The 54,227-nt window shown below is 67.9% G+C and carries 60 protein-coding genes (1 of these 60 cut by a window edge); 40 read left to right on the top strand and 20 right to left on the bottom strand.

Annotated elements, in window-relative coordinates:
• The 3 genes from gltB to ACX40P_RS02610 form a co-directional block, all read left to right on the top strand.
• On the top strand, positions 1-1,953 hold the 3' portion of the coding sequence (gltB, locus tag ACX40P_RS02620) for a glutamate synthase large subunit (protein ID WP_459124730.1). Its footprint begins 2,562 nt before the window's first position; 1,953 of the gene's 4,515 nt are visible here — the last part of the coding sequence; the start codon falls outside the window, past its left edge; the stop codon is at positions 1,951-1,953.
• A gap of 83 nt (positions 1,954-2,036) precedes the next feature.
• Positions 2,037-2,459, top strand: coding sequence for a hypothetical protein (locus ACX40P_RS02615; RefSeq protein ID WP_459124729.1), 423 nt, complete (start codon positions 2,037-2,039; stop codon positions 2,457-2,459).
• Between the two features lie 124 nt (positions 2,460-2,583).
• Entirely contained in the window at positions 2,584-3,246 is a 663-nt protein-coding gene (locus ACX40P_RS02610) for a PEPxxWA-CTERM sorting domain-containing protein (protein WP_459124728.1), read from the top strand.
• Here ACX40P_RS02610 and ACX40P_RS02605 read toward each other — a convergent pair.
• Positions 3,230-3,742, bottom strand: a complete 513-nt coding sequence (locus ACX40P_RS02605) for a hypothetical protein (RefSeq protein ID WP_459124727.1) — start codon at positions 3,740-3,742, stop codon at positions 3,230-3,232. The genes ACX40P_RS02610 and ACX40P_RS02605 overlap by 17 nt on opposite strands.
• 45 nt (positions 3,743-3,787) lie before the next feature.
• On the opposite strand from ACX40P_RS02605, the gene ACX40P_RS02600 reads away from it, so the two are divergent.
• The 4 genes from ACX40P_RS02600 (at position 3,788) to ACX40P_RS02585 (ending at position 6,214) form a co-directional block, all read left to right on the top strand.
• Entirely contained in the window at positions 3,788-4,462 is a 675-nt protein-coding gene (locus ACX40P_RS02600; RefSeq protein ID WP_459124726.1) for a glutathione S-transferase family protein, read from the top strand.
• Positions 4,463-4,575: 113 nt separating this feature from the next.
• Positions 4,576-5,190, top strand: a complete 615-nt coding sequence (locus ACX40P_RS02595) for a YbhB/YbcL family Raf kinase inhibitor-like protein (protein ID WP_459125219.1) — start codon at positions 4,576-4,578, stop codon at positions 5,188-5,190.
• Positions 5,191-5,195: 5 nt separating this feature from the next.
• A complete protein-coding gene (locus tag ACX40P_RS02590) occupies positions 5,196-5,729 on the top strand; it encodes a hypothetical protein (RefSeq protein WP_459124725.1) in 534 nt (177 codons plus the stop codon).
• Positions 5,729-6,214: a DUF421 domain-containing protein gene (locus tag ACX40P_RS02585; RefSeq protein WP_459124724.1), complete on the top strand. Its 486-nt coding sequence runs from the start codon at positions 5,729-5,731 to the stop codon at positions 6,212-6,214. Before ACX40P_RS02590 ends, ACX40P_RS02585 begins: the two co-directional genes overlap by 1 nt.
• Positions 6,215-6,646: 432 nt before the next feature.
• Here the strand turns inward: ACX40P_RS02585 and ACX40P_RS02580 are convergent, their stop codons facing one another.
• The 3 genes from ACX40P_RS02580 to ACX40P_RS02570 form a co-directional block, all read right to left on the bottom strand.
• Positions 6,647-7,681, bottom strand: coding sequence for a GGDEF domain-containing protein (locus ACX40P_RS02580; protein WP_459124723.1), 1,035 nt, complete (start codon positions 7,679-7,681; stop codon positions 6,647-6,649).
• A gap of 108 nt (positions 7,682-7,789) precedes the next feature.
• The gene (locus tag ACX40P_RS02575; RefSeq protein WP_459124722.1) at positions 7,790-8,332 is read right to left on the bottom strand and encodes a peroxiredoxin; all 543 of its coding nucleotides are present in this window, start codon (positions 8,330-8,332) and stop codon (positions 7,790-7,792) included.
• A 24-nt stretch (positions 8,333-8,356) separates the two neighbouring features.
• Positions 8,357-9,418 carry a phospholipase A gene (locus ACX40P_RS02570; RefSeq protein WP_459124721.1) on the bottom strand — a complete coding sequence of 354 codons (1,062 nt, stop codon included), beginning with the start codon at positions 9,416-9,418 and terminating at the stop codon, positions 8,357-8,359.
• Positions 9,419-9,465: 47 nt separating this feature from the next.
• On the opposite strand from ACX40P_RS02570, the gene hisN reads away from it, so the two are divergent.
• Entirely contained in the window at positions 9,466-10,248 is a 783-nt protein-coding gene (gene hisN / locus ACX40P_RS02565) for a histidinol-phosphatase (protein WP_459124720.1), read from the top strand.
• Between the two features lie 67 nt (positions 10,249-10,315).
• A complete protein-coding gene (locus tag ACX40P_RS02560; protein WP_459124719.1) occupies positions 10,316-11,551 on the top strand; it encodes an MFS transporter in 1,236 nt (411 codons plus the stop codon).
• A gap of 4 nt (positions 11,552-11,555) precedes the next feature.
• Here the strand turns inward: ACX40P_RS02560 and ACX40P_RS02555 are convergent, their stop codons facing one another.
• The gene (locus tag ACX40P_RS02555; protein ID WP_459124718.1) at positions 11,556-12,770 is read right to left on the bottom strand and encodes an SGNH/GDSL hydrolase family protein; all 1,215 of its coding nucleotides are present in this window, start codon (positions 12,768-12,770) and stop codon (positions 11,556-11,558) included.
• 311 nt (positions 12,771-13,081) lie between these two features.
• On the opposite strand from ACX40P_RS02555, the gene ACX40P_RS02550 reads away from it, so the two are divergent.
• From ACX40P_RS02550 to ACX40P_RS02540, 3 genes are all read left to right on the top strand, one after another.
• Positions 13,082-13,885: a PEPxxWA-CTERM sorting domain-containing protein gene (locus ACX40P_RS02550; RefSeq protein ID WP_459124717.1), complete on the top strand. Its 804-nt coding sequence runs from the start codon at positions 13,082-13,084 to the stop codon at positions 13,883-13,885.
• A 174-nt stretch (positions 13,886-14,059) separates the two neighbouring features.
• Positions 14,060-16,315, top strand: coding sequence for a sensor histidine kinase (locus tag ACX40P_RS02545; RefSeq protein ID WP_459124716.1), 2,256 nt, complete (start codon positions 14,060-14,062; stop codon positions 16,313-16,315).
• The gene (locus tag ACX40P_RS02540; protein ID WP_459124715.1) at positions 16,312-16,947 is read left to right on the top strand and encodes a LuxR C-terminal-related transcriptional regulator; all 636 of its coding nucleotides are present in this window, start codon (positions 16,312-16,314) and stop codon (positions 16,945-16,947) included. Before ACX40P_RS02545 ends, ACX40P_RS02540 begins: the two co-directional genes overlap by 4 nt.
• A gap of 2 nt (positions 16,948-16,949) precedes the next feature.
• Here the strand turns inward: ACX40P_RS02540 and ubiG are convergent, their stop codons facing one another.
• The gene (ubiG, locus tag ACX40P_RS02535; RefSeq protein WP_459124714.1) at positions 16,950-17,687 is read right to left on the bottom strand and encodes a bifunctional 2-polyprenyl-6-hydroxyphenol methylase/3-demethylubiquinol 3-O-methyltransferase UbiG; all 738 of its coding nucleotides are present in this window, start codon (positions 17,685-17,687) and stop codon (positions 16,950-16,952) included.
• Between the two features lie 53 nt (positions 17,688-17,740).
• Here ubiG and ACX40P_RS02530 point away from each other — a divergent pair, with 53 nt between their 5' ends.
• Positions 17,741-19,003, top strand: coding sequence for an aspartate kinase (locus ACX40P_RS02530; protein WP_459124713.1), 1,263 nt, complete (start codon positions 17,741-17,743; stop codon positions 19,001-19,003).
• A gap of 143 nt (positions 19,004-19,146) precedes the next feature.
• Here ACX40P_RS02530 and ACX40P_RS02525 read toward each other — a convergent pair whose 3' ends face one another.
• From ACX40P_RS02525 to ACX40P_RS02515, 3 genes are all read right to left on the bottom strand, one after another.
• Positions 19,147-19,356 (bottom strand): hypothetical protein, encoded by a 210-nt coding sequence (locus tag ACX40P_RS02525; RefSeq protein ID WP_459124712.1) that lies wholly within the window; start codon positions 19,354-19,356, stop codon positions 19,147-19,149.
• Positions 19,353-19,595: a hypothetical protein gene (locus ACX40P_RS02520; protein WP_459124711.1), complete on the bottom strand. Its 243-nt coding sequence runs from the start codon at positions 19,593-19,595 to the stop codon at positions 19,353-19,355. The genes ACX40P_RS02525 and ACX40P_RS02520 overlap by 4 nt, the downstream gene beginning before the upstream one ends.
• Positions 19,596-19,698: 103 nt before the next feature.
• Positions 19,699-21,282 (bottom strand): hypothetical protein, encoded by a 1,584-nt coding sequence (locus ACX40P_RS02515; protein WP_459124710.1) that lies wholly within the window; start codon positions 21,280-21,282, stop codon positions 19,699-19,701.
• 177 nt (positions 21,283-21,459) lie between these two features.
• Between ACX40P_RS02515 and ACX40P_RS02510 the strand changes: the two genes are divergently transcribed.
• Genes ACX40P_RS02510 through ACX40P_RS02495 form a run of 4 tightly spaced genes read left to right on the top strand, consistent with a single transcriptional unit; the run spans position 21,460 to position 23,863 of the window.
• On the top strand, positions 21,460-22,449 hold the full coding sequence (locus ACX40P_RS02510) for an NAD(P)H-dependent flavin oxidoreductase (protein ID WP_459125218.1): 990 nt from the start codon (positions 21,460-21,462) through the stop codon (positions 22,447-22,449).
• A 40-nt stretch (positions 22,450-22,489) separates the two neighbouring features.
• Positions 22,490-22,726, top strand: coding sequence for a FitA-like ribbon-helix-helix domain-containing protein (locus ACX40P_RS02505; protein ID WP_459124709.1), 237 nt, complete (start codon positions 22,490-22,492; stop codon positions 22,724-22,726).
• A complete protein-coding gene (locus ACX40P_RS02500; RefSeq protein WP_459124708.1) occupies positions 22,723-23,157 on the top strand; it encodes a type II toxin-antitoxin system VapC family toxin in 435 nt (144 codons plus the stop codon). Before ACX40P_RS02505 ends, ACX40P_RS02500 begins: the two co-directional genes overlap by 4 nt.
• A gap of 58 nt (positions 23,158-23,215) precedes the next feature.
• Positions 23,216-23,863, top strand: coding sequence for a DedA family protein (locus ACX40P_RS02495; RefSeq protein WP_459124707.1), 648 nt, complete (start codon positions 23,216-23,218; stop codon positions 23,861-23,863).
• A 123-nt stretch (positions 23,864-23,986) separates the two neighbouring features.
• Here the strand turns inward: ACX40P_RS02495 and ACX40P_RS02490 are convergent, their stop codons facing one another.
• Positions 23,987-26,938, bottom strand: a complete 2,952-nt coding sequence (locus ACX40P_RS02490) for a M16 family metallopeptidase (protein WP_459124706.1) — start codon at positions 26,936-26,938, stop codon at positions 23,987-23,989.
• Between the two features lie 113 nt (positions 26,939-27,051).
• Here ACX40P_RS02490 and ACX40P_RS02485 point away from each other — a divergent pair, with 113 nt between their 5' ends.
• From ACX40P_RS02485 to ACX40P_RS02450, 8 genes are all read left to right on the top strand, one after another.
• The gene (locus ACX40P_RS02485) at positions 27,052-27,621 is read left to right on the top strand and encodes a NifU family protein (protein WP_459124705.1); all 570 of its coding nucleotides are present in this window, start codon (positions 27,052-27,054) and stop codon (positions 27,619-27,621) included.
• Positions 27,622-27,662: 41 nt separating this feature from the next.
• Complete coding sequence (locus ACX40P_RS02480) at positions 27,663-28,256, top strand: malonic semialdehyde reductase (RefSeq protein WP_459124704.1); 594 nt, start codon at positions 27,663-27,665, stop codon at positions 28,254-28,256.
• A gap of 7 nt (positions 28,257-28,263) precedes the next feature.
• Positions 28,264-28,878 (top strand): tRNA (adenosine(37)-N6)-threonylcarbamoyltransferase complex dimerization subunit type 1 TsaB, encoded by a 615-nt coding sequence (gene tsaB, locus ACX40P_RS02475; protein ID WP_459124703.1) that lies wholly within the window; start codon positions 28,264-28,266, stop codon positions 28,876-28,878.
• Complete coding sequence (locus ACX40P_RS02470; protein WP_459124702.1) at positions 28,875-29,348, top strand: GNAT family N-acetyltransferase; 474 nt, start codon at positions 28,875-28,877, stop codon at positions 29,346-29,348. Before tsaB ends, ACX40P_RS02470 begins: the two co-directional genes overlap by 4 nt.
• A gap of 65 nt (positions 29,349-29,413) precedes the next feature.
• Positions 29,414-29,836, top strand: a complete 423-nt coding sequence (locus tag ACX40P_RS02465; RefSeq protein WP_459124701.1) for a Fur family transcriptional regulator — start codon at positions 29,414-29,416, stop codon at positions 29,834-29,836.
• A 225-nt stretch (positions 29,837-30,061) separates the two neighbouring features.
• Positions 30,062-30,805 carry a lysophospholipid acyltransferase family protein gene (locus tag ACX40P_RS02460; RefSeq protein ID WP_459124700.1) on the top strand — a complete coding sequence of 248 codons (744 nt, stop codon included), beginning with the start codon at positions 30,062-30,064 and terminating at the stop codon, positions 30,803-30,805.
• A 42-nt stretch (positions 30,806-30,847) separates the two neighbouring features.
• Positions 30,848-32,164, top strand: a complete 1,317-nt coding sequence (gene miaB / locus ACX40P_RS02455; protein ID WP_459124699.1) for a tRNA (N6-isopentenyl adenosine(37)-C2)-methylthiotransferase MiaB — start codon at positions 30,848-30,850, stop codon at positions 32,162-32,164.
• Complete coding sequence (locus ACX40P_RS02450; RefSeq protein WP_459124698.1) at positions 32,161-33,099, top strand: DMT family transporter; 939 nt, start codon at positions 32,161-32,163, stop codon at positions 33,097-33,099. Before miaB ends, ACX40P_RS02450 begins: the two co-directional genes overlap by 4 nt.
• On the opposite strand, the gene ACX40P_RS02445 is transcribed toward ACX40P_RS02450, so the two are convergent.
• Positions 33,089-33,520: a pyridoxamine 5'-phosphate oxidase family protein gene (locus ACX40P_RS02445; protein ID WP_459124697.1), complete on the bottom strand. Its 432-nt coding sequence runs from the start codon at positions 33,518-33,520 to the stop codon at positions 33,089-33,091. The two genes, ACX40P_RS02450 and ACX40P_RS02445, sit on opposite strands and share 11 nt — an antisense overlap.
• A gap of 164 nt (positions 33,521-33,684) precedes the next feature.
• On the opposite strand from ACX40P_RS02445, the gene ACX40P_RS02440 reads away from it, so the two are divergent.
• The 7 genes from ACX40P_RS02440 to ACX40P_RS02410 all read left to right on the top strand — a co-directional run bounded on the left by ACX40P_RS02440 (position 33,685) and on the right by ACX40P_RS02410 (position 40,840).
• On the top strand, positions 33,685-34,686 hold the full coding sequence (locus ACX40P_RS02440) for a PhoH family protein (RefSeq protein WP_459124696.1): 1,002 nt from the start codon (positions 33,685-33,687) through the stop codon (positions 34,684-34,686).
• 47 nt (positions 34,687-34,733) lie between these two features.
• Positions 34,734-35,009 (top strand): type II toxin-antitoxin system VapB family antitoxin, encoded by a 276-nt coding sequence (locus ACX40P_RS02435; protein ID WP_459124695.1) that lies wholly within the window; start codon positions 34,734-34,736, stop codon positions 35,007-35,009.
• Positions 35,006-35,401, top strand: coding sequence for a type II toxin-antitoxin system VapC family toxin (locus tag ACX40P_RS02430; RefSeq protein ID WP_459124694.1), 396 nt, complete (start codon positions 35,006-35,008; stop codon positions 35,399-35,401). Before ACX40P_RS02435 ends, ACX40P_RS02430 begins: the two co-directional genes overlap by 4 nt.
• Positions 35,398-35,925, top strand: a complete 528-nt coding sequence (ybeY, locus tag ACX40P_RS02425) for an rRNA maturation RNase YbeY (RefSeq protein ID WP_459124693.1) — start codon at positions 35,398-35,400, stop codon at positions 35,923-35,925. The genes ACX40P_RS02430 and ybeY overlap by 4 nt, the downstream gene beginning before the upstream one ends.
• A 10-nt stretch (positions 35,926-35,935) precedes the next feature.
• Positions 35,936-36,847 carry a hemolysin family protein gene (locus tag ACX40P_RS02420; protein ID WP_459124692.1) on the top strand — a complete coding sequence of 304 codons (912 nt, stop codon included), beginning with the start codon at positions 35,936-35,938 and terminating at the stop codon, positions 36,845-36,847.
• A 210-nt stretch (positions 36,848-37,057) separates the two neighbouring features.
• Entirely contained in the window at positions 37,058-39,274 is a 2,217-nt protein-coding gene (gene katG / locus ACX40P_RS02415) for a catalase/peroxidase HPI (protein ID WP_459124691.1), read from the top strand.
• Positions 39,275-39,514: 240 nt separating this feature from the next.
• Positions 39,515-40,840 (top strand): PQQ-dependent sugar dehydrogenase, encoded by a 1,326-nt coding sequence (locus ACX40P_RS02410; protein WP_459124690.1) that lies wholly within the window; start codon positions 39,515-39,517, stop codon positions 40,838-40,840.
• Between the two features lie 122 nt (positions 40,841-40,962).
• On the opposite strand, the gene ACX40P_RS02405 is transcribed toward ACX40P_RS02410, so the two are convergent.
• Together ACX40P_RS02405 and ACX40P_RS02400 are read right to left on the bottom strand one after the other, a co-directional pair.
• Entirely contained in the window at positions 40,963-41,265 is a 303-nt protein-coding gene (locus tag ACX40P_RS02405; protein WP_459124689.1) for a polyhydroxyalkanoic acid system family protein, read from the bottom strand.
• Positions 41,262-41,699: a VOC family protein gene (locus tag ACX40P_RS02400; protein ID WP_459124688.1), complete on the bottom strand. Its 438-nt coding sequence runs from the start codon at positions 41,697-41,699 to the stop codon at positions 41,262-41,264. The genes ACX40P_RS02405 and ACX40P_RS02400 overlap by 4 nt, the downstream gene beginning before the upstream one ends.
• A gap of 275 nt (positions 41,700-41,974) precedes the next feature.
• Between ACX40P_RS02400 and lnt the strand changes: the two genes are divergently transcribed.
• The 3 genes from lnt (at position 41,975) to ACX40P_RS02385 (ending at position 45,959) form a co-directional block, all read left to right on the top strand.
• Positions 41,975-43,513 (top strand): apolipoprotein N-acyltransferase, encoded by a 1,539-nt coding sequence (gene lnt, locus ACX40P_RS02395; RefSeq protein ID WP_459124687.1) that lies wholly within the window; start codon positions 41,975-41,977, stop codon positions 43,511-43,513.
• Between the two features lie 107 nt (positions 43,514-43,620).
• Positions 43,621-44,835 carry a methionine adenosyltransferase gene (metK, locus tag ACX40P_RS02390; protein WP_459124686.1) on the top strand — a complete coding sequence of 405 codons (1,215 nt, stop codon included), beginning with the start codon at positions 43,621-43,623 and terminating at the stop codon, positions 44,833-44,835.
• Between the two features lie 65 nt (positions 44,836-44,900).
• On the top strand, positions 44,901-45,959 hold the full coding sequence (locus ACX40P_RS02385; protein ID WP_459124685.1) for a hypothetical protein: 1,059 nt from the start codon (positions 44,901-44,903) through the stop codon (positions 45,957-45,959).
• A 7-nt stretch (positions 45,960-45,966) separates the two neighbouring features.
• Here the strand turns inward: ACX40P_RS02385 and ACX40P_RS02380 are convergent, their stop codons facing one another.
• Entirely contained in the window at positions 45,967-46,587 is a 621-nt protein-coding gene (locus tag ACX40P_RS02380; RefSeq protein ID WP_459124684.1) for a phosphatase PAP2 family protein, read from the bottom strand.
• A gap of 69 nt (positions 46,588-46,656) precedes the next feature.
• Here ACX40P_RS02380 and trmB point away from each other — a divergent pair, with 69 nt between their 5' ends.
• Positions 46,657-47,337 carry a tRNA (guanine(46)-N(7))-methyltransferase TrmB gene (gene trmB / locus ACX40P_RS02375; RefSeq protein WP_459124683.1) on the top strand — a complete coding sequence of 227 codons (681 nt, stop codon included), beginning with the start codon at positions 46,657-46,659 and terminating at the stop codon, positions 47,335-47,337.
• On the opposite strand, the gene ACX40P_RS02370 is transcribed toward trmB, so the two are convergent.
• The 5 genes from ACX40P_RS02370 to ACX40P_RS02350 are packed head-to-tail and all read right to left on the bottom strand — an operon-like array spanning position 47,327 to position 48,712.
• Entirely contained in the window at positions 47,327-47,989 is a 663-nt protein-coding gene (locus tag ACX40P_RS02370; protein ID WP_459124682.1) for a YoaK family protein, read from the bottom strand. The genes trmB and ACX40P_RS02370 overlap by 11 nt on opposite strands.
• A 56-nt stretch (positions 47,990-48,045) precedes the next feature.
• On the bottom strand, positions 48,046-48,198 hold the full coding sequence (locus ACX40P_RS02365) for a hypothetical protein (protein ID WP_459124681.1): 153 nt from the start codon (positions 48,196-48,198) through the stop codon (positions 48,046-48,048).
• A 12-nt stretch (positions 48,199-48,210) separates the two neighbouring features.
• A complete protein-coding gene (locus tag ACX40P_RS02360) occupies positions 48,211-48,357 on the bottom strand; it encodes a hypothetical protein (protein WP_459124680.1) in 147 nt (48 codons plus the stop codon).
• Positions 48,351-48,515, bottom strand: a complete 165-nt coding sequence (locus ACX40P_RS02355; RefSeq protein ID WP_459124679.1) for a hypothetical protein — start codon at positions 48,513-48,515, stop codon at positions 48,351-48,353. The genes ACX40P_RS02360 and ACX40P_RS02355 overlap by 7 nt, the downstream gene beginning before the upstream one ends.
• The gene (locus ACX40P_RS02350) at positions 48,515-48,712 is read right to left on the bottom strand and encodes a hypothetical protein (RefSeq protein WP_459124678.1); all 198 of its coding nucleotides are present in this window, start codon (positions 48,710-48,712) and stop codon (positions 48,515-48,517) included. The genes ACX40P_RS02355 and ACX40P_RS02350 overlap by 1 nt, the downstream gene beginning before the upstream one ends.
• Before the next feature lie 175 nt (positions 48,713-48,887).
• Between ACX40P_RS02350 and ACX40P_RS02345 the strand changes: the two genes are divergently transcribed.
• Genes ACX40P_RS02345 through ACX40P_RS02335 form a run of 3 tightly spaced genes read left to right on the top strand, consistent with a single transcriptional unit; the run spans position 48,888 to position 50,177 of the window.
• Complete coding sequence (locus ACX40P_RS02345; protein WP_459124677.1) at positions 48,888-49,349, top strand: DUF2721 domain-containing protein; 462 nt, start codon at positions 48,888-48,890, stop codon at positions 49,347-49,349.
• Positions 49,346-49,744, top strand: a complete 399-nt coding sequence (locus ACX40P_RS02340; protein WP_459124676.1) for a DUF4345 domain-containing protein — start codon at positions 49,346-49,348, stop codon at positions 49,742-49,744. The genes ACX40P_RS02345 and ACX40P_RS02340 overlap by 4 nt, the downstream gene beginning before the upstream one ends.
• Positions 49,737-50,177: a hypothetical protein gene (locus ACX40P_RS02335; protein WP_459124675.1), complete on the top strand. Its 441-nt coding sequence runs from the start codon at positions 49,737-49,739 to the stop codon at positions 50,175-50,177. The genes ACX40P_RS02340 and ACX40P_RS02335 overlap by 8 nt, the downstream gene beginning before the upstream one ends.
• A 23-nt stretch (positions 50,178-50,200) precedes the next feature.
• On the opposite strand, the gene ACX40P_RS02330 is transcribed toward ACX40P_RS02335, so the two are convergent.
• On the bottom strand, positions 50,201-51,775 hold the full coding sequence (locus tag ACX40P_RS02330; protein ID WP_459124674.1) for an amidase: 1,575 nt from the start codon (positions 51,773-51,775) through the stop codon (positions 50,201-50,203).
• Between the two features lie 426 nt (positions 51,776-52,201).
• Between ACX40P_RS02330 and ACX40P_RS02325 the strand changes: the two genes are divergently transcribed.
• Entirely contained in the window at positions 52,202-54,118 is a 1,917-nt protein-coding gene (locus tag ACX40P_RS02325) for a ribonucleoside-diphosphate reductase subunit alpha (RefSeq protein WP_459124673.1), read from the top strand.
• The last annotated feature ends 109 nt before the right edge of the window (positions 54,119-54,227 follow it).

Below are 54,227 nucleotides of genomic sequence, written 5' to 3'. Positions count from 1 at the left end.
AATTACCCCAAGGACGGCGTGCCGATCGATTCGGTCGAGGCGATCACCGAGATCCGCAAGCGCTTCGTCACGCCGGGCATGTCGCTGGGGGCGCTGTCGCCAGAGGCGCACGAGACGCTGTCGATCGCGATGAACCGCATCGGCGCGCGCGCCGTGTCGGGCGAGGGCGGCGAGGACAAGGAGCGCTATTCCCCGCGCGAGAACGGCGACAACGCCAACTCCGGGATCAAGCAGATCGCGAGCGGCCGCTTCGGCGTGACGGCGGAATATCTCAACGCCTGCGACGAGATCGAGATCAAGGTCGCCCAAGGCGCCAAGCCTGGCGAAGGGGGGCAGCTGCCCGGCTTCAAGGTCACCGAACTGATCGCACGCCTGCGCCACGCGACGCCGGGCGTCGGCCTCATCTCGCCGCCGCCGCATCACGACATCTATTCGATCGAGGATCTGGCGCAGCTGATCTACGACTTGAAGCAGATCAACCCGCGCGCGCGCGTTTGCGTGAAGCTGGTGTCGTCGGCCGGCATCGGCACGGTCGCGGCGGGCGTGGCGAAGGCGCACGCCGACGTCATCCTGGTCGCCGGCCACAACGGCGGCACCGGCGCGTCCCCGCAGACCAGCATCAAATATGCCGGCACCCCGTGGGAAATGGGGCTGAGCGAGGTCAACCAGACGCTGACGCTCAACAGCCTTCGTGGCCGTGTGAAGCTGCGCACCGACGGTGGCCTCAAGACCGGGCGCGACATCGTCATCGCCGCGATCCTGGGCGCCGAGGAATATGGCATCGGTACATTGAGCCTCGTGGCGATGGGCTGCATCATGGTGCGACAGTGCCATTCGAACACCTGCCCGGTGGGTGTGTGCGTGCAGGACGAAAAGCTTCGCCAGAAATTCACCGGCACGCCCGAAAAGGTCATCAACCTGATGACCTTCATCGCCGAGGAGGTTCGCGAGATCCTGTCGCGGCTGGGCGTGCGAAGCCTCGACGAGGTGATCGGCCGCACCGAGCTGCTCCGTCAGGTCAGCCGCGGCGCCGAGCATCTCGACGATCTCGACCTCAACCCGATCCTCGCCAAGGTCGACGCGAGCGATGCCGAGCGGCGCTATTCGCTCGATACGTGGCGCAACGCCGTGCCAGACAGCCTCGATGCGCAGATCATCCGGGATGCGGGCGCGGTGTTCAGCCGGCGCGAGAAGATGCAGCTGACCTACAGCGTGCGCAACACCCACCGCGCGGTCGGCACCAGCCTGTCGGGGGCAGTAACGCGCGCGTTCGGCATGTCGACGCTCGACGACGGCCACGTCACCGTCCGCCTGCGCGGCAGCGCCGGCCAGTCGCTCGGCGCCTTCCTGTGCAAGGGCATCACGCTCGAAGTGTTCGGCGACGCCAACGATTATGTCGGCAAGGGGCTGTCGGGCGGTGTCATCGCGGTGCGGCCGATGGTCAGCTCGCCGCTGAAATCGAACGAGAACACGATTATCGGCAACACCGTGCTCTACGGCGCGACCTCGGGCCGGCTGTTCGCGGCGGGCCAGGCGGGCGAGCGCTTCGCCGTGCGCAACTCGGGCGCGCAGGTGGTGGTCGAAGGCTGCGGCGCCAACGGCTGCGAGTACATGACCGGCGGTGTCGCGGTGATCCTGGGCGATGTCGGGGCCAATTTCGGCGCGGGCATGACCGGGGGCATGGCGTTCGTCTACGATCCCGCAGACTGCTTCGCCCGCCGCGCGAACCCGGAGACGATCGTGTGGCAGCCGCTGGCGTCGGCGCATTGGGAGGGCGTGCTGCGCGCGCTGATCGCCCGCCATGTCGCCGCCACGGACAGCAAGTTCGCCGCCGGCCTGCTGGAGGACTGGGAGCGCATCCGCGGCCATTTCCGCCAGATCTGTCCGAAGGAAATGCTGACCCGCCTCTCCCACCCGCTCGACGATGCGGAGATGGCGGTCGCGGCCGAGTAACGCAGACGGGACGCGGTTCAGCACAGGCTAAGCCTTTGTGCTATAAGCGGCGGCGTCCCGTTTTCGACTCGGAGTGTTTCCCGATGCGTATCGCCGCCCTCGCGCTCGTCCCCGCGATCCTCGTCGCCGCCCCTGCCGCCGCGCAGGATCGGCCGCCCGTCGCCGATGTCGCGCGCGCGCTGAACGATCCGGTGATGCAGGAAGGCGCTGCCGCCGCGCTGGCCGCACTCGCGGGCATCGTGCTCGACACCCGCGTGGGTCCGCTGGCGCAATGGGTCGATCCCAGCGTGCGCCCGAACGCCACGCTACGCGACCTGAAGCGGCGCGACGATCCGGACTTCGAACGCCGCCTGCGTGCCGACACCCGTCGCGGCGTCGCCGTCGCCGGGGCTGCCGCGGGCGATGCGGCGGTGATGGCGGGCGAGGTCGCGCGCACCACCGATCGCCTGCGCGCCGCGATCGCGCCGCTGGCGGGGATGCTGGCGAGCGCGGCAGACGATTACTGACGCATCGTCCCACTCGGGGACGATCGCGCGTAAATCATTAATTTCATTCGTCTGTCATCGGCGCGTCACGGTCGATACCTAGCAACTTCACCAAGGGGCAGCGCCCGCCCGTGAGGAGTATCCGATGACGCCGAAGTTTCTCGCCGCCTGCGCGGCCGCCTGCCTGCTGTCCTCCACTGCGATGGCGACCGATACCAGCGTGACCGGCGGCACCGGCCAGCGTTCGCTCGGCCTGGCGGGCAGCGCCCCGCTCGGCCAGAGCTTTACCGCCATCGACGAACAGCTGACGTCGTTCGGTTTCCAGTTCCAGATACTGAACGCCGGCGTCGCCGACAGCAACGTCACCTTCACCCTGCGGGAGGGCGCGGGCTTCGACGGCGCGATCGTGAAGCAGTTCACGACGACGATCACCGGCATCGCGACCGGCCGGACGCCGAGCTGGTTCGACTTCGGCCTGACCGGCACCACTCTGGTGTCCGGACGGCAGTACAGCGCGGTCCTGACCGGCGGGTCGACGCGCTACGGCCTGGTCTACGGTCCGAACATCAACCTGAGCACCGGTGCGGCACTCGGTCCGGACGCCTATGCCGGCGGCGCGCTGCTCGCCACCGGCTTGACGAACAACCGCGCCTGCGATTCGGGCATCTGTGATGCGAACTTCCGCTTCTCGGGCGTGACCGCGGTCGCCGCGGTGCCGGAACCGGCCACCTGGGGCATGGCGATCATCGGCTTCGGCGCGATCGGCGCGGCGCAGCGTCGCCGTCGTCGCGCTATCGCGACCGCCTGAACCGCCAGCCGGTGAGGCCCGCGCCGCCGAACAGGGCGAGCGCGGGCCAGCCGCCGTCGGTGACGAACAGGTAGGCGACGCTCCCGGCGGCGACCGCGCCCAGCACACCGACCGTGACCCCGCGCGGCAACACACGCAACGCCGCCGCCACCCCGCTCGGCGGGGCCAGCGCGGCGTTCGCGCCCAGCCAGATATACGACCCCGCCGGCGGCAGCGCGCCGGCGAACGGCAGCTTCACCAGCGCGAAACCGGTCATCGCATTCGGGAAACTGTCCGCCGACAGATGCACTCCGATGCCGAGCGCAATCCCCGTCGCCAGCCGCCGCCCCTCGGCGAGCGCGATCACCGGCAGCAGCGGCACCACGCTGTGCGTCAGCGCGCTGAGATGTCCGAACGGCAGCAGGAAATCGAGATCGGGTACGCCCAGCCCCACCGCGAACGCGGCAAGCACGATCAGCGCGGTGCGCATCGCGTCCGCATCGCGTGCCGAGTGCATCTATCCCCTTTCCGCGCGCGCGCCGTTTCGTCATAGGATGGGGCCATGTGGCAGCTCTATCAATTCCCCCTGTGCCCCTTCTCGCGCAAGGTGCGGCTGCTGCTCGCCGAAAAGGGCATCGGCTATGAACCGGTGCGCGAATCGCCCTGGCTGCGCCGCGACGAATTCCTCGACATGAACCCTGCCGGCCAGACGCCGGTGATGGTCGACGTCGAACGCGGTGGCGCGCCGCTGATCGATTCGAACGCGATCTGCGAATATTTCGAGGAAACGGTCGAGAAGGCGTCGATGATCAACGGCACCGCCGCCAATCGCGCCGAGATCCGCCGGCTGGTCGCGTGGTTCGACACGCAATTCTTCCGTGACATCACCGCGCCTTTGCTGGAGGAGCGGATGGTCAAGCGCCTGGTCCACCGCATGACCCCCGACGCGGCCATGCTGCGTGAGGCGATGAAGGCGGCCGTCGGCCATCTCGACTATATCGATTACCTGCTCGATCACCGCACCTGGCTGGCCGGCGCGACGATGAGTCTCGCCGATCTCGCCGCCGCGGCGCAGATTTCGGTCGCCGACTATCTGGGCGGCATCGACTGGAAGAGCCACGAACAGGCTAAGCGCTGGTACGTCGGCATGAAGAGCCGCCCCAGCTTCCGCCCGCTGCTCGCCGAGCGGATGGAGGTCATCACCCCGCCGTCGGATTACGAGAAGCTGGATATGTGAGGGGCGCGGGCGGCCAAGGCACATGACCGGCGCTCCCGCGAGGCGAAACATCTCACCGGACCCGTAACGACCACCGCGCGTTCAACCCTTCCGAAACGACGAGAGGCGGCGTGATGCTCGAACATGTTCCCCACTGGCTCGGCAACCTGCTGAAGGGCGTGCGCGCCGGGCAGAACAAGCTGGCGATCGCGCAGGAGGGGCTGGGCAGCTTCACCGCGATCGACCTGCGCAGCCCGGCCTTCGCCAATGGCGCGCGCCTGCCGGATCGCTTCACTGCCGATGGCGCCGGCGTCTCGCCGCCGCTGTTCTGGAGCGGTGTGCCGACGGAAGCGACGCGCCTCGCTCTGCTGGTCGAGGATCCCGATGCGCCGACCCCCAGCCCGCTGGTCCACGCGATCGTCTGGGACCTGCCGGCCGAGGACGGCCAACTGGCCGAAGGCGCGATCGTCGCCGATGGCGCGGGCGATGCGAACGGCGATGTCGGTCGCAATTCCTATCTGCGCGAAGGCTGGTTGCCGCCCGATCCGCCGACCGGTCACGGCGAGCACCGCTACGCGTTTCAACTGTTCGCGCTGGCGGATGGCGAGGACCCCGGCGATACCCCGAGCCGCAGCGATTTGATCGCGGCGATGCGCGGGCGCGTATTGGCGGCGGGGCTGCTGACCGGCAGCTATTCGCGCGGCACCCCGGCCCCGACCGGCAGCGTCGGTGCCGTGGCGACCGCCTGACACCGATGGCGGCGACCGACCCGGGCTACCCGGACGGGATCGCGCCCGATCACGCCGACCCGCGTGGCTGGTGGAATCGCCATGCCAATCTGCTGTCGCTGGCGATCCTCGGCCTGCTGATGGCGCTGGCGTTGAGCGGCCTGCTCGGCGGCGCGCCCAATCCGGTGCGCTTCGCCGACCTAGGGCCGGCGCGGCTGACGGTGGCGGCGCCGACGACATTGCGCAACGGCCTGTTTTTCGAGATGCGGTGGACGGTGGCGGCGCGCGCCGACATCGGCAAGCTGGTCGTTGCGATCCCGCCTTCGCTGTGGCGCGACATGACGGTCAATTCGATGATCCCGGCGGCGGGCGAGGAACGCTTCGCCGATGGTCGTTTCCGGTTTCACTACGGCGCGCTAAAAGCGGGCGAGACGCTGGAAATCAAGATCGACGGTCAGATCAATCCGCCGCTGACGCGCGGCACGGCGGGCGACATCGCGCTCTATGACGGCGACCGACGGCTGGGTGCCATGCCGGTGCGCATCCGGGTGCTGCCGTAATGGATATCGTGCTGCGCGCGACCGCGATGTTCGCGGTTGTCTATCTGCTGTTGCGGCTGCTCGGCAAACGCGAGCTGGGGCAGATGACGCCGTTCGAGCTGGTGACGCTGATCGTGATCGGCGACCTGATCCAGCAGGGGATCACGCACAACGACTTCAGCCTGACTGGCGCGACGCTCGCGATCTGCACCTTCGCCTTCTGGAGCGTGGTGCTCGGCTGGGTCGCGTGGCTGTTCCCGCGGTTTCGCAAGGCGCTGGAGGGCGAACCGCGGGTCATCGTGCGCGACGGCGTGCTACTGGCGGACAATTTGCGCCGCGATCGCATGACACGCGAGGAGGTGGAGGCGGAGATGCGGCTGGCGGGGATCGCGCGATTGACCGACGTGGCCTGGGCGATTTTGGAAACGAACGGCAAGATCAGCTTCATCGACCGGCAGGCCGCGAAAGGTGGCCGCCAGCAGGACGACGGCGGCGATCTCGCCTGACCGTCGCCGCGTTGGGGTCAGGCGAAGATGCCCGGCCCCGTGGCGGTGGTGGCGGCGATCAGCAGGACGGTCGTGGCGAACGAAACTGCGGTGATGGCGAACGAACGGATCATTGTGCCGGACCTTGAAAGGAGCTGGATGGGCGCTGGACGGCGATCAGGCGATCGGCAGGACCGGAGCGGTGACGATCACGAGCATCATCGTGACGAGGACCGAACCGACGAAAGCGACGGTCGAGCGCTGCAGCGAGTCGATACGAACGAACATGGTGGCATTCCCTTTTCTTATCCGGTCGGACCGTCCGACCGTCGATGAAAAGGGAATTGCAGGGAGCGTGCCAACTCACCAAGTCATTGATTTATAAAGAGCCGCCGCTTCAGTGAGGTGAAATATGCCAAACCAACTCGCTAGTTCGCGCCAATCATCGGCGCATTACGCCACGCAGATGCGATTCCGCCCCTCGGCTTTCGCGCGATAGAGCAGGGCGTCGGCCCGCTGAAACGCCGCACGAGCATTGTCGCCGTCGTCCGCGGGCGCCAGTCCGGCCGAAAACGTCACCGCGCCCAGCGGCTCGTCGCTTTCGCGCAGCTTGTATCGCTTGGCCTCCACCGCCGCGCGCGCCTGCTCCAGCGTCGAGCGCGCGGTGCCCGCGTCGGTATCGACGAACAACGCGACGAACTCCTCACCGCCATAGCGCGCAACCAGCTGGCCTTCGCACGTCTCTGCCAGCGCAGTCGCGATCGCCTTCAGCACGCGGTCGCCGACCGCATGACCGAACCGGTCGTTGATCGACTTGAAATGATCCACGTCGCACACCGCCATCAACTGCGTGCGCCCTGCGGCGGCATTCGCGGCGAACGCTTCCTCAAGCGCACGACGGTTGGGCAGATCGGTCAGCGGATCGCGCCGGGCATTGTCCCGTGCCTCCTCCAGCTTCGATCGCAGTTCCGCCGCCTCGCGCGTCGCGGCCTCCAACTGCCCTTCAGCCAACCGAACGCGGCTCACCATCTCGGTCGTCAGTCGGGCGATGTCGTCGAGTGCGGTGGAGCTCGTACCGATGCCGGTGCGCAGAATCGCGTCCGCACTCGCCGCCAGGTCGCGACCGAAGACGCGCGTCTCGGCGTGCAGGTCGGTCACGACATCCTCGAACCCCTCGACCTGCCGCTGGGTCTGCGCGACGAGTCCGTCGGCGCGCGCGCGCTCGGTGGCACCGGTGCTGGCGGTACCGACGGTCACGTCCGCGCCCAGCGTCTCGATATCGCGCATCGACAGGCGGACGCCGCCATCGGTCAGTGAGGAAACCGCCCGCGCCAGCGGCCCATCGGGATGCGCCAGGATCGCATGGGCGAAGGCATAGTTGGCGGGATCGGGCTCCAGCCGCTGGTCGGTCAGGAACCGACCGATCGCCTGATAGAGTTTGCCCGACCCGCCGTTCGCCGGCGCGATATGCGCAACCTTGCTCGCCATGCCCTCAACCCCCCGGACACGCTCCCCCCGGACCGTGTCCTAGCTAATGTGTTGAGCGGGTCTTAGGCGGCGATTGCTAACATCCCTTTAGCGCGAGCGCGCTGTCGCTCAGCCCTTCAGCTTCTGCACGTCGGCCAGGGTCATCTTCACATGGTCGGCCGGCGCCAGATTGGCGTGGACCGCGACGATGCGACCGTCCCGCGCGATGACGTAGCTGACGCGGTTCGCCGCCACGACCTTGCCGCGCGGCGTGTCGATCTCGCGACCAAGCGACACGTCGTAACCCGCAATCACCTTCGGCCCCGCGCTCGCCACGGTGAACTTGCCCGCACACTTCTCGGCCGAGAAATCCTTCAGCACCTCGACCGTGTTGCCCGACATGCCGAGCACGGTCGCGCCCGCCGCGGCGAACTGCGGCACGGCTTCGGCGAACGCTTGCGCCTCGACGTTGCAGCCGCCGGTGTAAGCCGCCGGGAAGAAATACAGGACCACCGGCCCCTTCGCCAGCAACTGCGACAGGCGCACGTTCACCACCTGGCCCGCGCGCGCACCACGCGTCGCGAAGTCCGGTGCCTTGGCGCCGGGCGCAAGCGACGCCGTGGCGGGCACGGCGAGCAGGGCGGTGGCGGCGAGCGTGGCGAGGATGCGCATGGAACGGGTGACCTTTCGGGAAGCTCAGCGCGTCAGCGATATGCCGATGCGCGCGTGCGTGGAATGGATGCGGTAATCGTCCAGAGCCTCACCATAGCCGGTGAAACCCTGACCGAACAGATAGATGCCCAGCCCGCCGAGCTTCGTCAGCGGATAGGATGCGAACGCCTCCGCCGCGCCGCGCCCGGTGCCCGGATTGCCGCGCGCGTTGACCGACAGCTTGATGCCGTCGTCCTGCCCGACCGAGGCGCGCAGCGCGGTGAAGCCCCAATAATCCTTCATATCGCCCGACATGCCGCGCTTGCCGACGAACGCCCAGGCCTGCGGCACCAGCTCGGCGTACCAGCGGTCGCCCAGGTCGAATCGCTGCGCGGCGCGCACGTACACCCGGTTCACGTCGATCGAGGTCGCCTCCCCCTCGCCGTTCGAATCATGCCGGAAGCCTGCAGAGACGATCGTTCTGGGCCCGACCGGCAGGTCGTAGAACAGCTCGGGACTATAGGTCGTCGCGCGGAACGGGCCGGACACCTCGTCCGTCGCCCAGAACATCGTCTGCGTATAGGCGAAGCGGAATCGCGACAACGCCCCGGTGCCGCCGAACGGCGCGAGCGCCAGGCTGACCTGCAGCTTCGTCGCCGCCGAACGCTCCCCGATCGCGCCGTAGATCGGTTCATGCACCATGAAGCGATCCGCGAACGACGCCACCCGACCGACGCCGGTCTGCATCACCCGTTCCTCGCGGGCCGGTGCGGGCCGGATGCCGAGCGCGACCACGTCGAGCGGCGGCGCGGGCGAGGTCGCGACGCTGCTGGCGAGCGTATAGCGCACCCGCGCGAAGCCGCCCGCCGCGACGCTGGCGGGAACGTCACCCGCCGGCACCAGCACCAGTCGCGATCCGTCCCGCGCGATCGCATCCACCTGCGGCGGTGCCACCCCGGCGACCGCCGCCGGCCCCTCGTTCAGCAGGAACACGTCGACGCCGTCCTGCGCCGCCGCGGCAGTCGCGGGCTGGTCCGGCACCGCGCGCAGCTGCGCCGCGGCGGGGAGGGTCAGGAACAGGGCGGGAATCGCAAGAATGGCACGCATCGTCGCATCGACTAGCCGAGCATCGCGCCACGCGCTAGCGCGGCGCGATGCCGATCAACCCCGCCGATATCGCCCTCGCCCACGCCCTCGCCGATGCGGCGGGTGCGGCGATCCGCCCGTTCTTCCGCGCCGATCACGGGCTGGAGATCAAGGACGACCGCTCCCCCGTCACGCTGGCCGACACCGCCGCCGAGCGCGCGATGCGGCGCCTGCTGGCGGCGGAGGCCCCGCGCGACGGCGTGACCGGCGAGGAGGAACGCGACAGCGCGGGGACGAGCGGCCGGCGCTGGGTGCTCGACCCGATCGACGGCACGCGTGCCTTCATCGCGGGGCGCCCGATCTTCGGGACGCTGATCGCGCTGCTCGACGGGGGGTTTCCGGTGCTCGGCATCATCGATCAGCCGATCCTGCGCGAACGCTGGGTCGGCGTTGCCGGGCAGCGGACCGAGCTGAACGGCAAGCCCGCCACCACCCGCCGCTGCCGCGCACTCACCGACGCGTTGCTGGCGACGACCGATCCGGGGCTGTTCGCGGATGACGAACTGCACGCCTTCAAACATCTCGACGCCGCGGTGCGCTCGACCGTGCTCGGCGGCGATTGCTACAACTACGCCTGCCTGGCTTCCGGCCATCTCGACGTGGTGGTCGAGACGGGGCTGAAGCTCCACGACTTCGCGGCGCTGGTGCCGGTGGTCGAGGGCGCGGGCGGCGTGATGTGCGACTGGTCTGGCGATCCACTGTATGAAGGCAGCGCGGGCGACGTGATCGCGGCTGGCGATGCCGCGCGGGTCGAGGACATCATGGAGGCGCTGGCCTGCCGCGGACATTGAGCCGCATCCCGGACTTGTCCGACTTGTCGACGCCCGTATAGGTTGGCGAAAACGGGGGAGGACGCGGATGACCGACAAAGCGGACGGCGGGTGGCGTGACACCATATTGGCGGGGCTGGCCAATTATATCGACGCGGGCTCGATCGTCGCGGGATCGGTGGCGCTGGCGTTCTGGAAGAACATCTACGGCCTGTCGGACGGCTTCATCGGTCTGATCGGTGCGTTCAGCGCGAACGCGATCTCGGCCGGTGTCGGCGCGATGATCGGCGGCATCCTGTGCGACCGGTTCGGGCGCAAGCGCATCTACCAATACGACATGCTGTTCTACGCCTTCGGCATGGGGTGGCTGATGTTCGCGACCGCACCGTGGATGATCGTGCTTGGCTTCGTGCTCGTTGGCCTGGCGGTCGGCGCCGACATCCCCGCCAGCTGGTCGCTGATCGCGGAGCAGGCCCCCGATACGAAGCGCGGCGCGCATTCGGGCGTGGCGCAGCTGCTATGGTATCTGGGCCCGGTCGCCGTGCTGGGCGCCGCCTATTTCCTCAAACCCTTCGGCATCGACGGCGTGCGCTGGCTGTTCGCGCATCTGTTCGTGCTGGCGCTCGCGCTCACGTTCCTGCGATCGAAGATGCATGAATCGCAGCGCTGGGTGGAATCGCGCGACCGTGGGCAGCGGACGTCGTGGACGGTGCTGCTGCGCCCGCCCTATCTCGGCTCGGTGCTGTTCCTGGCCGGCATGTACGGCTTCTGGAACCTGTGGGCGGGCTATAACGGCTTCTTCACGCCGTATCTGATCGAGCAGAACAATCTGCCCGAATGGGCGGCGACGGTGGTGCCGGCAGGCTATTTCCTGATCGGCATGATCTCGATCCTCGCCATCTTCATGACGCTGTCGGATCGGGTGAACCAGCGGCTGCTGTTCGGCATTTCGGCCGGGCTCCACGTCGTCGGCATGGCGTCGCTGGCGATCTTCGGCTTCACGCTGCCGTCGGTGATCGTGCATGTCGTCATCATGGGCATCGCCGGCGGCTTCGGCGCGCAGAGCTTCTTCCAGCTGTGGTCATCCGAGCTCTTCCCGACCGCGGTGCGATCGACCGCGCAGGGGCTGACCTTCGCGATCGTGCGCATCGGTCTCGGCATCTGGAGCCTCGCCGTGCCGACGCTGGCGCACAACGACTTCACGACGCTGGCGTGGATCCTGACCGGCTTCCTCGTCCTGTCGGGCGGGATCGGGCTGGTATGGGCGCCGCGCAACGAGGGCCAGTCGCTGGAGCAGATTGGCGCCCGCCGCGCCGGCGGTTGAGGTCCTAGCGCAGCAGGCGCAGGTCGACCGCCGCCGCCATCGCGGTGAAGCCGGCATCGTTCGGATGCAGCGCGTCGCCGCCGTCGAAGCGTCTGTCCATGCGGTCGGGCGCGGCGGGATCGCGGATCGCGCGGTCGAAATCGGCGACGCCGTCCGCCTCGCGCTGCGTGCGGATCCAGTCGTTGACGGCGACGCGGACGACCTCTCCTTCGGCGCTCCAGTATCCGGCGCCGCGGTAGGGCAAAATGGTCGCCAGGATAACCTTCACACCCCGATCGTGCGCGCGCGCGATCATCTGGCGATAGGCGGCGATCAGGTCGGTCGGTGTCGGCAGCGGCTGCTTCGCCCGCGTCGCGCTGCCGATGTCGTTCACGCCCTCCAGCACCAGGACGTGCGAGACGCCCGGTACCGCCAGTACGTCGCGATCGAAGCGCGCCAGCGCATTCGGGCCCGTGCCGTCCTCCAGCAGCCGGTTGCCGCCGATGCCCGCATTGGCGACCGCGACGCCGGTCATCCGCGCCGCCTGCAACCGCGCGGCGAGTTGATCAGGATAGCGGGTGTCGGCATCCACCGTGGCGCGCGAGCCGTCGGTGATCGAATCGCCATAGGCGACGACGGTATGGGCGGCCCGAGCACCCTCGACATCGACCGCCGCGATCGCCAGCCGCTGGCCGAAGCGCACCGTGTCGGTCAGCGTCGTCGCGCCGGTCTGGTCGCCCGGTGCGATCCAGGCGGTGGCATAGGCGCTGCCGTGCGTCGTCGGCGCGGTCGCGCCCTGCGGCAGGTGGATGCTGATCGCGATGCGCTGCAACGGCGCGACGCGCATCGCCACCGCATCGCTGATCCACGGTGCGTGCGCTGGCACGACGCCCCCGCTCGCGCCGGAAAAGGTCACCCGCCGCACGCTGCCGGGCAGGATCGCGCCGTTCGCGCCGGCGATCGCGACCGTCACCGATCCGATCTTTAGCGGCGCGTCGGATGCTTCGTTCGTCAGCCGTACGCGCAGCCGCGTACCCCCGGCACTCAGGCGAACCACTTGCCGTACCGTGCGATCGGCAAGCTCGGGGATCGGCCGGTTCGGTTGCGCGACCAGCGTGCCGTGCGGCGACGCGGCCCAGCTGCGCACCCAACCGGTCGCGGGTGCACGCGTCTGCGCGTCCACCGTGCCGGCCACACCGAGCAGCGCGAAGCCTGCCAGAACCGCTGTCCATCCCCTCATCGCATCATCCTTCCCGTGATTTACCTGACGTATCGACGAAGCCGACCGCCGTGTCACCGAAAACGACTCGATTGTGACCACCTGGTTGTTCGCTCGCTATGAACAAGTGACGCAGGACCGGATGGCGCCGCTCAAGGAAAATGTCCCGAATTCGAACGCGTCGCTCCCGGTTTCGAGAACATTTCGTGGCGATGATACTAGCTCACTACCCTGTTCGGGGGATGGCGAAGATGAACGCTTCGTTAATAATGGCGACACCGAATTGAACGGCACGGTCGCATCCGGCGATCACCAACGGGGGGTACATGAACATGCGTAAGATCGGACTCATCGCGACAGCACTCGCGACGGTATTTACGGCGCAGTCGGCCTACGCCGATGGCTTCGTCAACGGCGGCTTCGAAAATGGCACCGCCAGCGGCTGGACGCAGACCGGCGGTTCGCGCACCAGCACGCTCAACGGCAACCTCAATCCGGCGAGCTTCACGGGCTCGTCGCGGGGTGCGGTGATCGCCAACACCTATGTCGATCCCATCCTCGGTTCGAAGATCGGCAGCACGGTCTACAGCGGCGGCTTCGGTTATCGCGTCGAAGACACGACCAGCGGCGGCAATGCCTCGGTCATCTCGCAGCGCGTCAACAACTACACCGATGCGAACATCTTCTTCGCGTGGAAGTCGGTGCTGGAGGGTGCCCACTCGGCGAGCGATTCGGCGACGATGGTCATCACGCTGCGCGATCTGACCACCAACACCACGCTCATCACACGTCAGTACAACGCGGCGTCGGGCGGCAGCGGCGTCGATCCGCGCTTCACCTACGACGCATCGACCAACTACTTCTACACCGCCAACTGGCAGATCGAGAATCTGGCGATCGATTCGACGCTGCAGGGCCATGACTTCCTGCTGTCGGTGCTGGCCGCCGACTGCCAGCCGGCGGGCCATACCGGCTACGTCTATCTCGACGGCTTCGGTGCGGTGACGCCGCCGGTATCGGGGGCCGTCCCGGAGCCGACGACCTGGGCGATGATGATCGCCGGCTTCGGCATGGTCGGTGGCGCGATGCGCCGTCGCCAGCGCGAGAACCAGCGGACGAAGGTCAGCTTCGCCTGATCGCATCCACGCGGGGTGGACGGGGGCGGTGGCGCAAGCTGCCGCCCCTTCGCCGCGTCTGTAGCCGATGGAGCCACAGGTGCGGCATCCCGCGCCCGTAACGTATCGACAACGACCTGTGGCGCGCGGCGCCGAATGCGCGCTATGATCGCTGCCGGGGGGACAGCATAGACCATGGGTGGATGGGCTACGCCAGCCGCGCAGGCGGACACGCAGACCGGGCAGTCGCGATCGCTCGCGTCGCCCGGTTCGTCGATATCGCCGATCTCGTTGGGCGCAGCGGCACCGGCCCGTCTGCTGGGCCTGTCGGCGGCGCTCGCCGCGATGGTCGCCGCGGGCACGATGGTCGCTGCGATGCATGTCCCATCGGTGTCGATCGCCATCACGCGCGCCGGTGCCGACACGGTCCACATCGCCGGCCCCGACGTCGATGTTCCCGCGACCGCGCCGCTGGTCTTCACGGCACCCGGCCAGGCACCGCAGACCTTCCAGGCCGTCGCGCTCGCCGACGACGCCGATCCCCGCATCGGCCATGACGGCAATATCGCGCACTGGGACCGCCTGTCCGAGCTGGCGACGACGCTGGCGGGCGGCACCGCCGTCCTCCGCTATCCGGGCGCGGACGGCACAACGCACGACTGGCACATCGCCAGCCGCGAACAGACGCTGGCGACGCTGTGCCCGCATTTCTGGCTGCCGTGGCTGACGACGGTGATCGCGCTGGTGGTCGGGCTGTGGGTATGGACGGTGCGCCACCGCGACTGGGCCAGCCGGCAATTCGCGCTGATGAGCATCGGCATCGCCGCCGCCGCGCTGCCGATCGCCATCGCGGGCGAGACGCCCCTCGCCACGCCCGATTACCGCTGGCTGCTGGTGACCAACAGCCTGGGTTCGCTGCTGTTCGGCGCCGGGCTGCTCGGCATGCTGGCGAGGTTTCCGCTGCCGCTGCTGCCGCGCCGGTTCGCCGATGTGACGCTGGCCGCCTGCCTCGCCCTGATCGCGCTTCAGCTGTTCGAACTGGTGCCTGCCCCCTATCCGCTGATCGGCGGCGCCTGTCTGGCGATCCTCGTCGCGATGCTGGTGCTGCTCGCCGCGCAGGTCGTCGCCGCGCGGCACGACGCGCCGGCGCGGGCCGCCGCCACCATCCTGGCGACGACGGTGTCGGCATCGGTGGTGGTGGTCGTCGCGGTCGCCGTGCTGCCGATCGTGATCGGCGCGCGACAGCCGCTGCACACCGCCTTCGCGATCCCGCTGCTGCTGGTGATCCATCTCGGCGTAGCCGCCGCAACGGTACGCAGCCGCTCGGTCGCGGTCGAGCGCTGGGCGGGCGGCGCCACCCGCGAAGCGCTGGTCACCGCGCTGGTCATCGGCTTCGACATCGCGCTGGTCGCCGTCGCCTGGGCGGTGATGGGCCCCGCGGGGGCGGTGATGACGATCCTCCTGACGACCGCACACATCGGCCTGCGCAACGGCCTGCGTCGTCGCCGCGACGCCGGCGCGCGCGAGCGGGAGCGTGTGCTGCTGCGCCAGATCACGCAGCTGGCGCTGGCCGCCGACGCCGACCGGCGACAGGCGTTGTGGATCGACGCGTTGCAGCTCGCCTTCGCTCCGCTCGACATCGCGCCAGGCGCGGCCGGCGACACGCGACTGTCGATCGCCGACGACGGTCGCCTGCTGCACGTGCCGGCCACCGCCGAGACCGACGCCCTGGTGCTGTCGCATGCCGAGAACGGCTATCGCCGGTTCGATCAGGGGCATCTGGCCCGCGCCCGCGAACTCTGCACGCTGATGGCATCGGTCACCAGCGCGCGCGACGCCTATCTGCGCGGCGTGGTCGAGGAACGGCGCCGCATCGCGCGCGACCTGCACGACGATGTCGGCGCGCGGCTGATGACCAGCCTGCACCGCCACGACAGCGGCATGATGCGGCAGGACGTCCGCGACGCGATGGCCGACATCCGCCTGATCGTCGGCAACCTCGTCGGCGAGCGGCGGCGGCTGGAGGAGGTGCTGGCCGACATCCGGCATGAGGCGGCGACCCGGCTGACCGACGCCGACATCGCGCTCGACTGGCCGCCGTGCGCAGGGCCTCCCGACGCCACGACCGTATCGGGCGAGGCCGCGCGGCACCTGACCTCGATGCTGCGCGAACTCGTCAGCAACACCATCCGCCACGCCCACGCCGGCAAGGTCGCGGTACGGGTGAGCCGAGCCGACGACGATCTGCACCTGACCTTCGCCGACGACGGCGTCGGGCGCGGGGCACAGGGCAACGGCTATGGCCTGGCCAACGTGATGCGCCGGGCTGCGGCGCTGGGCGGTACCGCGACGCTGGCGGACCCGCCCGGTTTCACCGCGCATCTTCACCTGCCGCGCATCACCGCGATCGATGCCGCTGTCGACGCCGTGCGGACGGCGGCGGCACAATGACCGGCACGCGCGCCTGCCTGATCGTCGAGGATCTGGTCGACACGCGCACTTGGCTGGCAGGCATCGTGCAAGAGATCTTCGGCGTCACGCCCGCGCTCGCCGGATCGCTGGCTGCGGCGCGAGACTGGCGGCGTCAGCACAGCGCGACGCCGGTGCTGGCGCTGATCGACATCGGCCTGCCCGACGGCAGCGGCCTCGACCTCGTCAACGAACTGGCCGGCGATCCACGATCGACGATCATCGTGACGACGATCTTCGAGGATGACGAGACGCTGCTGCGTGCCTTCGCGTGCGGTGCGCACGGCTTCCTGCTGAAGGCGCTCGGCTCAGCGGACATCGCCGACCGGCTGCGCGCACTGGAGCGTGGCGAGGTCGCCATCTCCCCCTCGATCGCGCGGCGGCTGCTCGGGCGGTTCCGGCAGGCCCAGCCCAGCGCCGCCGCCGAGCTGACGCATCGCGAAACCGAGGTGCTGTCGATGATCGGGCGCGGCCTGACCGTGGCGGAGGCGAGCAACGTGCTCGGCATCGCGGGCGAGACGGTGTCCACCCACGTCAAGTCGATCTACCGCAAGCTCAACATCGCCTCGCGCGCCGAAGCAGCGCTGGAGGCGCGCCGGCGCGGCCTCGCGTAATATCAGTCGCGCACCGCCGCGACGAAATAATCGAGCGTCGTGTCGTCCCCCACGACGAACCCGCGCGCGACCGAAAACGACAGACCGCGCACGTCGACGACGCGTAAGCCCGTCGCGGTCACCAGCCCGGTCAGCTCGTCCGGCGTCAGGAACTTGTCCCAGTCGTGCGTCCCGCGCGGGATCTGCCCCAGCCCCTCGGCCAGCGTAATCATCGCGATCTTCGACAGCGGCGTGCGATTGGGCGTCGACAACAGCATCAGCCCGCCCGGCGCCACCGCCCCCGCCAGTGCCGTCACGAAGGCGGCGGGGTCGGGCACGTGCTCGATCACCTCGAAGCTGACGACCAGATCGAACGTCTCGCCCGCGACCGTTTCGGTCCCGCCCATGCGATAGTCGATGGCGAGGCCCACCCCGTCGGCATGGGCGCGCGCCGCACCGATATTCTCGGCCGCCGCGTCGACCCCGGTCACCGCCGCGCCCAGCCGCGCGATCGGCTCCGCCAGCAGCCCGGCGCCACACCCCATGTCGAGCGCACGTTTGCCCTCGAGCGGCGTGAAGTCCCGCGCGTCCCCGCCCCAGTGCGCATCGACCCTCGCACGCAGATAGGCCAACCGCGGCGGGTTCAGCCGGTGCAGCATCGCCGAACTGCCCTTCGGATTCCACCAGTCCGCCGCCAGCCGTCCGAAATGCGCGGCCTCGCGCGCGTCGATGGTATCTGTCGTTACGGTTGCGTCGTTCATTCCCCCCTCCTATCAGCCACGCCATCCGCTCCCAAGGGATAAGACCAGGCGCCATGGCCCGTATCGTGATGAAGTTCGGCGGCACGTCGATGGCCGGCATCGAACGCATCCGCAATGTCGCCGCACGCGTGAAGCGCGAATGGGCGGCGGGCAACGAGATCGCGGTCGTCGTGTCGGCGATGGCGGGCGAGACCGACCGGCTGGTCGGCTTCTGCCGCGAAGCCTCCGCGCTCTACGACGCGCGCGAGTACGACGTCGTCGTGTCGGCTGGCGAACAGGTGACCGCAGGCCTGCTCGCCATAGCGTTGCAGGCGATCGGCGTCCCGGCACGCAGCTGGCTCGGCTGGCAGCTGCCGATCCGCACGTCGGATGGTCATGCGTCGGCACGCATCGCCGATATCTCCACCGAGGGGCTGCTGGCGTCGATGGGCAACCGCGAAGTCGCGGTGATCCCCGGTTTCCAGGGTCTGGCGTCGGGCGAGCGCGTGACGACGCTCGGCCGCGGCGGGTCGGACACGTCTGCGGTGGCGATGGCGGCGGCGATGAAGGCCGACCGCTGCGACATCTACACCGACGTCGACGGCGTCTACACCACCGACCCGCGTATCGTCCCGCGCGCGCGCAAGCTGAAGCGCGTGACGTACGAAGAGATGCTGGAACTGGCGAGCGTCGGGGCGAAGGTGCTCCAGACCCGCTCGGTCGGGCTCGCCATGAAGGAAAAGGTGCGCGTGCAGGTGCTGTCGTCGTTCGTCGACGACGACGCGCCCGCCGCCGACACGCTGCCGGGGACGATGATCGTCGGCGAGGAGGAAATCGAGGACATGGAACGCCAGCTCATCACCGGAATCGCCCACGACAAGAACGAGGCGAAGATCACGCTGACCCGCGTGCCCGACAAGCCCGGCGCGGTGGCGAGCGTCTTCGCGCCGCTGGCGGAGGCGAACATCAACGTCGACATGATCGTGCAGAACATCGCGCACGCCAGCGGATCGACCGACGTCACCTTCACCGTGCCCATGGCCGATCTGGCGAAGAGCCTCGACGTGCTGGAAAAGGCGCAGGGGGAGATCGGCTTCGGCGGCCTCGTCCACGACACCCGCGTCGCGAAGGTGTCGGTGGTCGGCGTCGGCATGCGCAGCCACGCGGGCGTCGCCTCGATGATGTTCACGACGCTCGGCGCGCGCGGCATCAACATCCAGGCGATCACCACGTCGGAGATCAAGGTCAGCGTGCTGATCCACGAGGACGAGACGGAGCTGGCGGTGCGTGTGTTGCACACCGCCTACGGGCTCGATGCCGAGGATCCCGCCGCCTGATGTACAAGGGGGGTCGAGCGGCTTGAGCCGCCGGAACGGGGATTGGTCAGAGAAGGCGCAAGGGCCGGCGCAAAAGTGACACAGGGGGCGACTGCAGGACGTTTCGGTCAGCCTTGGCGATCGATCACGAACGCCGGCCGATCCTATTCCCGCCCGGACAGCGCCAGCGCGATCGCCGCGCCGCCCAGCAATATCGCCCCGCCGAAGAACGCCAACGCCGCCAGCGGCACGGTATCGACGACCGGCTCGGGCGTCCGCAACACCGGCCCCGCCTGTGCAACCGGCGCATGGGCCGGCTGATGCAGCGGATAGGGCGATGTGTTGCCGGACGGCACCGGCGGCGCGCCGCTCACGGCGTCACCCCGGCGCGCTGGTCCTCGGGATAGGCGTCGGGCGTTGTCGTACCAACATTCGGCCGGTCCTCGACCCGCTCCTGCGACTGGCCGCCGGGCGTCTCGCGATCCTCGTCCTGCCCGCGATCGAGCGTATCGCTCGGCGACCGACCGTCACCGTCCCGCTGATGCTCGATCGAGATATTGGGCGCCGGCTGGGTCTCGGTCGGCCGGGTAGCGTCGCTGCTGTTGTCGCTCATCGCTGGTCTCCTCACGCGTTCAACGTCACGCAGGGAGGGAGCGTTCCGGTGACGCCAGTGAACGCGACAACATACGCCTGTCGGACGCTGTCACGTACCCCCATCACCGCTTGTTGGCAGCGGCGCGGCGACGCTCCAGCTCTTCAGGAGTCGGAACGACAGACTTGAGTTCCTCGATCGCGGCGGCGGCATCGATGAAGGTCGGCGACGCCGGCGTGGTCGGCGAGGGGTCGGCGAATCGCACGATCGCCAGCCCCGGCCAACCAACCCCGCTGTACATATAGAAGCCGCGATGCCCGCGAGCCCGCGCCACCACCGCCGCATGCAGCACCAGCGCATCGACCTGCGTCATCGGATCGCCGCTGACGAGGACCTGGAATCCTGTGCTGTCCTTGTACGGACGGTCGGAGAAGAAACGGGCCTTTTTGCCGTCCCACACCTTGCGCGAAAGCTCGTCGTAAGAGGATGCCGCGGCATAGGGCAGGATGTGGGACCAGAGGTACCGGTTGTCCTTGTAGCGTTCCAGCTTGGCCGCGACATAGGTATCGCGCCGACGTTGCCGCAGCAATTTTGCATCGACCGCGGACGCCGCGGCACCGCCTGCCGAGCGATGCGGTTCCAGCAGCGCCAAGGCGCCGATCTGCTGGCCGAAGCTTGGCGCCGACCACTCGCTGCGGGCCGTGTAGCCGCGCCATGCGTCGGCCCACCGCCCGCTTCGGACGTCCATCAGGACCCGATGGAAATCGAGCAACTCGACCGTGAATGCTCGCGCAGCGTCCGGCTTCCCGCTGGCATCGAGGGTTTGCAGGATCTTCCGCGCCGCCTCGACCTCACCCACCGATTCGTCCCATCGACCGGCCAACGCCAGATCGACGGCGACGCGCGCGCGGAAGACGCTGCTGGGGTCCGCCTTTGGGAAAGTGATCGCGAACTGCTCGTTATAGTCGCGTGCGAGACCTGCCGCCTCCGCGAACCGCCCGGCATCCTCGAGCGCATCGACACCGCGCTGGATATGAACATGATCGAGCCGACCGAATTGCGTCGCGGCGTCGATCTCCAATTGTTCGACCGTCGGTACTGCGGGTCGGAACCCGTCAGCCGCCACCAGCGGATAATAGCTGTACCGATAACGCGGCACGCGGCGCAGCGACACGGCGCGCGCCGCTGCCACGTCGCCCGCACCGAAGAGCGCGTGCGCCTCGATCATGTCGAAGGACAATCCCAGCGAACGGTCAAAATATGGATTTCCGACCAGGCCGGCGGCGGCCGCTTCCTGCCGCGCCAGCGTCACGTCGCCGATCGCTCCCTTATAGTCCCCCGCCTCGATCCGATGCAGGGCGCGCGCCAAGATCAGCGGAAGACGGCGTACGGTCTTGCCCTCGCGGCCCGGACCGTCGATCAGTCGGGTGCAGGCCGCAACCCCCTTCTCGCCGAACAGTCGAGCGGCAGGACTTGGCTGCTCCACCCCCGGTGCGAACAGGCCAAGCAATGTCACCGCGCCGACAAAGCGCGCGATACTTTCGCCGGCCGACATGTTGTTGGAATTTCCGTCGCACTGAAGATAGCTCGATCCGGTTGTCTTCTCATCGACCGGTATTGGCGGCGGGGTGCTTATATCCTGCGCGGATGCCCCTCCATCGTTCAATAATAATGCCGCGACGATAACCGACACCATTCCGATCTTCATCGATGACTTCCCCTTTTGGTACGACAAGGTAACGATACGGGAATGGGGTGCAAGCCCATGCGATGATGGCTTGCGCAAGTGGGACGGAGATGGCTAGGCGGTGCGATGTCCGACACCCCTGCTGCCGCCGCCGCATCGACCCCGTCCGTGATCGGACACGAACGGCTGCAACGCCGCATGGCGCGCGGCGCCGCCTTCCTTGGCAGCGAGACCGCAATCCTGTGCGGCGCGATGTCGTGGGTCAGCGAACGCCATCTGGTCGCGGCGATGTCGAACGCCGGCGGCTTCGGCCTGATCGCCTGCGGGGCGATGACGCCAGACCTGCTCGACGCCGAGATCGCCGGTACCAAGACGCTGACCGACAAGCCGTTCGGCGTGAACCTCATCACGATGCACCCGATGCTGTTCGAGCTGATCGAGGTGTGCGGGCGTCATGGCGTCACCCATGTCGTGTTGGCCGGCGGCCTGCCGCCGAAGGGCGCGCTGGAGGCGATCAAGGCGACCGGCGCGAAGGTGATCTGCTTCGCGCCCGCGCTCAGCCTCGCCAAGAAGCTGATCCGCTCCGGCGTCGATGCGCTGGTGATCGAGGGGATGGAGGCCGGCGGCCACATCGGTCCCGTCTCGACCAGCGTGCTCGCGCAGGAGATGCTGCCCGAGATCGCCGAACAGTTGCCCGTCTTCGTCGCCGGCGGCATCGGCCGGGGCGAGGCGATCGCCGGCTATCTCGACATGGGCGCGGCGGGCGTGCAGCTCGGCACACGCTTCGTCTGCGCGAGCGAGAGCGTCGCGCATGCGAACTTCAAGAAGGCGTTCATCCGCGCCTCCGCCCGCGATGCCGTCGCCAGCGTGCAGATCGACCCGCGCCTGCCCGTCATCCCGGTGCGCGCGCTGAAGAACGCGGGCGGCGAGGCGTTCACCGCCAAGCAGCGCGAGGTCGCGCAGGCGCTTGACGAGGGCAAGGTCGCGATGGCCGAGGCGCAGTTGCAGATCGAGCATTACTGGGCGGGCGCACTGCGCCGCGCGGTGATCGACGGCGACGTCGAGAACGGCAGCCTGATGGCCGGCCAGTCGGTCGGCATGGTGACGAAGGAGGAGCCGCTCGCCGACATCCTCGCCACGCTGATCGCCGAGGCCGCCACCGCCTTTGAAGCCCGCGCCGCCGTCTGATCTGCTTGCATTCTGCTGTCACCATGACAACATCGCGGGCATGGCGACGCTCACGATCCGACAGCTCGACGACGCGGTCTACGCGCGGTTGAAGGCGAAGGCTTTGGCCAACCACCGCTCTCTCGAGGCGGAGGTGCGCATGATGCTGACCGAGCAGGTCGAGACCGGCACGACCATCGTCGATCGGCTTCGCCGGCATCAGACGGAGATGGTGGAACGCCACGGCTATCTGCCAGACAGCGTGGCGCTGATCCGGCAGATCCGCGAGGAGGAATGATCGTCGCCGATGCAAGCTTGGCGGCGAAGTGGCTTTTCTGGGAAGAAGGTTCCGACGCCGCGCTGTTGTTTCTCGAACGTTATCAGGATCAGTTGGTCGCGCCCGACCTCATCGTCGTTGAGGTCGCATCGGCGCTGGTGCGCACGGCAAACATGCACAAACATGTGGCCGACGAGATGCAGCATCTGCTGGATCGCTGGTGCGGCGACTGGGGCGGCGCGCTAATCGCGACTGTTCGATCGACGCCACCGATCGTCCGAACGGCGGGACGCCTCGCAATCGAACTCGGTCATCCGATCGCCGACTGCGTGTATCTCGCGCTGGCCATTGAAAATGATTGCGATCTGGTCACCTGCGATGCGAAATTCGCTGCGAAAGCAGAACCGGTATATCCGCGGGCCCGGACGCTGACGCGGTATCTCGCCGCCTGATCCCGCCGACAACATTTGGCTACTGGCGTTCGCGCGTCGTTTCGGCCAACGGGCGGACATGGTCGAAAGCATCCTGTCCTTCCTGGCGAACATCGTCATCTCGGTGATCGAGGCGACCGGCTATGCCGGCGTCGCATTGTTGATGGCGATCGAGAGTGCATGCGTGCCGCTGCCGTCCGAACTCATCATGCCGTTCGCGGGCTATCTGGTGTCGCTGGGCAAGATGAACATCTACCTCGCCGCGACGGCGGGTGCGATCGGCTGCAACCTGGGGTCGATCGTCGCCTATGAAGTCGGCAAGCGCGGCGGGCGGCCGTTCGTCGTGCGGTGGGGCAAGTATCTGCTGATCGGTCCCGACGAGCTCGATGCCGCCGACCGGTTCTTCGCGCGGTTCGGGTCGTCGGCGGTGTTCATCGGCCGGCTGCTGCCCGTCATCCGCACCTTCATCGCCTTTCCGGCGGGCGTGGCGCGGATGCCGTTGGTACCGTTCCACGTCTATACCTTCGTCGGCTCCTGGCCGTTCTGTTTCGCGCTCGCCTGGGTCGGGCGCGAGCTGGGCGAGAAGTGGCATGGCGACCCGCGCGTGCGCGCTTTCTTCCACTCCGCCGACGCCATCATCGGCGTCGTCCTGGTCGTAGCGGTCGTCTGGTACGTGTGGCACCGCGTCAGCAAGATCCGCGCGGCTGGGCGCGAGGGGCAGGAATAGCCGGGCAATCTTTGCCGTTCGTGCTGAGCCTGTCGAAGCACCGTGCTTCGTGCCTCGGACGCCGCGTTTGCGGATCGAAGAACGGTCCTTCGACAAGCTCAGGACGACCGGGGTCGGGGTAGATTACTGGGCGCCCCCCATCTTCTCCGGCACTACCACCATCGACCAGTCCTTCGCCGGCTGGAGATATTTCGCCGCCAGCGCCTGCAATTCCTGCGGCGTGATGCGGGTCAGGTCGCGGGCGATCGTATCGACCGCCGCCAGCCGCTTTGGATCGAACGAGCCGCCTTCGGTCTGCGCCACCCAGAACATGTTGCCGGTCGACATGCGCGCCACCAGTTGGACCACCGGCACCAGCGCGCGGCGCAATTCGTCGGTGTCGACGGGCTTGGCGACCAGATCGGCGGCGATGCCGCGCGTCAGTTCGAAGAAATAGCCCGTCTTGTCTGGCGGCACCATGCCAAGCGCCATCAGCCGCCCGCCGCCGTCCATCCCCACCGGCCAGGCCGAGGCGACGTTGGGCGTGTAGCTGACGCCCGCTTCCGACCGCAGCTTGTCGAGCAGGCGGTCGCGGAACACCGCGGCGAGCACCTCCAGCTTCCGACCCTCGGCAATGTTGCCGCTGCCGCCACCGGTCGGCCAGGCGATCACCGCCGCGGCCTGGCCATCGCTGCCGGTGTGGGTACGCACCATCGGTCGCGCGACATGCGCCGGGAAGCGCGCGGTCGGCGACACCGGCACCGCCGCCTTGCGCGCCTTCAGCGCCCCGAACGACCGCGCGACCGCGTCGATCGCGGCGACGGATTTGACGTCGCCGAACACCTGCACCTCGATCGGACCGGAGGCGAGCAGCGGTGCCCACAGCTTGCGGAACGCCTTCGCATCCAACCGCTCGATCTCGGCCCGGGCGGGCGTACCCCAGCGCGGATCGCCATCGCGCAGCAACCGGTCGAGGTCGCGCGACAGCACGCCGTCCGGCGACGAGTCGAGCGCGGCATAGCTTGCCAGCATGACGGCGCGCGCCCGCGCCACCGGCTGCGGATCCCAGCGCGGCTTGGCGAGCTTCGCCGCCATCAGCCGCAGCTGATCGGGCAGGTCGTCGGCCGAGGTCGTCGCCCCCATCACGAAGGCGTCGGTGTCGATCTTGAAGTCGAGGCCGATGCGCCGCCCGCCGGTCAGCCGGTCGAGTTCTTCCTGCCCCAGCTTGCCGATGCCGCTGGCGATCAGCGCCAGATCGGCGGCATAGGCCGGCGTGGTGCGATCGTCGGGCAGCGCCTGCAGCCCGCGACCGAAGCGGACGCGGACGTAGACGCGACTGGCCTCCGACGGATTTTCGAACAGCAGCATGCGGACGCCGTTGGCGAAGTCGATGCGCTCCACCTTCGGGTCGGCGACGCCGACGGTGCGAGCGACGACCTTGCCGGGGCGGCCGAGCTTCGGCAGCGAATCGAAGCTGACGTGCGCCTGCCGCCCGCTCGCCGCCGCGGTGCCCTTCACCTCCGAGTTCAGCGCGGTCTCGAGCCTGGCCGGGACGTTGTCGGCCGGCGTACGCGTATTGACGACGCCGCGCAGGCTGACGCCCGAGAACACCGCCTTCGCCGAAGCCTGTACCGTGGCGGGCGTGAACATGGCCGCAGCGACGGCTTTTTCGAACACCTCCAGGCTGGCGGCAGCAGTGGTCGTCGTCTCCTTGATATCGACCGCCTCGACCAGATCGTCGGCCTTCTTGGCGCCCGCCTCGACCGCGGCGCTCGCCACGCTCGCCTTCATGTTGGCGGAGATCTCGGTGATCTCACGGTCGATCTCGCCTTGGTTCGGCGGCGTGGCGACCGCGTCGGCGATGGCGGCGCGGACGTCCTTCAGCGCAGCCTCCCAGTCGTCGCCGACCGGCAGGATCGAAACGAAGGTCGCGTTCGCGCTGCGGGACACGTCCTCCAGATCGGCCGAGGCACTGATGAAGCTGCCGCCACCCCGCGCGCGCTGCTCCAGCCGCCGGTTGACGATGCGCACCGCCACCATGTCCACCATGCGCTTCTGATTGAAGATGATCGTGTCGTCGCCGACCGTCCACGGGCGCAGATAGGCCAGGCTGATGATCGGCGGCAGCGCGGGTTCGACCAGCGCCGCCGTCTCTGTCTTGCCTTCGCGTGGGCTTCCGAAGGAAGGCGTCGGCTCAGGCGCGCCCTTGCCCTGCCAGCCGGCGAAGGCGCGGACGATCTGCTTCTCGAACACCGCCGGGTCCATGTCGCCGGAGATGACGACGACCGCGCGGTCGGGGCGATACCAGCGGTCGTGGAACGCCTGCACCGACGCCGCCGTCGCGGCCGACAGCGTCGCGGGCGTGCCGATCGGCGAGCGGTTGGCGAGCGGCTGGCCGGCGAAGAAGGTCGCGCGCGTCAGGTCGCCCAGCCGCACCTGCGGCCCCGGCTGCTCGCGCGCCTCTGCCATCACCACCGGGCGCTCCGCATCCAGCGCCGCCTGCGTCAGGCCGGGACCGGACATCATGCCCTCGAGGATCTTCAGGCTTTCGGCCAGACTCGTCTCGTTCGCCATCGGCAGGTCGAGCTTGTAGACCGTCTGCGTGAAGCTGGTGCTGGCGTTGGTGTCCGCGCCGAAGGTCACGCCCATCCGCTGCCAGATGCGCTTCGCCTCGCCGTCGGGCACGTGTTCGGACCCGCGGAACGACAGATGCTCGATCAGATGGGCATAGCCCTGTTCGCTGTCGCGCTCCATCAGCGAGCCCGCGTCGATCCGCACGCGGATCGCGACCTGACCCGGCGGCACGCCGTTCTTGCGGACGGCGTAGCGCAAACCGTTGGGCAACGTGCCGAACCGCCACGCCGGATCGGGGGTGAGGTCGCTACCCTTGTACAGCCATGCCGTGCGATCGACTGGCACCGCGACGGGGGCACGTGCCGCATCCTGCGGCTTCGCCGGCGCGGATGTCGCCAGCGGCCTCTGCACGGGCGTCCGCTGCGGCGTGAGCTTCTGTTGCGCAGGCGAGGCGACGGCCAGGCCGAGCATGACGGGGAGCGCGACGAGCACGCGGACGAACGACGACGGGAACGCGATCATTGTCGCCCCATGTAACGGTGTTTCCTGAACCTAACCAGCACGGGTGCGCCGCAACGCTGCGTTTCCGACGCTTCGGCTTGATCCGCACGCGCGCGCGGCCCACATGCACGGTCATGTTGATCGAAACCGAAACGACGCCCAACCCCGCCACGCTGAAGTTTCTGCCCGGACGCACCGTCATGGACAGCGGCACGCGTGACTTCGCTACGCCCGAGGAGGCGGAAGCATCGCCGCTGGCCGAGGCGCTGTTCGCGCTGGGCGACGTGACGGGCGTGTTCTTCGGCCGCGACTTCGTGTCGGTCACCGCAGCACCCGGCGTCGAGTGGAACGTGCTCAAGCCGGATGTGCTCGGCGTGCTGCTCGACCATTTCTCCGCCGCGATGCCGCTGTTCCGCCCCGGCTCCGCCGCCGGGATCAGCGTGCCGAGCGAGGATTTCGCCGACGATCCCGCCGATGCCGACATCGTCGCGCAGATCCGCGAGCTGATCGAAACCCGCGTCCGCCCCGCGGTCGCCAACGACGGCGGCGACATCGTCTATCGCGGGTTCGACAAGGGCAAGGTCTATCTGCAGATGCAGGGCGCCTGCTCGGGCTGTCCGTCGTCGTCGATGACGCTCAAGAGCGGGATCGAGCAGCTGCTGCGCCATTACGTCCCCGAAGTGACCGAGGTCCGCGCGGTCTGATCCGCACAGCCTCTTCCGCCTGACATCCGGAGTTTGCCGACATGGGCCAGCCGCTCGACGACGCCGCGCTCGACACGATCTTTCGCGCCGCGCGTACCTATAATCATTATCTCGACACCCCGGTCGGCGAAGACCGGCTGCACGCGATCTGGGACCTGATGAAATGGGGGCCTACCTCGGCCAACCAGCTGCCGGCGCGGATCGTCTGGGTCACCACCGATGCGGCGAAGCAGTCGCTCGCCGCTGCGTCGAGCGAGGGCAATCGCGACAAGATCCTGAAGGCGCCGGTCACCGCGATCATCGGGATGGACGAGAATTTTCACGAGCATCTGCCCGAACTGTTCGCGCATGCCGATGCCAAGTCCTGGTTCGACGGCAATGCCGAACTGCGCCAGGCATCGGCGTTCCGCAATTCATCGTTGCAGGGGGCGTATTTCATCATCGCCGCGCGGGCGCTGGGGCTCGACACCGGCCCCATGTCCGGCTTCGATGCCGGGCTGGTCGACAAGGCGTTCTTCGCCGAGACGCCGGGCGTGACGACGAACTTCATCTCGACGCTCGGCTATGGTGATCCGGCCAGCATCTTCCCGCGCAGCCCGCGGCCCGACTTCGCCAAGTTCAACCGTATCGCCTGACGTCCGGGTGCGCACGCTCGTCATCTCCACGGCCACCGCCGCCTGTTCGGTCGCGCTGATCGAGAACGATCAGATCGTTGCCAGTGCGCATGACGTCGTCGGGCGCGGCCATGCCGAGCGGCTGGTGCCGATGATCGCGGACCTGCCCGACGGCGGACGCGCCAGCCGCATCCTCGTCGATTGCGGTCCGGGCAGCTTCACCGGCGTCCGCGTCGGACTAGCCGCAGCGATCGGGCTGGGCATCGGCTGGGGTGTGCCAGTGGCGGGGTTTTCCTCGCTGTCGCTGATCGCCGCGGCGGCACTCGATGAACATCCCGGTCTCGACGGGTGCGCGGTGGTGATCGAGGGCGGTCATGGCGAGCTGTTCGTGCAGAATTTCGAAGCCGGGCTGTCGCCGGGACCGCTGGTTTCGCTGAAGCCCGCCGACGTGCTTGCGGCGCTCGGCAATCGCGTCGCGGTGGGTAACGGCGGAGCCCGACTGCTCGCCATCAGCCCCACCGCAGCCACGATCGATAGCTTGCCCGACGCATCGCGCGCGACCTTGTTGCCGGACGCGCTGGCGTCGCTGCCCGCCCGCCCGATCTACGGACGTGCGCCCGATGCGAAGCCGAAGGCGGCATGAGTACCGCGCCGCGCATGATCGAGCTGCGCAGCGGCGATGCCGGCGACCTGCCGACCATCGTCCGGCTGATGGAGGAGTCGTTCGATCCCCGCTTCGGCGAGGCGTGGAACAGTGGTCAGTGTCTCGGCATGCTCGCGCTGCCCGGCGTGTGGCTGACGCTGGCGCTCTACAATGATGCGGTGTCGGGCTTCGCCCTATCGCGCGTGGTAGCGGGCGATGGCGAGCTGCTGCTGATCGCGGTCCATCCCGACATGCGCGGTCGCGGTATCGGCGCCGCGCTGCTGCGAGGTGCCATCGCGCAGGCGCGCGAGCATGGCGGCGAGCGGCTGCATCTCGAGGTGCGCGAGGGCAACGACGCTATCGCGCTCTACGCCGCGCACGGCTTCACGCCCGTCGGTCGCCGCCGCGACTATTATCGCGGGCCGGTCGGGACGCGGATCGACGCAATGACGTTTGCGCTGACGCTGTAGCGCAACGTCACATTTGCGAGTCGCTTGCGCTTCCCACCGGCGCTCACTCGCATTACATCGACGCGATGCCTCGCAAGATCGATCTCGAAGCCCTGTGCCAGGAAAAGGGCCTGCGCATCACCGAGCAGCGTCGCGTCATCGCGCGCGTCCTGTCGGAAGCGGACGACCACCCCGATGTCGAGAAGGTGTATGAGCGTGCCTCCGCGATCGATTCCGGCATCTCGATCGCGACCGTGTACCGCACCGTCCGGCTGTTCGAGGAAGCCGGCATCCTCGACCGGCACGACTTTGGCGACGGCCGCGCGCGCTACGAGCCGGCGCCCGAGGCGCATCACGACCATCTGATCGATGTCGAGACCGGCAAGGTCATCGAATTCGTCGACCCCGAGCTGGAACAGCTGCAAAAGCAGATCGCCGAGCGGCTGGGCTTCCGCCTGGTCGATCACCGCATGGAATTGTACGGCGTCAGTCTCGACCGGAAGGCGTAGGGCGCGGCGCGCACAATGTCGGTTGTGCCGACATTGAGACGCGCAAGCCCGGCCGGCGGGCCTGCGGCCCGTCCGACGACGCGGCTTCGCCGCGGCGTATTGCCCGTAGAATCGCGCTCGTGACGTCACCCTCACCCTTCCCACTCGCTTCGCGAGCGGGCCCCTTCCCTCTCCCGCCGGGAGAGGGAGGGAGCGGCGAATCCGCGGAAGGGTGAGGATAACGCCATGAGAAAATCTCCCATCATTGCCCGCCTCCGAATCGCCGCCCGCCTCACCAAGATGGCGGTCGCGCTGATCGTCTCGCTTCCCCTGCACGGCGTATGGCGGCTGTTCCGTCTGCGCTCGCCCTGGCCGCCGATCTTCCTCGGCTGGATCGCCCGCGCCGCGGGTGCGCGCATCCGCATCGTTGGCATCCCGCTGACACGCGACGTGCTGCTGCTGTCCAACCATGTCAGCTGGCTCGACATCCTCGTCATCGCCGGATCGAGCGGCAGCGCTTTCGTCGCCAAGGGCGAGCTGGCCGACAATGCCGTGCTAGGCTGGCTGTGCCGGCTCAACCGCACGATCTTCGTCGATCGCGGCGACCGGCTGGGCGTGGCGCGCCAGGTCGAGAAGCTGCGCGGCGCGCTGTCGGCCGATCATCCCGTCACCATCTTTCCCGAAGGCACCACCGACGGCGGCGGCACGCAGTTGCTGCCGTTCAAGGCAGCACTGATCGCCGCGATCGACCCGCCGCCGGCGGGGCTGAGCGTCCAGCCGGTCTTCATCGACTATGGCGTGGCGACGCCCGACGTGGCGTGGATCGGCGTCGAGCCGGGCGCGGACAATGCGTTGGGCATCCTCGCCCGGCCCGGGCGCCTGCCGGTGACGGTGCGCTATCTTGACGCCTTCGACCCCGCCGGCATGGGCCGCAAGGCGGTCGCCGAACGTGCGCGGAGCGCGGTGCTTGCGGCGATGGCGGCGCGCTGAGCCTGTCCTCGACCCGTATTTTCGGTTAAGCGCCTGCGCATCATGTCCAACCCCAAGACCTTTCACGTCAAGTCGTTCGGCTGCCAGATGAACGTCTACGACGGCGAGCGCATGGCCGAAGCGATGACCGAGGCCGGCTATGCCGCCGCGCCGGACGAAGGCGCCGCCGACCTCGTCGTGCTGAACACCTGCCACATCCGCGAAAAGGCGACCGAGAAGGTCTATTCCGACATCGGCCGCATGCGGAAGGCGAAGCCGGACCAGATGATCGCCGTCGCCGGCTGCGTCGCGCAGGCGGAGGGCGCGGAGATCGTCCGCCGTGCCAAGGTCGATGTCGTCGTCGGCCCACAGGCCTATCACAACCTCCCCAAACTCGTCGCCGATGCCGCCGCCGGCACGCCCGCGCTCGATACCGACATGCCTTTGCTGTCGAAATTCGGCGCGCTGCCCGCCCGCCGCCGGGTCGGCCCGTCGGCGTTCCTGACGGTGCAGGAGGGGTGCGACAAATTCTGCACCTATTGCGTCGTACCGTACACGCGCGGTGCGGAGATCAGCCGGCCGTTCGCGGCGATCGTCGAAGAGGCGAAGGCGCTGGTCGATGCCGGCGCGCGCGAGATCACGCTGCTCGGCCAGAACGTGAATGCGTGGGCGGACGACGCCGGAAACGATGGGCGCGACCTGGGCGCACTGATCCGCACGCTCGACCGCATCCCCGGCCTGTCGCGCATCCGCTATACCACCAGTCACCCCAACGACATGACGCAGGGGCTGATCGACGCGCATCGCGACGTCGAATCGCTGATGCCCTTCCTCCACCTGCCGGTGCAGTCGGGCAACGACCGCATTCTTCAACGGATGAACCGGTCGCATACCCGCGACACCTATCTGCGGGTCATCGACCGCGTCCGCGCCGCGCGCAGCGACATCGCGCTGTCCGGCGACTTCATCGTCGGCTTCCCCGGCGAAACCGAGGCCGAGTTCGCCGATACGCTGTCGCTGGTCGATGAGGTCCGCCACGCCAGCGCATTCAGCTTCAAATACAGCCCCCGCCCCGGCACCCCCGCCGCCGATATGGCCGACCAGGTGCCCCAGGAGGTGATGACCGAACGTCTCGCCCGCCTGCAGGCCGCGCTCGGCCGCGATCAGGCTGCGTTCAATGCCGCGACGGTTGGGCAACGCTGCACGATCCTGATCGAACGCGCGGGCAAGCGCCCGGGCCAGATGCTCGGCAAGTCGCCGTGGCTGCAATCGGTGATCGTCGAGGACGGCCCCGCCATCGGCAGCCTGATCGAGGTCGACATCGTCGCCGCCGGGCCGCTGTCGCTGGTCGGTGTGCCGGTACTGGCGCAGGCGGCGTGACCGCAGCCGTCGACCGGGCCGCCCCGGTCGCAGGCACCGACCGCAGCTATCTGCGCGCCTATACGATGCTCGCGTGCGTGATGCTGTTCTGGGCCGGCAACGCGATCGTCGGGCGGCTGGTGCGCGACGACGTACCACCGGCGACGCTTGGCTGGCTCCGCTGGACGGGCGCGTTGCTGCTCCTGCTGCCGTTCGCGTGGCGGCATCTGGCGAACGACTGGCCGGCACTGCGGCAGGGGTGGCGGCGCGTGCTGCTGCTCGGCCTGCTCGGCGTCGCGAGCTTCAACACGCTCTATTATCTGGGCCTGCACGATACGACTGCGAGCAACGGCCTGTTGCTCCAGGCGCTGATCCCCGGCCTCGTGCTGATCGTCGATCGTATCCTGTTCGGCATCCGCGCCGGCCCGATCGTCATCCTCGGCGTGGTGCTGGCGACGTGCGGCGTCGCCGTGATCGTCTTCCGCGGCGATCCGCACCTGCTGTCGGGCTTCGCGCTCGGACGTGGCGATGCGACGATCCTTGGCGCTTGCGTCGTATGGGCCTTCTACACCAGCCTGCTGAAGACCAAGCCGGCGGCCAGCCCGCTTGGCTTCCTCGCCGCGACGATGGCGGTGGCGGTCGTCGCACTCGCGCCGGTCGCGCTCGCCGAGCATTTCGCCGGCGCGCACATCCGCTGGAGCGGCACCGTGCTCCTCGCTATCGCCTATGTCGCCGTCCTGCCGTCGCTCGTCGCCTATTTGCTGTTCAACCAAGCGGTAGCGATGGTCGGCGCAGGCGCGGCGGGACAGGCGATCAACCTGATGCCGCTGTTCGGCGCACTGCTGGCGGCGGGATTGCTGGGGGAGGCGCTCCACCCCTTTCACGCCGCCGGCATGGCGTTGATCCTCGCCGGGCTCGTCACCGGCGTGGCGGGGATGCGGCGGTCTAGAGCTTGACCTCGCCCTGATCCTCGCCGTCCCAGTAATGCACGCGGTCGGCATGGACGCGGATCAGCACCAGCCCCGGCGTATCGACGCCCTGTTCGAACCAGCGGTCGAGATCCTTCACCCAATGCGCTTCGAACGTGGCCTTGTCGCGAATGATCTCGGCCTTGCCTTCCGCCGCGATGAAGATCGGCGGCTTGCCGAGCAGACTGGAATTGCCGTGCAGCGTCAGTCCGACGTTGGGATCGCGACCGATGTCCTGCACGGTCAGCGTATCGTCCATCGAAAAGAACCAGCTATCGCCATCATAGTCGACGTCGCGATTGTTGCTCATCGGACGCGCGGCGATGCCGCCGTCGGTCGTCTTGGTCGACAGCATCGTGAAATCGATGTCGCGCATGATCTCGGCGAGGTCGGACAGGGTCTTGGTCATGGGAAGCTCTCCTTGAGCGCGACAAGCGAGCGGGCGCGCGGTCGGTTCCCATGTTGCGCGGCCGCCACGCGCTCCCCAAATCTCGGGGAGCGGCGAATTGCCCGCTATCCTCGCCCCGTGCCGTCTGCCACCTTGGTCGGCGGACCTCAGACCCAGGAGTCGAATTGAGCCGCAAGCCCGTCCCCGCCCAGTCCGGCGAACGCAGCCGTGCCGAAGTCCTCTTCGATCGCCCCGAACTGCTGCCGCAGCTGTTCGGCGAATATGACACTAATCTCGTCGCGCTCGAGAACCGCCTTGGCGTCTACATCACCGCGCGGGGAAACCGCGTGCAGGTGGAGGGGACGGCGGAGCAGGTGGCGCTGGCGCGCGACGTGCTGAAAGGGCTCCACACGCGCATCCTGCAGGGGCAAGACATCGATCCCGGCATGGTCGACGCGGTCATCGCGCTCGCCGCGCAGCCGACGCTCGACGGCATCATCTCGGCCGATCGCGGCCACGGCATTCCGCCGATCATGATCCGCACGCGCAAGAAGACGATCGTGCCGCGCACCATCGCGCAGACGCATTACATGCGCGAACTGATCGCTAACGACATCATCTTCGCGCTGGGGCCGGCGGGCACCGGCAAGACCTATCTGGCGGTCGCGCAGGCGGTGTCGCAGCTCATCACCGGTAGCGTGCAGCGGCTGATCCTGTCGCGCCCGGCGGTGGAAGCGGGCGAGAAGCTCGGCTTCCTGCCCGGCGACATGAAAGAGAAGGTCGATCCCTATCTCCGCCCACTCTACGACGCGCTGCACGACTGCCTGCCCGCAGAGCAGGTCGAGCGCCGCATCGCCAGCGGCGAGATCGAGATCGCACCGATCGCCTTCATGCGCGGCCGCACGCTCGCCGATGCCTTTATCATCCTCGACGAGGCGCAGAACACCACGCCCGCGCAGATGAAGATGTTCCTCACCCGCTTCGGCGAGGGCAGCCGCATGGTCGTGTGCGGCGACCCGAAGCAGGTCGATCTGCCCGGCGGCGTGGCGGGGTCTGGTCTTGCCGACGGCGTCGCGCGGCTGGAGGGGATCGAACGGATCGCCGTCAGCCGCTTCACCGCCGCCGACGTCGTTCGCCACCCCATCGTCGGCCGGATCGTCGAAGCCTATGAGGGTACGGACGCTTGAAGGCGGGGATATACCGGCGTATATCCTTCCGCTGAAGGAGTGCGGTGATGGCGTCGCTGTACATCAAGGATGAAGAGACGGCTGCGTTGGCGGCCGAGGTAGCGCGACGGCTCGGCACGACCAAGACCGAAGCTGTGCGGACGGCCTTGCGCGAGAAGAAGGCGACCTTCGCACCGGAGCGCGGGAAGCAGGATATGGTCGCATGGCTGAAGGACTATCAGCGCCGCAACCCATTGCCACCATTCGATGGCTTTGTCGCCGACAAGGCCTTTTTCGACCGGCTGGCGGGCGATGAGGATGTGGAAGACTGTCCCCGCCCATGACGGCATTCGTCGATGCATCGGTGATCGTTGCCATCCTGAATGGCGAGGATGACGCGCTGGATCAGGTCAGCCGGCTGGGCGCAGCGGACGCTCCGCTAACGTCACCCATCGCCGTCTGGGAGGCGACCGTTGCCGTGGCGACCCGTCGGCGTGAACCGCCAGCGGCCGCCTCGACCCGCGTGCGAGAGCTACTGACGGCGATCAACGCGAAGCTCGTTCCGATTGAAGAGGCCGAAATGCAGCAGGCGATCGAAGCCTATGGACGGTATGGCAAAGGCCACCACCCGGCGCGGCTGAACATGGGCGACTGCTTCGCCTACGCCTGCGCGAAGACGAATGGTGCGAAACTGCTCTACAAGGGCGACGACTTCAGCCACACGGATCTCGCATGATCGATGTTGCCGTCCTCCCCGAAGCCCCCTGGTCCGACGAGACCGACTGGGAAGCCCTCGCCACCCGCGCGGTCGTCGCCGCGATCGAGCGGACGCCGCAGGCGGATTGGCTGACGCAGCCAGTCGAGATCGAAGTCGCCGTGCGCTTGACGACCGACGACGAGGTGCAGGTGCTCAACCGCCAGTATCGTGGAAAGGACAAGCCGACCAACGTCCTGTCCTTTCCGATGGTGCAGCCGGACCTGCTCGACGCGGTCAGCCAGGGGTCGGACGATGGCGAGGTGCTGCTGGGCGACATCGTCCTCGCCTACGGCGTCTGCACCGCTGAGGCGGCGGAAAAGGGCATATCGGTCGAGGATCATGCCACGCACCTGATTGTCCACGGCACCCTGCATCTGCTAGGCCATGACCACGGCACCGATGCGGACGCCGGGGTGATGGAGGGGCTGGAGCGTGATGCGCTCGCCGGCCTCGGCATCGCCGATCCCTATCTGACCGACCCCCATCCGACTGGCGAGGACTGACACGCATCTCATGGCCGAGGACCGAAGTCGCGCCGGCAACGGCGACTCCGAAAATGGCAGCATATGGAAGGGTCTGCGGACCCTGATCTTCGGCGACGAGAGCGCCGAGACGCTGCGCGACCAGCTGGAAGAGGTGATCTCCGCTCACGACGACGAGAAGCGCCCGATCGCGGGCGATCTCGCACCGATCGAGCGGCAGATGCTGAAAAATCTGCTCCACTTCGGCGAGCGCGACGCGGGCGACATGGGCGTGCCGCGCGCGGACATCGTCGCGGTCGAGGAATCGACGCCCTTCGCCGATGTCGTGGCGCTGTTCGCCGACGCCGGACACAGCCGCCTGCCGGTCTATCGCGAAAAGCTCGATACCATCGTCGGCATGCTTCATATCAAGGACGTGTTCGCGATCCTCGCGACCGGCGCCGAGCCGCCGGCGACGATCGCCGCACTGATTCGTCAGCCGCTGTACGTGCCGCAGGCGATGGGCGCGATCGACCTGCTGGCGCAGATGCAGTCGCGCCGCACCCATCTCGCCATCGTGCTCGACGAATATTCGGGCACCGAAGGACTCATTACGATCGAGGATCTGATCGAGGAGATCGTCGGCGAGATCGAGGACGAACATGACGAGGCGCCCGAGGCGCTGCTGACACCGCTCGACGGCGGCGCCTGGGCGGCCGACGCCCGCGCCGAGCTGGAGGACATCGCGCTGACAATCGATGCCCGATTGGCCGAGGTGGAGGAGGATATCGACACGCTCGGCGGCCTCGCGGTCGTGCTGGCCGGCCATGTCCCGGCCGCGGGCGAATGCCTGGTCCACCCGAGCGGCTGGACGATCGAGGTCGTCGAATCCGATGCCAAGCGTGTGGCGAAGCTGATCCTGCATCCGCCTAAGCCGACGCCCGAAGGCATCGACGACGTCTAACGAAAGATTGATCGCCAAATGCGATCAACGGCTTCGCAAATTCGCGTTTCCTCGATCACTGAAGCTGTATTACGACGTTCTGGTACGCCGTTTCATCGCGACCGGCTTGGGCTAGGCCCTACCGACTGTCATGAAATCGTGTTTTTATGCCGATCGCATTCGCAGACCTTCATGCTGTGACGCGGCGGTTTCGACTGGAGAACAAGTGTCATGGACGCCATTACCGAAGGCAGCCCGATCAACGATCCGAACAAGCAGCCCGCCGCTATGCGCTCGCTGCTCGGGCGCACCGCGCGCGACTGGTGGCCCGACACGCTGCCGCTGGAAATCCTGCAGGCCGACGGCCTCACCGCCAACCCGATGGGCGAGGATTTCGACTATCGCGCCGCGTTTCAGGGCATCGACTATGACGCGCTGAAGGCCGATCTGACCGCGCTGATGACCGACAGCCAGCCGTGGTGGCCGGCCGATTATGGTCACTATGGTCCGTTCTTCATCCGCATGGCGTGGCACTCGGCCGGCACCTATCGCACCGGCGACGGTCGCGGCGGTTCGTCGTCCGGCGCGCAGCGTTTCGCCCCGCTCAACAGCTGGCCGGACAACGGCAACTTGGACAAGGCCCGCCGCCTGCTCTGGCCGATCAAGCAGAAGTACGGCAAGTCGCTGAGCTGGGCCGATCTGTTCATCCTGACTGGCAACGTCGCGATCGAATCGATGGGTGGGCCGACGTTCGGCTTCTCCGGCGGTCGCGCCGACGTATTCGAGCCGCTGAAGGACATCTACTGGGGCACCGAGGAGGAATGGCTCGGCCAGACCCGCATCGACGAGGAAGCCGGCATGGCGCTGGAGGAGCCGCTCGCGGCGATCCAGCACGGCCTGATCTACGTCAATCCGGAAGGTCCGGGCGGTAAGCCCGATCCCAAGGGCTCGGCCCGCGACATGCGCGAGACGTTCGCGCGCATGGGCATGAACGACGAGGAAACCGCGGCGCTGACCGCCGGTGGCCATACGTTCGGCAAGGCGCACGGCGCGGGTGACGCGTCGAAGGTCGGCAAGGAGCCGGAAGGCTCCGACATCGCCGCACAGGGCATCGGCTGGACCTCCACCCACGGCTCCGGCTTCGGCGACGACACGATCACCTCGGGTCTGGAAGGCGCGTGGACGCCGACCCCGATCACCTGGGACATGACGTATTTCGACATGCTGCTCGACCATGAGTATGAGCTGGTGATGAGCCCGGCCGGCGCGAAGCAGTGGCAGCCGGTGGGCAACCCCGACGAGACTTTGGCCCCCGCCGCCCACACCGCGGGCAAGCGCGTGCCGACGATGATGTCGACCGCCGACATGGCGCTGAAGGTGGACCCCGCCTACAACGCCGTGATTCAGAAGTTCCGGGCGGACCCGGCTTATTTCGCCGATGCCTTTGCCCGCGCGTGGTTCAAGCTGACCCACCGCGACATGGGTCCGAAGCAGCGCTACATCGGTCCGGAAGTGCCGCAGGAAGAGCTGATCTGGCAGGATCCCATTCCGAAGGCCGATTATCAGGGCATCGACGCGTCGGACGTGCCGGCGCTCAAGCAGGCGATCGCGAACTCCGGCCTTGATGTCGCCGAGCTGGTGACGACCGCCTGGGCGTCGGCCTCGACCTATCGCAAGTCGGACCATCGCGGCGGCGCCAACGGCGGCCGCATCCGTCTCGCCCCCCAGAAGGACTGGGCGGTCAACGAGCCCGAACAGCTCGCGAAGGTGCTGTCGGTCTATGAGGGCATCAAGGCCGACTTCGACGGCAAGGGCGGCAAGCAGGTCTCGATCGCCGACCTGATCGTGCTCGGTGGCTCGGTGGGTGTCGAGGCGGCGGCGAAGGCGGCCGGCAAGACTATCGAAGTGCCGTTCACGCCGGGCCGGACCGACGCGTCGCAGGACTGGACCGACATCGAGAGCTTCGCGGTGCTGGAGCCCAAGGCCGACGCGTTCCGCAACTATCTGTCGACGCGCTTCACCGTGCCAACCGAACAGCTGATGATCGACCGGGCGCAGCTGCTCGGCCTGTCGGCGCCCGAGATGGCGGTGCTGATCGGCGGCCTGCGCGTGCTGGGTGCGAACCATTCGAAGGCCAAAGAGCACGGCGTCTTCACCGACCGTCCGGGCCAGCTGACCAACGACTTCTTCGTCAACCTGCTCGACATGAAGACGGCGTGGAAGCAGGTCAGCGACGAAAGCGATCAGGAGTTTATCGGCACCGACCGCGTGACGCACGAGAAGCACTGGACCGCATCGCGCACCGACCTGGTGTTCGGCAGCAACTCGCAGCTGCGTGCGCTGTCGGAAGTCTATGCCTTCGCCGACGCCGACGAGACTTTCGTCGCCGACTTCGTGAAGGCATGGGTCAAGGTCATGAACGCCGACCGGTTTGACCTGCTCGGCTGACGCGTTTCGCCACGCAAGGACGTTGGCGACAGACGGTCGCGGGAGTACCCCCTCCCGCGGCCGTTCTTCTTTTGAGCCCCTCCCTCGTGAAGGGAGGGGTTGGGGTGGGTGGGCTGGCGAAAGGCGTGACGCTCGCCCCACGTCCACAGACCCCCGGCCCGTCCCTTCACAAGGGAGGCGAACAGGAAGTCGAGGACAGTGGTCATTGCCCTCGCCCCCACCCCGCCCTAGTCTCGCCCCATGCGTCGCTATATCCTCATCGCCCTCGGCCTCATCGTCCTGATTGCCGCCGGGGTGTTGTTCTACCTCACCCGCCCCGACCGCGCGCGCCTGCCCGAGGATGCGGTGATGGGGGTGCGGCCCAACATCACGCCGCCGCGCAGACAGTGGATCCCCACGGTCGGCGTCGCCGATGCGGTCGGGTGGCAGGGCGGCGCGAAGCCGACCGCCGCACCGGGGCTGCAGGTCGCGGCGTTCGCCACCGGCCTCGATCACCCGCGCTGGCTCTATCGCCTGCCCAACGGCGACGTGCTGGTGGCCGAGACGAATTCGCCCAAGCGTGAGGGCGGCGGCATCACCGGGCGGGTCATGAACCTGCTGATGGGCAAGGCCGGCGCCGGCGTTCCCTCCGCCAACCGCATCACGCTGCTCCGCGATGCCGACGGCGACGGGGTGGCGGAGGTGAAGACGCCGTTCCTGACCGGGCTCAACTCGCCGTTCGGCCTGACGCTGGTCGGCGACTGGCTGTACGTCGCCAACACCGACGCGCTGGTGCGCTTCCCCTATACCGCCGGTGCCACGAAGATCACCGCTGCGGCAGAGAAGGTCATCGACCTGCCCGGCGGCGGCAATCACTGGGCGCGCAACGTCGTCGCCGCACCGGGTGGCCGCACGCTCTACGTCAGCGTCGGCTCGTCCTCGAACATCGGCGAGAACGGCATGGATGCGGAGCGCCGCCGCGCCAACATCCTCGAGGTCTATCCCGAGCAGAAATACGTTCGCATCTATGCCGCCGGCCTACGCAACCCCAACGGCATGGCGTTCGAGCCCAGGAGCGGGCGGCTGTGGACGATCGTGAACGAGCGCGACCAATTGGGCTCCGACCTGCCGCCCGACTATATGGCTGCGGTCGATCTCGGCGATAACTTCGGCTGGCCCTGGTATTATTGGGGCGGCTATCCCGACACCCGTGTCGAGCCCGCCAACCCGGCGCTCCAGCAATATTCGAAGCGCCCGGACTATGCGCTGGGCGCGCACACCGCCTCATTGGGCCTGGCCTTCGCGACCGATGCGAAGCTCGGCTCCGGCCTGTCGAACGGGGCGTTCGTGACGCAGCATGGATCGTGGAACCGAGAACCCGCCGCCGGCTACAAGATGATCTACGTCCCGTTTGGCGCCAACGGCTTCCCCGATCCGCAGGCGAAGCCGGTGACGCTGCTTTCGGGCTTCCTGAACGCCAAGGGCGAGGCACAGGGCCGCCCGGTCGGCGTCATCACCGACGCCACCGGCGCGCTGCTGGTGGCGGACGATGTCGGAAATGTGATCTGGAGGCTACGGGCGGGGTAAGTTTTACGCCTGCTGCACCGATATAAATCCGTTCGTGCTGAGCGAAGTCGAAGCACCTTATCGAGCGCAGGCCTTCGACTTAACTCAGGCCGAACGGACGAGGTCGGGGGCGGCGTACCCCCTCACTTCAACAGCTTCGGCCCCTCGCGCCCCAGCACGTCGCGGATCTTCCCCGCGAACAGCGCCAGCATCGGCGGCAGCACCACCGACAGATGCGCGCGGTCTTCGAGCACGTCGACGGTCGCCTGCGCCTTCTGCCCCATCGCCGAGACGGTGAAGCTCAGCCGGTCGCCGTCCCAGCGATTCTCGGTCACCGTGCCGCCGGGGATATAGCTTTCCAGCTTGCCGATGCCGTTCGCGATCTTCTCCCGCGCGGCGGCGCGGCCCAGCTTGTGCGGGATATCGACTTCCACCGGATCGGTCATGCGGTCACCTTCTCTTCCGTCGCGAACAGCATCGCGTCATCCTCGAACGCCTTGAACTCCAGCGCGTTGCCGCTGGGGTCGTGAAAGAACATCGTCGCCTGCTCGCCGGGCTGTCCGGCGAAGCGGACGTGCGGTTCGATCCCGAACACCACCCCCGCCGCCCGCACCCGTTCGGCGAGCGCGCGCCAGTCCGGCATCGTCAGCACCACGCCGAAATGCGGAACCGGCACATGGTGCCCGTCGACCGCATTGGCGACCGCGACCGGCTTCGCGGCGGAATCGAGGTGCGCGACGATCTGATGGCCGTAGAAATCGAAGTCGATCCACTGGTCCGACGACCGCCCCTCCCTGCACCCCATCACGGCGCCATAGAAGGCGCGCGCGGCGGCGAGATCATGGACGGGGAAGGCGAGATGGAAAGGGCGGAGGGTCATGGCGGCTTTGTACGCATTTGGGTGAGGAAGCAGAAGGGAGATGGTTCACGCAAGGCGCGAAGGCGCAGAAGTCTCTCGATTGCCGCGACAGCGACTTTCACCTCCTGCTGGAGATTCTGGTCTCGTTGACGCGAGACGATGACCACCAGCCCAATCACCGCGTCTCCGCGTGCACCCCTCCATTCTTACCCCCCTTCGCGACTTCGCGTGAACCAACGTCATTCCTTCCAGCCATCTGGCGCCTCCCCCTCCCCACCCGCTAAAGCCGCTCCGAGATGCCCATCCTCCTCCCCATCATCCTCGGCGCGATCGCCGCGACCGGGTTCGCGCCGCTGGACCTGCTGCCGCTGACGATTCTCGCCTTCGCGGTCTGGCTGAAGCTGGTGCACGACGCGCCGACGCGCGGGCGGGCGATGCTGACGGGCTGGTGGTTCGGGGTCGGCCATTTCACCATCAACAACAACTGGATCCAGCACGCCTTCGACTATCAGGATCGCATGCCCCCGGTGCTGGGCTATGGCGCTGTGGTCGGGCTGGCGCTGTACCTGGCCATCTATCCGATGCTCGCCGCCGGGGTCGCGTGGCGCTTGGCCAGCCCGCGCAGCCGGGGCGACGCGACGACGCCGATGGGGGCGTCGTTCGTGCTGGTCGCCGCCGCGGCGTGGCTAACGGCGGAGTATCTGCGCGCTACCGTGTTTACCGGCTATGCGTGGAACCCGATCGGCACCACCTGGCTGGCGTGGCCGGCGATCGCGGGGGGCGCACGCTTCGTCGGCGTCTATGCGCTCGGCGCGCTGCTGATCGTCGCGGCGGGCGCGCTCGCGCTGCTTCTGCAGCGGCGCTGGGCGACGTTCGCGGGCGTGGCCGTCGTCCTGACCGGCCTGTCGGTCGCCGACCATCTTCGCGCCCCGCCCCCGCCCCCCGGCCCGGCGCTCGTCCGCGTCGTGCAGCCGAACATCGAACAGCGGATCCACGTCACCCCCGAAAGCGCCGCCGACGCCGTCCGCCGCATGGTCGCTTTGTCCGGCCGCCCCGGCGCGACGCCGCGCCTGTTGCTCTGGCCGGAGGGGTCGGTCGATCCTTATCTGGAGGATGGCTATCCGCCCGACTGGTACTGGCGCGGCTCGCCCTATCTCACCCGCCTCGCCATCGCGCGCGCGCTGGGGCCGCGCGACATCGCGCTGGTCGGCGGATCGTCGCTGGCGTTCGATGCGCAGGGCGAGATCGTCGATGCCGGCAACTCGGTCTTCGTCGTGACGCCCGAAGCCACGCTCGCCGGCCGCTACGACAAGGCGCATCTGGTGCCCGGCGGCGAATATCTGCCGATGCGATCGATCCTCCAGCCGCTCGGCCTCTCCCGCCTCGTCGCGGGCGACGTCGACTTCCGCGACGGCCCCGGTCCGCGCACCCTCGCCATCCCCGGCTTCCCGGCGGTCGGCATGCAGGTCTGCTACGAGGTGATCTTCTCCGGCCAGGTCGTCGATCCCGCCCGCCGCCCGGCCATTCTGTTCAACCCGTCGAACGAGGCGTGGTTCGGCAGCTGGGGCCCGGTCCAGTTCCAGGCGCAGGCGCGGATGCGCGCGATCGAGGAGGGGCTGCCCGTGCTGCGCTCCACCCCCAACGGCGTGTCGGCAGTGATCGCCGCCGACGGCCGCATCCTCGCACAGATTCCGCGCTACAAAGCCGCCGCGATCGAGCTGCCGATGCCCGTGGCCTATCCGCCGACCTTGTTCGCCCGCGCGGGCAACTGGATGGCGGTGCTGACGGTCGCGCTGCTGCTGGGGCTCGCGGTGGTGTCGCGCCGCCGTCGTTGACGCGCGCCCGCGCGGCTTCTATCGGCGCATATAAGGATTTCTTTATATCCGGGCATGGTAACGGCCCGGTAGAAGTCGCCGTCTCTTTTCTTTCGCAGAGGATTCCCATGCGTTCCAGCTATCTCTTCACGTCCGAATCGGTCAGCGAAGGCCATCCCGACAAGGTCGCCGACCAGATTTCCGACGCGATCGTCGATCTGTTCCTGTCGAAGGACCCGGAGGCGCGCATCGCGTGCGAGACGATGACGACGACCCAGCTGGTCGTGCTCGCGGGCGAGATCCGCGGCAAGGGCATCATGGACGAGGCCGGCAACTGGGCCGAGGGCGTGCGCGAAGAGGTCGAGAAGACCGTGCGCGATACGGTCAAGCGCATCGGTTACGAGCAGGACGGCTTCCACTGGGAGAGCTTCCGCTTCGAAAACAACCTGCATCCGCAGTCGGCGCACATCGCGCAGGGCGTCGATGCCTCGGGCAACAAGGACGAGGGTGCCGGCGACCAAGGCATCATGTTCGGCTATGCCGCCGACGACACGCCCGACCTGATGCCGGCGACACTCTACTACAGCCACAAGATCCTCGAGCAGATGGCCGCCGACCGCCACTCGGGCGCGGCGCCTTTCCTCGAGCCGGACACCAAGAGCCAGGTGACCCTGCGCTACGAGGGCAGCAAGCCGGTCGCGGCGACCGCGATCGTCGTCTCGACCCAGCATGGCAAGGGCTATGACCAGGGTGAGAAGGAAGCCGAGCTCCACGCCTATGTGAAGAAGGTCATCGCCGGCGTCATCCCCGCCGAGCTGCTCAGCGACGAAACCGTCTATCACATCAACCCGACCGGCAGCTTCGAGATCGGCGGGCCGGACGGCGACGCCGGCCTGACGGGTCGCAAGATCATCGTCGACACCTACGGCGGTGCCGCCCCGCACGGCGGCGGCGCGTTCTCGGGCAAGGATCCGACGAAGGTCGACCGCTCGGCTGCCTATATCACCCGCTATCTGGCGAAGAACATCGTCGCCGCCGGCCTCGCCCAGCGCGTCACGATCCAGCTCGCCTATGCCATCGGCGTGTCGAAGCCGCTGTCGCTCTACGTCGACACGCACGGCACCGGCACGGTCGGCGACGACAAGATCGAGGAAGCGATCGGCAAGATCGAAAAGCTCGGCGGCCTGACCCCGCGCGGTATTCGCACGCACCTCGGCCTCAACAAGCCGATCTACGCAAAGACCGCCGCCTACGGCCACTTCGGCCGCAAGGCGGAAGGCGACTTCTTCCCATGGGAGCGCACCGACCTGGTCGACGACCTGAAGGCCGCTCTGGCGGCGTAACACCGACTTGCCGCCGTCGCGGGCGGCGGTCATGGTGGCGTCCTCGCTCGGAGGGGACGCCAAACATGCCGAAGATCGCAGCACTGATCGCGGGCGCCCTCCTGACCGGAGCGGCGCCCGTCTTCGCGCAAGGACCGCAGCCCAAGCTGGTGGTCGTGTCCGCCGACGCACCCTTCGCCCATACCAATTCGAAACTGACCCTGCCGCCCACGCTGCTCGACCTGCCGCGCACCCGCGTGCTGGAGATCGAGGCACCGCAACTCGATATCGCCGCCGAATATATGCGCGGCGACACCGTGCTGACCGTCTATCTCTATCGCAGCACCGCCGGTTCGGTGCCGGTCTGGTTCGACCGCGCACGCTGGGCGATCGAGAACCGGCCGGTGTACGGCACGCCTACTGCTGCCGTGGCACCGACGCCGATCGCCCCGCCGCGTGGCAACGTCGCCAGCGGGCTGCTCGCATCATGGTCGCTGGCCGGCAGCGTCTATCGCGGGACCGCGCTGGCGATCCTGCCGCAGGGCGAATGGCTGGTGAAACTGCGCTATTCGTCAAAGACCGACGACGGTGCCGCGTCCGCCGAGAAGCTTCGCACCGCCATCGCCGCGCTCGGCTGGCCCGACGATGCTCCCGCCGCCCCAGCCGCGCTTCCGATGGCGGATTGCACCACGCGGATCGCTTTCGCCGACACGACGACCTCGTTGCCACCCGACATGAACGCCATGCTGCTGGGCGCGCTCGGCAGTGTCGCGGCATCCTCGTCGCGGGCGAAGTCAACCGATAGCCCGGCCCCGCGCTGGTGCCGCGATCCGGCGACCGTGCCGATGGGCGGCGTGTACCGCGCAAACGAATCGACCGATTCCTATCTGCTCGCGCTGTCTGATGCGGGACGCGGCATCAGCGTGTATCCCAGCATCGCCTCGCAGGTCGGCGCGGAGATAAACAAGAAGCCGCGCGTCACGACATGGTCGGTCGACCTCGCCACGCCCGGTCGCGACCTCATCTTCCCGTTGCAGGACAAGCTGCCGTCGCCGACCCGCGCGCTCGAGCTGCTGCGAGGCCAGCCCATCTCCAGCGCGACGACATGGGGCGAAAAGCGCACGGTGACGATACCGACGAAATAGACTGCGGCTAAGGGAGGGCGAGGGGCGTCGGGATCGGATCCGGCACCGATCGGGTCACGTCCTGCAACGCGCGCACCGCCCGATCGACCAGCCATTCGCTCACCACGCCGATGATCGCCCCCACAGCCACGTCGCTCGCATAATGCTTGCCGGTCGGCAGCTGGAGCGCGCCTGCGCCGATCGCTGCCGCCGCCAGCCCGGGTGTCGCATCCGGAAACACCCGCGCCGCCGCCCGCGTCACCGCGACGGCGCCTGCGGTATGGCCGGATGGGAAGCTGCTATAGTCATGCGACCGGTCGTCCCCCGCTTCCAGCTTGTAGCCGTGGCCCTTCTTCACCGAATGCGGCCGCGTGCGGTCGATGCTGCGTTTCAGCACCTCCTTCGCCCCCGTTGCGAGCAGATGGCTGGCGAGCATCCGCGCGCCCGCCTCCACCAGACCACGGCGCCGCAGGATCAGCCCGAGCACGCCGGTCGCCACCGACAGTGCGATCAGCGGCGGCTGGTCGGCGAGTTCCGCGACCGCCCCCGCCGCGCGCATTACGGGCGTGTCCTCCTTTTTGGACGCGCGTCGGCTGAGCGTCCGGTCGGCCCGGTGCAACGTCTTCGCGGTCTTCTTGGTGGTCGCCATGCCCGTTCAACAGACGGCAGCCCCCACGGTTGCGATGCCGCGCATCGCGCCCTACACGCGCCGCCTGCCATGATCGATCCCGCCAGCCACCGCCAGCTCTACGGCCGCCGCCAGGGCCACAAGCTGCGTACCGCCCAGTCCGCGCTCGTCGAGGACCTGCTGCCGCGCGTTTCCGTCCCCGACAGCGGCCCGATCGATGCGGCTACCCTGTTCGGCGATGACCGCCCGCTCGAGCTGGAGATCGGCTTCGGCGCCGGCGAGCATCTCGCCGGGCAGGCGCTGATGCGGCCCGATCACGGCTTCATCGGCTGCGAGCCGTTCCTGAACGGCGTCGTCGGCGCGCTGCTGCACATCCGCGACGAGAGCTTGACGAATGTGGCGCTGCACATGGGCAACGCCATCGACGTGATCGACCGCCTGTCCGACGCCAGCCTGTCGCGCCTCTACCTCCTCCACCCCGATCCCTGGCGGAAGCAGCGGCACGCCAAGCGCCGCATGGTCAATGACGGCCCGCTCGACCTGATCGCCGCGAAGCTGAAGCCCGGCGCCGAGTTCCGCCTCGGCACCGACGACCCGACCTACTGCCGCCACGCGATGATGGTGATGGCCCGCCGCCGCGACTTCGTGTGGCAGGCGGAAGATGCGTCGGACTTCCTCACCCGCCCCGACGACTGGCCCGAGACCCGCTACGAACGTAAGGCGCGGCGGCAGGGGCATGAGGTCTGGTACTTCCGCTACCTCAGGGTTTAGCCGCCGGGCGCCCGCCGTCATCGGCACCGATCCGGGCTGCTACGAGAGCAAGCACCGCCGCGCCCCCCGCCGCGATCCAGAGACCGATCAGGCCGAGATGCGGATAGGCCAGAGCACCCGCCAGGCCGCCGGCCACCAGCCCGAGCCAGAGCAGCAGATACGGCACCCACGCCATCCGGTCCCCACCGAGCAGCGCCGCCGTGATCCGCTGGCCGAGCTTGACCAGCGTGCCGGTCATATAGGTCAGCCCGATCTGCACCTCGCCGTCGCGTTCGAAGATGGCATTCTCCGCGCCCATCGCCAGACCGGCGGCGACGATCGCGGCGTGCGGCGATCCGACGTACGCAAGACCGGCGGCGAGCGTGAGCAGTGCCGTGACCAACGCCAGTACCGCCGAACGACGGTGACGTCCGGCGACATGCCCGGTCACCGATCCGGCGATCACGCCGAGCAGGAACACGCCGATCAGCCCCGCGGCCACCGCCGCTGCGGCAGACCCTTGCGCCAGCCCGACGCCGAGCCGGGTGGAATTGCCGCTCATGAACGATACGAAGAAGCCGCCCAGCGACAGGAATCCGATCGCATCGACATAGCCCGCCAGCGCGGAACAGCCGATGGCCAGCGCCCGGATGCGATTGTCGTAGCGGATCATACTTAAACCATAGCGCCCTCCGGCGCCCGAAGTGAACGGCCCGTAGTATTGCGATATCAGGCCGTGACGGCGCGGAACCGACGCCACACGACGACGGGTACGGCCACGACGACGAACAGCATCAGCGCGCCGTAGATCCAGACGTCCGCGGTGCGGTGCTGATGTGACGCGATCGCGATCAGGCACGGCACCGCCACGAACGGCGTCACCTTCGTTGCCCACTACAGTGCCGGACCCCATGGCCCATCGAACCGGCTGGCCCGGTCACGCGACAGGAGGATAATCGTGGCGATGACCTTGATGCCGAGCGACACCACCACTGCCCAGCTGAGCGCATCGACGATCGTCGCAAATCCGAATGTCAGCATGTCCGCTCAGCCCCGGCCGCGTGCCGCGTCAGGGCAGCGAGTTCGGCAAACAACGGCTCGTCGATCGTCTTGAAATTGAAGCACGTCTTGCCTTGCCGCCGTTTCGACAGCCGCTCCGACAAACCCTCGCCCAGCGTAGGATCAGCGTAGAGCGGCATCAGGTGATAGGCGACGTAGCTTTCTTGGTCGTCACCGTCCCAAACCAGCCGGCCTGCCCGGTCTTCGGATCGGTCCGGTGCGTCCGCACCACGAGATTGCCCGGCTCGTCCACCGCAACGCTCTGACCAACGGCCGCTTCCAGCATGATCGCACGTAGTCGGGCATGGACGCCCGCGAAGCCACTGTCGTCCGCCATATCGCCCCTCGTCGCCGTCGACAGAGGATACGTCGTGCAACGCCACTCGCCAATCGTCGATCGCGCGGGCGGCGTCCCCAATTCGGCTCGCGTAAGGATCGGGCGCAGTCGAGCGAAGACGTCTTTGCCGACAGCGGGCGTTGCCCCACCGCGCCCACCCCCCTACGCTGTCCCCATGTTCTTCGACCCCCGCCTGTCCACCGTCGCCGCGACGATCCAGATCGCGATCGCGCCCGTGTTCCTGCTGGCGGGCATCGGCGCGATCCTGAACGTGCTGGCCGGGCGGCTCGGCCGGATCATCGACCGGGTCCGCGCGCTGGAAGCACTGCACCCGCGCTCGACGGGGCCGGAGCACGACCGCCATGTGTGGGAACTGCGCATCCTCGACCGGCGGATCAGCGTCATCAACTGGTCGCTCGGGCTCTGCGTGGCGAGCGCGGTGACGGTCTGCGTCGTCGTCGCGCTGCTGTTCGTCGCGCGGCTGGTGAACCTGCACATCGGCCAAGCGGTCGCCATCCTGTTCATCCTCGCGATGATCCTGCTGACGCTCGGGCTGATCTTCTTCCTGATCGAGGTGCGCGTATCGCTCCGCGCGATCCACGTCCGCGCCGAACTGCTCGAGCGCGAGCGGCGGTGAGCCCGCACGCCGAAAAACGCGCGCTGCAAATCGCGCTGTCGCTCGTCCTGATCCTGCCCTTCACCGCAGCGATCGCCGGCATCACCGCGGGTCCGAAGTTTCTCGGCCATCCGCCGGTCGTCCCGACCGATCTCGACAGCCACTTCCGCTACATGGCCGGTATCTTCCTCGCGATGCTGCTGCTCTACGTCAGCTGTATCCCCGATATCGAACACAAGGGCCCGCGCCTGCGCCTGCTGGCGTTCCTGACCGTCCTCGGCGGCCTGTCACGGCTTGTCTCCCTGACGACGGCGGGGGTGCCGTCGATTGGGCATCAGATCGGGCTGGTGATCGAACTCGGCATCGCGCCGGCGATGGTAGTTTGGCAGGCGAGGGTGGCGCGGCTTTATGAGTAAACTTACCCTGCGCTATGAATATGATCGCAGTTTTTTCGACGCGTCGGCAATCAAAGACGATTTTGGCCGCTTGTCGGTGGATGTCGAAACCGATCGCATATCGGTCAGAGGCGGTTTCTGGGTGCAGTGGCAAGATGTTGTAGAACTAGGCGAAGATATGCACGCCTTTCCCATTACCGACGGCGCACCCATCAGAGCGCAGTGGGGCTTTGATCAGCAGGAAGGCGATGACCTTATCCTGCTTCTGGAAATCACGCCTGCGGATCGCCGTGGAAATCTAAAGGTCCGTTTCGAGGTCGCGGACGATTACGACCCATCCGTAAGAGCGCGGGGATACTTCACGACGAATTACCGTGATGTCGAAAAATTCCGTGTCGGCATCGCGCATCTGATGGCTCGTGAAACTACGGAGGCTATGTTGGTCGGTCAGTAGTCTGCCGTCGTCGTCCTACTCGCCTACCGTACCCCCTCCACCCCAGCCCCCGCATCCACCGTCACCCGATACCCCGGCACCACCCGCGCCTTCGCCGTCTGCTCATAAGCGAACCCCGCCGCCAGCAGCGCCGCCTCGCTCCACTTCGGCCCGATGAAGCTCAGTCCCACCGGCAACCCGCCGGCCAGCCCCATCGGCACGGTCAGGTGCGGATAGCCGGCGATCGCGGGCAGCTCGCTGGCGCTCGGCCCGTCGAACTTGTCGCCATACACCGGGTCCGACAGCCACGGCATGCTATAGGTCGGCGACACCAGCATCCGCACGCCGCCCTTCGCCAGCATCGCGTCGATCCCCTCGACTCCCGCCAGCCGCAGCGACTTCGCGCGCGCCGCCTTGTAAGCCGGATCGTCGACGCCGCCGGTCTTCTCGGCCATCTCGAAGATCTCCTGCGCGAAATAGGGCAGCTCGGCGCCCGCATTCGCGCGGTTGAAGGCGATGACGTCGGCCAGCGTCCGCGTCTTCACCGCCGCCGACGTGGTCGCCAGATAGGCGTTGAGATCGCTCTTCAACTCCATCTTCAACACGTCGAATTCGGCATCGCCGATCCCGTCGAGCTTTGGCTGCTCGACCTCCACCAGTACTGCGCCCGCGCGCGCCAGCACCGCCAGCGCCGCATCGTAGGTCGCGGTCAGCTTCGCGCCCATCTTCGGCCGGAGCACGCCGACGCGCACCCCGCGCAGCGCCTGCGCGCTCAGCCCGGCGGCGAAGTCGATGCGGCGCGCATCCGCCCCCGCCGTCGTCGCGTCGGCGGGATCGCTGCCCACCATCGCCCCGAACAGCATCGCCACGTCGCGCACGTTGCGCCCCATCGGCCCGGCCGTGTCCTGACTGTGGCTGATCGGCACGATATGCGTGCGGCTGACCATGCCGATCGTCGGCTTCAGCCCGACCAGCCCGTTCATCGACGCCGGACACACGACCGACCCGTCCGTCTCCGTCCCCACGCCCGCCGCCGCGAAGCTCGCCGCCACCGCAGCACCCGTCCCGCTCGACGAGCCGCAGGCGGTGCGATCCAGCGCATAGGGATTGCGCACCAGTCCGCCGATCGCGCTCCACCCGCTCATCGACGCGGTCGAGCGGATGTTAGCCCATTCGCTGAGGTTCGTCTTGCCGAGGATCACCGCCCCCGCCGCGCGCAGCCGCGCCACCACCGGCGCATCGCGACGCGTCAGATTGTCCTTCAGCGCCAGGCTGCCCGCCGTCGTCGGCATCGCATCCGACGTCTCGACATTGTCCTTGATGAGCACCGGTACGCCGTGCAGCGCCGATCGGGGTCCGCGCGTGCGGCGTTCGGCATCCAGCGCGCGCGCCTGCGCCAGCGCTTGCGGGTTGATCGCGATGACGCTGCGCAGCGCCGGCCCCTTGCGGTCCATCGCGGCGATGCGGTCGAGATAGGCGCGCGTCGCGCCCTCCGACGTCACCCGCCCGGCGGCGATCCGCGTGGCGAGGTCGCTCAGCGGCAGTTCCTCGACCGCGACACGGCGCTGTGCTGCGGCCGGCGCAGCCAGCAACACCAGCCCCAGGATAATCGTCCGCATGTCGCTGTTTCCCTCGTGATTCGATCGCAGGCTAGGCATGGCGGGAGGCGGCGGCAACCGGCACAAGGGGCAGGCACAGGGTTAAATATTTTTCTCCACGCGCATTCCCTCTTGCCTTTGCGGGAAGGCTGGAAAGTCCACGCGTCGCGCCTTCCGGACACCTGCGAAGCGCCGCAAAGCTGCGACGAACCGTTGATCTCTCGACGGACCCACCCACTTGCGTTGGCGTTCGAATAGGCACAATCTGTTGTGGTTGTGTCGGGGGACCAACCCAAGCCTTGGTGATTTGCCGCGCTGGCCGCTGTGAAAGCCGCGCTTGGCCGACGCCCCCGACGACGGATTTGGACACCTTTTGTTCTAAAGCAAAGGTGGTAGTTTGGGCGCGCCGTTCGAGTCGGCGCCCTAGCAGGGGCAAGGACGCAGGCGATGGATTTCAGAGACAGTGCGGAGAGTGGCGTGACCGATACGGCGATCCTGGACGCGGCACCCGCCGCCGAAGAAACCCTGACGACGCGCGACACGCGCCACATCGCCAAGCCCTATCCGGTCGAGGTCGATCACGGCCGCGACGCGCTGCTGACCGAATTCGGCAAGGAAACGCTGCGCGACCGCTATCTGCTGCCGGGTGAGAGCTTCCAGGATCTCTTCGTCCGCGTCGCCTCCGCCTATGCCGACGACGGCGCGCATGCCCAGCGCCTCTACGACTATATCAGCCGTCTGTGGTTCATGCCGGCGACTCCCGTGCTGTCGAACGGCGGCACCGGTCGCGGCCTGCCCATCTCGTGCTTCCTCAATTCGGTGCCCGACAGCCTGAACGGCATCGTCGACACCTGGAACGAGAACGTCTGGCTCGCATCGCGCGGCGGCGGCATTGGCACCTATTGGGGCAGCGTGCGCGGCATCGGCGAGCCGGTCGGCCTGAACGGCAAGACCAGCGGCATCATCCCGTTCGTCCGCGTGATGGACTCGCTGACGCTCGCCATCTCGCAGGGCTCGCTGCGCCGCGGCTCGGCCGCCTGCTACCTCGACATCTCGCATCCGGAGATCGAGGAGTTCCTCGAAATCCGCAAACCCTCGGGCGACTTCAACCGCAAGGCGCTGAACCTGCACCACGGCGTGCTCATCCCCGATGCGTTCATGGAGGCGGTGCGCGACGGCGCCGAGTGGCAGCTGAAGTCGCCCAAGGACGGCAGCGTCCGCGCCACCGTCGACGCGCGCAGCCTGTTCCAGAAGCTGGTCGAGACCCGGCTCGCCACCGGCGAGCCGTACATCGTCTTCGCCGACCATGTGAACTCGACGATGCCCAAGCATCACCGCGACCTGGGGCTGAAGGTCTCGACCTCCAACCTCTGCTCGGAGATCACGCTGCCGACCGGTAAGGATCACCTCGGCAAGGAGCGGACCGCGGTCTGCTGCCTGTCCTCGCTCAACATCGAGACGTGGGACCAGTGGCACGGCGAGAAGGGCTTCATCGAGGATGTGATGCGCTTCCTCGACAATGTGCTGCAGGATTTCATCACCCGCGCCGAACCCGGCATGGAAAAGGCCGCCTACAGCGCCGCGCGCGAACGCTCGGTGGGTCTGGGCGTCATGGGCTTCCACTCCTTCCTCCAGGCCCGCGGCCTGCCGATGGAGGGGGCGATGGCGAAGTCGTGGAACATGCGGATCTTCAAGCACGTCCGCGCCGCCGCCGACGAGGCGTCGATGCAGCTCGCGATCGAGCGCGGTCCCTGCCCCGATGCCGCCGACATGGGCGTGATGGAGCGGTTCAGCTGCAAGATGGCGATCGCGCCCACCGCGTCGATCAGCATCATCTGCGGCGGCACGTCCGCCTGCATCGAGCCGATCCCGGCCAACATCTACACGCACAAGACGCTCAGCGGCTCGACCAGCGTCAAGAACGTCCATCTCGAGACGCTGCTGAAGACGAAGTCGAAGAACAGCGACGCGGTGTGGAACTCGATCCTCGAGCGCGGCGGCAGCGTCGAGCACCTCGACTTCCTGAGCGAGGACGAGAAGGCGACGTTCAAGACCAGCTTCGAGATCGACCAGCGCTGGCTGCTCGAACTCGCCGGCGACCGCACCCCCTATATCGACCAGGCGCAGTCGCTGAACCTGTTCATTCCCGCAGACGTCGAGAAGTGGGATCTGCTGATGCTCCACTTCCGCGCATGGGAACTGGGCATCAAGTCGCTCTACTACCTGCGGTCGAAGAGCATCCAGCGCGCCGGCTTCGCAGGTAGCGAGGGCCAGGGCGGCGTGGAGGCGGACAACACGCTCGCCAAGCCGCAGTTCAATCTGGGCGAAAGCACCGACTACGACGAATGCCTGGCGTGTCAGTAGCGGGCGGCGGGCGGTTTGCGTGAGCAAACCGCCGACTCGCCGCGTCGGGCAGCGGTGCGGGCATAGCCCGCTCCGTCTGACGACGTGGTGCTTGGGATAACAGAACCGA

It is taken from the genome of Sphingomonas sp. RS2018 (assembly GCF_054489605.1).
Note: the sequence above shows the minus strand (reverse complement) of the source record. Positions and strands in the feature narration are given on the sequence as shown.

Bases quoted from the DNA above. Each gene is read 5' to 3' on its own strand.
- ACX40P_RS02615 (WP_459124729.1), top strand. From the start codon at position 2,037: ATGCGTATCGCCGCCCTCGCGCTCGTCCCCGCGATCCTCGTCGCCGCC.
- ACX40P_RS02610 (WP_459124728.1), top strand. From the start codon at position 2,584: ATGACGCCGAAGTTTCTCGCCGCCTGCGCGGCCGCCTGCCTGCTGTCC.
- ACX40P_RS02605 (WP_459124727.1), bottom strand. From the start codon at position 3,742: ATGCACTCGGCACGCGATGCGGACGCGATGCGCACCGCGCTGATCGTG.
- ACX40P_RS02600 (WP_459124726.1), top strand. From the start codon at position 3,788: ATGTGGCAGCTCTATCAATTCCCCCTGTGCCCCTTCTCGCGCAAGGTG.
- ACX40P_RS02595 (WP_459125219.1), top strand. From the start codon at position 4,576: ATGCTCGAACATGTTCCCCACTGGCTCGGCAACCTGCTGAAGGGCGTG.
- ACX40P_RS02590 (WP_459124725.1), top strand. From the start codon at position 5,196: ATGGCGGCGACCGACCCGGGCTACCCGGACGGGATCGCGCCCGATCAC.
- ACX40P_RS02585 (WP_459124724.1), top strand. From the start codon at position 5,729: ATGGATATCGTGCTGCGCGCGACCGCGATGTTCGCGGTTGTCTATCTG.
- ACX40P_RS02580 (WP_459124723.1), bottom strand. From the start codon at position 7,681: ATGGCGAGCAAGGTTGCGCATATCGCGCCGGCGAACGGCGGGTCGGGC.
- ACX40P_RS02575 (WP_459124722.1), bottom strand. From the start codon at position 8,332: ATGCGCATCCTCGCCACGCTCGCCGCCACCGCCCTGCTCGCCGTGCCC.
- ACX40P_RS02570 (WP_459124721.1), bottom strand. From the start codon at position 9,418: ATGCGTGCCATTCTTGCGATTCCCGCCCTGTTCCTGACCCTCCCCGCC.
- hisN (WP_459124720.1), top strand. From the start codon at position 9,466: ATGCCGATCAACCCCGCCGATATCGCCCTCGCCCACGCCCTCGCCGAT.
- ACX40P_RS02560 (WP_459124719.1), top strand. From the start codon at position 10,316: ATGACCGACAAAGCGGACGGCGGGTGGCGTGACACCATATTGGCGGGG.
- ACX40P_RS02555 (WP_459124718.1), bottom strand. From the start codon at position 12,770: ATGAGGGGATGGACAGCGGTTCTGGCAGGCTTCGCGCTGCTCGGTGTG.
- ACX40P_RS02550 (WP_459124717.1), top strand. From the start codon at position 13,082: ATGCGTAAGATCGGACTCATCGCGACAGCACTCGCGACGGTATTTACG.
- ACX40P_RS02545 (WP_459124716.1), top strand. From the start codon at position 14,060: ATGGGTGGATGGGCTACGCCAGCCGCGCAGGCGGACACGCAGACCGGG.
- ACX40P_RS02540 (WP_459124715.1), top strand. From the start codon at position 16,312: ATGACCGGCACGCGCGCCTGCCTGATCGTCGAGGATCTGGTCGACACG.
- ubiG (WP_459124714.1), bottom strand. From the start codon at position 17,687: ATGAACGACGCAACCGTAACGACAGATACCATCGACGCGCGCGAGGCC.
- ACX40P_RS02530 (WP_459124713.1), top strand. From the start codon at position 17,741: ATGGCCCGTATCGTGATGAAGTTCGGCGGCACGTCGATGGCCGGCATC.
- ACX40P_RS02520 (WP_459124711.1), bottom strand. From the start codon at position 19,595: ATGAGCGACAACAGCAGCGACGCTACCCGGCCGACCGAGACCCAGCCG.
- ACX40P_RS02515 (WP_459124710.1), bottom strand. From the start codon at position 21,282: ATGAAGATCGGAATGGTGTCGGTTATCGTCGCGGCATTATTATTGAAC.
- ACX40P_RS02510 (WP_459125218.1), top strand. From the start codon at position 21,460: ATGGCGCGCGGCGCCGCCTTCCTTGGCAGCGAGACCGCAATCCTGTGC.
- ACX40P_RS02505 (WP_459124709.1), top strand. From the start codon at position 22,490: ATGGCGACGCTCACGATCCGACAGCTCGACGACGCGGTCTACGCGCGG.
- ACX40P_RS02500 (WP_459124708.1), top strand. From the start codon at position 22,723: ATGATCGTCGCCGATGCAAGCTTGGCGGCGAAGTGGCTTTTCTGGGAA.
- ACX40P_RS02495 (WP_459124707.1), top strand. From the start codon at position 23,216: ATGGTCGAAAGCATCCTGTCCTTCCTGGCGAACATCGTCATCTCGGTG.
- ACX40P_RS02490 (WP_459124706.1), bottom strand. From the start codon at position 26,938: ATGATCGCGTTCCCGTCGTCGTTCGTCCGCGTGCTCGTCGCGCTCCCC.
- ACX40P_RS02485 (WP_459124705.1), top strand. From the start codon at position 27,052: ATGTTGATCGAAACCGAAACGACGCCCAACCCCGCCACGCTGAAGTTT.
- ACX40P_RS02480 (WP_459124704.1), top strand. From the start codon at position 27,663: ATGGGCCAGCCGCTCGACGACGCCGCGCTCGACACGATCTTTCGCGCC.
- ACX40P_RS02470 (WP_459124702.1), top strand. From the start codon at position 28,875: ATGAGTACCGCGCCGCGCATGATCGAGCTGCGCAGCGGCGATGCCGGC.
- ACX40P_RS02465 (WP_459124701.1), top strand. From the start codon at position 29,414: ATGCCTCGCAAGATCGATCTCGAAGCCCTGTGCCAGGAAAAGGGCCTG.
- ACX40P_RS02460 (WP_459124700.1), top strand. From the start codon at position 30,062: ATGAGAAAATCTCCCATCATTGCCCGCCTCCGAATCGCCGCCCGCCTC.
- miaB (WP_459124699.1), top strand. From the start codon at position 30,848: ATGTCCAACCCCAAGACCTTTCACGTCAAGTCGTTCGGCTGCCAGATG.
- ACX40P_RS02445 (WP_459124697.1), bottom strand. From the start codon at position 33,520: ATGACCAAGACCCTGTCCGACCTCGCCGAGATCATGCGCGACATCGAT.
- ACX40P_RS02435 (WP_459124695.1), top strand. From the start codon at position 34,734: ATGGCGTCGCTGTACATCAAGGATGAAGAGACGGCTGCGTTGGCGGCC.
- ACX40P_RS02430 (WP_459124694.1), top strand. From the start codon at position 35,006: ATGACGGCATTCGTCGATGCATCGGTGATCGTTGCCATCCTGAATGGC.
- ybeY (WP_459124693.1), top strand. From the start codon at position 35,398: ATGATCGATGTTGCCGTCCTCCCCGAAGCCCCCTGGTCCGACGAGACC.
- ACX40P_RS02420 (WP_459124692.1), top strand. From the start codon at position 35,936: ATGGCCGAGGACCGAAGTCGCGCCGGCAACGGCGACTCCGAAAATGGC.
- katG (WP_459124691.1), top strand. From the start codon at position 37,058: ATGGACGCCATTACCGAAGGCAGCCCGATCAACGATCCGAACAAGCAG.
- ACX40P_RS02410 (WP_459124690.1), top strand. From the start codon at position 39,515: ATGCGTCGCTATATCCTCATCGCCCTCGGCCTCATCGTCCTGATTGCC.
- ACX40P_RS02405 (WP_459124689.1), bottom strand. From the start codon at position 41,265: ATGACCGATCCGGTGGAAGTCGATATCCCGCACAAGCTGGGCCGCGCC.
- ACX40P_RS02400 (WP_459124688.1), bottom strand. From the start codon at position 41,699: ATGACCCTCCGCCCTTTCCATCTCGCCTTCCCCGTCCATGATCTCGCC.
- lnt (WP_459124687.1), top strand. From the start codon at position 41,975: ATGCCCATCCTCCTCCCCATCATCCTCGGCGCGATCGCCGCGACCGGG.
- metK (WP_459124686.1), top strand. From the start codon at position 43,621: ATGCGTTCCAGCTATCTCTTCACGTCCGAATCGGTCAGCGAAGGCCAT.
- ACX40P_RS02385 (WP_459124685.1), top strand. From the start codon at position 44,901: ATGCCGAAGATCGCAGCACTGATCGCGGGCGCCCTCCTGACCGGAGCG.
- ACX40P_RS02380 (WP_459124684.1), bottom strand. From the start codon at position 46,587: ATGGCGACCACCAAGAAGACCGCGAAGACGTTGCACCGGGCCGACCGG.
- trmB (WP_459124683.1), top strand. From the start codon at position 46,657: ATGATCGATCCCGCCAGCCACCGCCAGCTCTACGGCCGCCGCCAGGGC.
- ACX40P_RS02370 (WP_459124682.1), bottom strand. From the start codon at position 47,989: ATGATCCGCTACGACAATCGCATCCGGGCGCTGGCCATCGGCTGTTCC.
- ACX40P_RS02360 (WP_459124680.1), bottom strand. From the start codon at position 48,357: ATGCTGACATTCGGATTTGCGACGATCGTCGATGCGCTCAGCTGGGCA.
- ACX40P_RS02355 (WP_459124679.1), bottom strand. From the start codon at position 48,515: ATGCCGCTCTACGCTGATCCTACGCTGGGCGAGGGTTTGTCGGAGCGG.
- ACX40P_RS02350 (WP_459124678.1), bottom strand. From the start codon at position 48,712: ATGGCGGACGACAGTGGCTTCGCGGGCGTCCATGCCCGACTACGTGCG.
- ACX40P_RS02345 (WP_459124677.1), top strand. From the start codon at position 48,888: ATGTTCTTCGACCCCCGCCTGTCCACCGTCGCCGCGACGATCCAGATC.
- ACX40P_RS02335 (WP_459124675.1), top strand. From the start codon at position 49,737: ATGAGTAAACTTACCCTGCGCTATGAATATGATCGCAGTTTTTTCGAC.
- ACX40P_RS02330 (WP_459124674.1), bottom strand. From the start codon at position 51,775: ATGCGGACGATTATCCTGGGGCTGGTGTTGCTGGCTGCGCCGGCCGCA.
- ACX40P_RS02325 (WP_459124673.1), top strand. From the start codon at position 52,202: ATGGATTTCAGAGACAGTGCGGAGAGTGGCGTGACCGATACGGCGATC.